This is a genomic window from Nocardia sp. A7, from assembly GCF_046549215.1.
Classification (GTDB): domain Bacteria; phylum Actinomycetota; class Actinomycetes; order Mycobacteriales; family Mycobacteriaceae; genus Nocardia.
On record NZ_JAJPWE010000002.1, the window covers coordinates 1,431,526 to 1,472,926 of the forward strand.

General features: G+C 65.0%; 37 protein-coding genes and 1 pseudogene (1 of these 38 cut by a window edge). 16 read left to right on the plus strand and 22 right to left on the minus strand.

Translation table 11 applies throughout. The features are described from left to right. The 4 genes in view from cysC to ACLJPD_RS17885 are tightly spaced (at most 11 nt apart) and all read left to right on the plus strand, a layout consistent with a single transcriptional unit that may run on beyond the window. Positions 1-1,598: the 3' portion of an adenylyl-sulfate kinase gene (gene cysC, locus ACLJPD_RS17870; RefSeq protein ID WP_410873321.1), read on the plus strand. It extends 271 nt beyond the left edge of the window; only the last 1,598 of its 1,869 coding nucleotides appear in the window; its start codon lies beyond the left edge, outside the window; it ends in the stop codon at positions 1,596-1,598. Beyond that, on the plus strand, positions 1,595-2,812 hold the full coding sequence (locus ACLJPD_RS17875; RefSeq protein ID WP_410873322.1) for a hypothetical protein: 1,218 nt from the start codon (positions 1,595-1,597) through the stop codon (positions 2,810-2,812). Before cysC ends, ACLJPD_RS17875 begins: the two co-directional genes overlap by 4 nt. After that, positions 2,809-3,594: an SDR family oxidoreductase gene (locus tag ACLJPD_RS17880; RefSeq protein WP_410873324.1), complete on the plus strand. Its 786-nt coding sequence runs from the start codon at positions 2,809-2,811 to the stop codon at positions 3,592-3,594. The genes ACLJPD_RS17875 and ACLJPD_RS17880 overlap by 4 nt, the downstream gene beginning before the upstream one ends. An 11-nt stretch (positions 3,595-3,605) precedes the next feature. Next, a complete protein-coding gene (locus ACLJPD_RS17885) occupies positions 3,606-4,739 on the plus strand; it encodes a sulfotransferase family protein (protein ID WP_410873326.1) in 1,134 nt (377 codons plus the stop codon). 78 nt (positions 4,740-4,817) lie between these two features. On the opposite strand, the gene ACLJPD_RS17890 is transcribed toward ACLJPD_RS17885, so the two are convergent. After that, entirely contained in the window at positions 4,818-5,291 is a 474-nt protein-coding gene (locus tag ACLJPD_RS17890; protein WP_410873328.1) for a MarR family winged helix-turn-helix transcriptional regulator, read from the minus strand. Between the two features lie 106 nt (positions 5,292-5,397). Between ACLJPD_RS17890 and ACLJPD_RS17895 the strand changes: the two genes are divergently transcribed. Then, positions 5,398-6,525, plus strand: coding sequence for a GDSL-type esterase/lipase family protein (locus ACLJPD_RS17895; protein WP_410873330.1), 1,128 nt, complete (start codon positions 5,398-5,400; stop codon positions 6,523-6,525). A 66-nt stretch (positions 6,526-6,591) separates the two neighbouring features. Here the strand turns inward: ACLJPD_RS17895 and ACLJPD_RS17900 are convergent, their stop codons facing one another. The 4 genes and pseudogenes from ACLJPD_RS17900 to ACLJPD_RS17915 form a co-directional block, all read right to left on the minus strand. Continuing rightward, entirely contained in the window at positions 6,592-8,067 is a 1,476-nt protein-coding gene (locus tag ACLJPD_RS17900) for an acetoacetate--CoA ligase (RefSeq protein WP_410873332.1), read from the minus strand. Then, positions 8,058-8,567 (minus strand): annotated as a pseudogene (locus ACLJPD_RS17905) (AMP-binding protein); the annotation flags it as partial. The pseudogene ACLJPD_RS17905 and the gene ACLJPD_RS17900, both read right to left, overlap by 10 nt. Continuing rightward, positions 8,564-9,310, minus strand: coding sequence for a 3-hydroxybutyrate dehydrogenase (locus ACLJPD_RS17910; protein WP_410873334.1), 747 nt, complete (start codon positions 9,308-9,310; stop codon positions 8,564-8,566). The pseudogene ACLJPD_RS17905 and the gene ACLJPD_RS17910, both read right to left, overlap by 4 nt. Beyond that, a complete protein-coding gene (locus ACLJPD_RS17915) occupies positions 9,307-10,680 on the minus strand; it encodes an MFS transporter (RefSeq protein ID WP_410873336.1) in 1,374 nt (457 codons plus the stop codon). Before ACLJPD_RS17915 ends, ACLJPD_RS17910 begins: the two co-directional genes overlap by 4 nt. Before the next feature lie 99 nt (positions 10,681-10,779). Between ACLJPD_RS17915 and ACLJPD_RS17920 the strand changes: the two genes are divergently transcribed. After that, positions 10,780-11,748: a LysR family transcriptional regulator gene (locus tag ACLJPD_RS17920; RefSeq protein ID WP_410873337.1), complete on the plus strand. Its 969-nt coding sequence runs from the start codon at positions 10,780-10,782 to the stop codon at positions 11,746-11,748. A gap of 149 nt (positions 11,749-11,897) precedes the next feature. Here the strand turns inward: ACLJPD_RS17920 and ACLJPD_RS17925 are convergent, their stop codons facing one another. The 7 genes from ACLJPD_RS17925 to ACLJPD_RS17955 form a co-directional block, all read right to left on the minus strand. Then, on the minus strand, positions 11,898-12,653 hold the full coding sequence (locus tag ACLJPD_RS17925) for a MerR family transcriptional regulator (protein WP_410873339.1): 756 nt from the start codon (positions 12,651-12,653) through the stop codon (positions 11,898-11,900). A gap of 107 nt (positions 12,654-12,760) precedes the next feature. After that, entirely contained in the window at positions 12,761-14,089 is a 1,329-nt protein-coding gene (locus ACLJPD_RS17930) for a TerD family protein (RefSeq protein WP_410873341.1), read from the minus strand. A 139-nt stretch (positions 14,090-14,228) separates the two neighbouring features. Then, on the minus strand, positions 14,229-16,058 hold the full coding sequence (locus tag ACLJPD_RS17935) for an ATP-binding cassette domain-containing protein (protein ID WP_410873342.1): 1,830 nt from the start codon (positions 16,056-16,058) through the stop codon (positions 14,229-14,231). 12 nt (positions 16,059-16,070) lie between these two features. Next, entirely contained in the window at positions 16,071-17,240 is a 1,170-nt protein-coding gene (locus tag ACLJPD_RS17940) for a type III polyketide synthase (RefSeq protein WP_410873344.1), read from the minus strand. Positions 17,241-17,287: 47 nt separating this feature from the next. Further along, positions 17,288-18,754 (minus strand): fatty acid desaturase, encoded by a 1,467-nt coding sequence (locus ACLJPD_RS17945; RefSeq protein ID WP_410873346.1) that lies wholly within the window; start codon positions 18,752-18,754, stop codon positions 17,288-17,290. Positions 18,755-19,008: 254 nt separating this feature from the next. After that, on the minus strand, positions 19,009-19,815 hold the full coding sequence (locus tag ACLJPD_RS17950) for an LppX_LprAFG lipoprotein (protein WP_410873348.1): 807 nt from the start codon (positions 19,813-19,815) through the stop codon (positions 19,009-19,011). A gap of 180 nt (positions 19,816-19,995) precedes the next feature. Then, a complete protein-coding gene (locus ACLJPD_RS17955; RefSeq protein WP_410873350.1) occupies positions 19,996-20,895 on the minus strand; it encodes a helix-turn-helix transcriptional regulator in 900 nt (299 codons plus the stop codon). Between the two features lie 223 nt (positions 20,896-21,118). Here ACLJPD_RS17955 and ACLJPD_RS17960 point away from each other — a divergent pair, with 223 nt between their 5' ends. After that, positions 21,119-21,940 carry a hypothetical protein gene (locus tag ACLJPD_RS17960; protein ID WP_410873351.1) on the plus strand — a complete coding sequence of 274 codons (822 nt, stop codon included), beginning with the start codon at positions 21,119-21,121 and terminating at the stop codon, positions 21,938-21,940. On the opposite strand, the gene ACLJPD_RS17965 is transcribed toward ACLJPD_RS17960, so the two are convergent. Both ACLJPD_RS17965 and ACLJPD_RS17970 read right to left on the minus strand, forming a co-directional pair. Next, entirely contained in the window at positions 21,900-22,574 is a 675-nt protein-coding gene (locus ACLJPD_RS17965) for a TetR/AcrR family transcriptional regulator (RefSeq protein ID WP_410873353.1), read from the minus strand. The two genes, ACLJPD_RS17960 and ACLJPD_RS17965, sit on opposite strands and share 41 nt — an antisense overlap. Before the next feature lie 177 nt (positions 22,575-22,751). Beyond that, positions 22,752-25,046, minus strand: coding sequence for a LuxR C-terminal-related transcriptional regulator (locus tag ACLJPD_RS17970; RefSeq protein WP_410873355.1), 2,295 nt, complete (start codon positions 25,044-25,046; stop codon positions 22,752-22,754). A 286-nt stretch (positions 25,047-25,332) separates the two neighbouring features. On the opposite strand from ACLJPD_RS17970, the gene ACLJPD_RS17975 reads away from it, so the two are divergent. The 4 genes from ACLJPD_RS17975 to ACLJPD_RS17990 are packed head-to-tail and all read left to right on the plus strand — an operon-like array spanning position 25,333 to position 29,172. Beyond that, positions 25,333-26,562, plus strand: a complete 1,230-nt coding sequence (locus tag ACLJPD_RS17975; protein WP_410873357.1) for an acyl-CoA dehydrogenase family protein — start codon at positions 25,333-25,335, stop codon at positions 26,560-26,562. Then, positions 26,562-27,710: an acyl-CoA dehydrogenase family protein gene (locus tag ACLJPD_RS17980; RefSeq protein WP_410873358.1), complete on the plus strand. Its 1,149-nt coding sequence runs from the start codon at positions 26,562-26,564 to the stop codon at positions 27,708-27,710. The genes ACLJPD_RS17975 and ACLJPD_RS17980 overlap by 1 nt, the downstream gene beginning before the upstream one ends. A gap of 2 nt (positions 27,711-27,712) precedes the next feature. Then, on the plus strand, positions 27,713-28,333 hold the full coding sequence (locus ACLJPD_RS17985; protein WP_410873360.1) for a QsdR family transcriptional regulator: 621 nt from the start codon (positions 27,713-27,715) through the stop codon (positions 28,331-28,333). 14 nt (positions 28,334-28,347) lie between these two features. Beyond that, entirely contained in the window at positions 28,348-29,172 is an 825-nt protein-coding gene (locus ACLJPD_RS17990; RefSeq protein WP_410873362.1) for an enoyl-CoA hydratase-related protein, read from the plus strand. Between the two features lie 203 nt (positions 29,173-29,375). Here ACLJPD_RS17990 and ACLJPD_RS17995 read toward each other — a convergent pair whose 3' ends face one another. Continuing rightward, complete coding sequence (locus ACLJPD_RS17995) at positions 29,376-29,663, minus strand: hypothetical protein (RefSeq protein WP_410873364.1); 288 nt, start codon at positions 29,661-29,663, stop codon at positions 29,376-29,378. Between the two features lie 25 nt (positions 29,664-29,688). On the opposite strand from ACLJPD_RS17995, the gene ACLJPD_RS18000 reads away from it, so the two are divergent. Both ACLJPD_RS18000 and ACLJPD_RS18005 read left to right on the plus strand, forming a co-directional pair. Continuing rightward, positions 29,689-30,015, plus strand: coding sequence for a hypothetical protein (locus ACLJPD_RS18000; protein WP_410873365.1), 327 nt, complete (start codon positions 29,689-29,691; stop codon positions 30,013-30,015). A gap of 368 nt (positions 30,016-30,383) precedes the next feature. Continuing rightward, complete coding sequence (locus ACLJPD_RS18005; RefSeq protein ID WP_410873367.1) at positions 30,384-30,893, plus strand: MarR family winged helix-turn-helix transcriptional regulator; 510 nt, start codon at positions 30,384-30,386, stop codon at positions 30,891-30,893. 562 nt (positions 30,894-31,455) lie between these two features. On the opposite strand, the gene ACLJPD_RS18010 is transcribed toward ACLJPD_RS18005, so the two are convergent. The 3 genes from ACLJPD_RS18010 to ACLJPD_RS18020 form a co-directional block, all read right to left on the minus strand. After that, on the minus strand, positions 31,456-31,719 hold the full coding sequence (locus ACLJPD_RS18010; protein WP_410873369.1) for a hypothetical protein: 264 nt from the start codon (positions 31,717-31,719) through the stop codon (positions 31,456-31,458). A 352-nt stretch (positions 31,720-32,071) separates the two neighbouring features. Next, on the minus strand, positions 32,072-33,775 hold the full coding sequence (locus ACLJPD_RS18015; RefSeq protein ID WP_410873370.1) for an SMI1/KNR4 family protein: 1,704 nt from the start codon (positions 33,773-33,775) through the stop codon (positions 32,072-32,074). A gap of 65 nt (positions 33,776-33,840) precedes the next feature. Next, positions 33,841-34,236, minus strand: a complete 396-nt coding sequence (locus ACLJPD_RS18020; protein ID WP_410873372.1) for a hypothetical protein — start codon at positions 34,234-34,236, stop codon at positions 33,841-33,843. 262 nt (positions 34,237-34,498) lie between these two features. On the opposite strand from ACLJPD_RS18020, the gene ACLJPD_RS18025 reads away from it, so the two are divergent. Then, positions 34,499-35,473 (plus strand): NADP-dependent oxidoreductase, encoded by a 975-nt coding sequence (locus tag ACLJPD_RS18025; protein WP_410873374.1) that lies wholly within the window; start codon positions 34,499-34,501, stop codon positions 35,471-35,473. Positions 35,474-36,484: 1,011 nt separating this feature from the next. Here the strand turns inward: ACLJPD_RS18025 and ACLJPD_RS18030 are convergent. The 3 genes from ACLJPD_RS18030 to ACLJPD_RS18040 all read right to left on the minus strand — a co-directional run bounded on the left by ACLJPD_RS18030 (position 36,485) and on the right by ACLJPD_RS18040 (position 39,098). Next, on the minus strand, positions 36,485-36,967 hold the full coding sequence (locus ACLJPD_RS18030) for an NUDIX domain-containing protein (protein ID WP_410873376.1): 483 nt from the start codon (positions 36,965-36,967) through the stop codon (positions 36,485-36,487). Positions 36,968-37,149: 182 nt separating this feature from the next. Next, positions 37,150-37,632: a hypothetical protein gene (locus tag ACLJPD_RS18035; protein WP_410873378.1), complete on the minus strand. Its 483-nt coding sequence runs from the start codon at positions 37,630-37,632 to the stop codon at positions 37,150-37,152. Positions 37,633-38,183: 551 nt separating this feature from the next. Continuing rightward, positions 38,184-39,098 carry a tyrosine-type recombinase/integrase gene (locus ACLJPD_RS18040; RefSeq protein ID WP_410873380.1) on the minus strand — a complete coding sequence of 305 codons (915 nt, stop codon included), beginning with the start codon at positions 39,096-39,098 and terminating at the stop codon, positions 38,184-38,186. Positions 39,099-39,146: 48 nt separating this feature from the next. On the opposite strand from ACLJPD_RS18040, the gene ACLJPD_RS18045 reads away from it, so the two are divergent. After that, the gene (locus ACLJPD_RS18045) at positions 39,147-39,767 is read left to right on the plus strand and encodes a hypothetical protein (RefSeq protein WP_410873381.1); all 621 of its coding nucleotides are present in this window, start codon (positions 39,147-39,149) and stop codon (positions 39,765-39,767) included. A gap of 350 nt (positions 39,768-40,117) precedes the next feature. Here ACLJPD_RS18045 and ACLJPD_RS18050 read toward each other — a convergent pair whose 3' ends face one another. Next, positions 40,118-40,360 (minus strand): hypothetical protein, encoded by a 243-nt coding sequence (locus ACLJPD_RS18050; protein WP_410873383.1) that lies wholly within the window; start codon positions 40,358-40,360, stop codon positions 40,118-40,120. Between the two features lie 278 nt (positions 40,361-40,638). Here ACLJPD_RS18050 and ACLJPD_RS18055 point away from each other — a divergent pair, with 278 nt between their 5' ends. Then, positions 40,639-41,037: a hypothetical protein gene (locus ACLJPD_RS18055; protein WP_410873385.1), complete on the plus strand. Its 399-nt coding sequence runs from the start codon at positions 40,639-40,641 to the stop codon at positions 41,035-41,037. Positions 41,038-41,401 lie beyond the last annotated feature (364 nt).

Below are 41,401 nucleotides of genomic sequence, written 5' to 3' on the forward strand. Positions count from 1 at the left end.
CGGGGCACGTGCAGTACACCCGCAATATGGTGACCGGCGCGTCCACCGCGGACCTCGCGCTGATCCTCGTCGACGCGCGAACCGGTGTTTCCGAGCAGACCCGCAGGCACGCGTTCCTCGCGACGCTGCTCGGCGTGCCGCACCTGGTGGTGTGCGTCAACAAGATGGACCTGGTCGACTGGTCGCAGGAGCGTTTCGAGGAGATCCGCACCGAGTTCGCCGCGTTCGCCGCCAAACTGACAGTGGGCGATCTGAGCTTCGTGCCCGTTTCGGCGCTGCTCGGCGACAACGTGGTCGACGGCTCGCAGCACATGGACTGGTATCCAGGGCCGCCGTTGCTGCGCCACCTCGAGGACGTGCACATCGCCTCCGACCGCAATCTCATCGATGCCCGGCTGCCGATCCAGTACGTCATCCGGGCGCAGCAGGGGCTCGACCATCGCAGCTACGCCGGCACCGTCGCGGGCGGCATCTTCAAACCCGGCGACGAGGTGGTGGTGCTGCCCGCCGGGCGGTCCTCACACGTCAAGGAGATCTGGGGGCCGGGCGGCACGAAGGTCGACGAGGCGTTCACCGGCATGGCCGTCTCACTGACCCTGGACGACGACATCGATGTCGGCCGCGGCGACCTGCTCGCGCGGCCGGGCAATCGTCCACATATCGGCACCGAGCTCGACGCGATGGTGTGCTGGTTCTCGGAGAGTTCACAGTTGCGCGAAGGCGCGCAGTACCTGGTGCGCACCGCCGCTCAGACCTCCCCCGCTGAGGTCACCGCCATCGACTACCGCCTCGATGTGAACACCCTGCACCGGGTCGATGACACAACCACGTTGTCGCTCAACGACATCGCGCGTATTCGATTGCGCAGCCGCCAGCCACTGCTGTCGGATTCGTATCGGGAGAATCGCCGCACGGGCAGTTTCATCCTGATCGATCCGGTCACCGATCAGACCGTCGCCGCGGGGATGGTGACCGGTCGGGAATCCGGCCTCGACCACGACGAACGTGCTCGCGTTGCGCAGTCCCTGGTCTGGCATCGCTCGGCGGTGACCCGCGCCGAACGCGGGCATGCGGGCGCGACCCTCTGGCTGACCGGCCTCTCCGCATCCGGGAAGTCCACCCTGGCCGTCGAGCTGGAGCGGCAGTTGGTCGCCGCCGGGCGTCCCGCGTACCTGCTCGACGGCGACAATCTGCGCCACGGTCTCAACGCCGGGCTCGGCTTCTCCCCCACCGATCGGGACGAGAATGTCCGCCGGGTCGCCGAAGTCGCCGCGCTGTTCGCCGATTCGGGCGCGGTGGCCATCGTGTCGGTGATCAGCCCGTTCGCCACGCAACGGGCCAACGCCCGAACCACCCACGCCGACCGTGACCTTCCATTCCACGAAGTCTTCATAGACACCCCGCTCTCGGTGTGCGAAAGCCGCGACCCCAAGGGCCTCTATGCGAAAGCCCGCGCGGGCGAACTGCCCGGCTTCACGGGGATCGGCTCCCCGTACGAACGACCCGAGCACGCCGATCTGGTCATCACCCCCGATCTCGGCTCCCCTGTCGACATCGCCGCCCATATCCTTCGAGAGCTAGGAATCGCAAACCGTTGACCCACTCCAGTACCGCCACCGAAACCGGCAGCAGCGCGCCACCGGAGCCGCTGACCGCACCATTTCTGGCCGCCGTGGCCCAGGCCGAAAAACTCATCGCGGGCGCGGAATTCGTCCGCGGTGATCAGGACCTCGCCGAGGGTTACGACTATCTCGCCGCGAGTATCGCAGCGTGCCTTCGCCTTTCAGGTGCGCACGGCACTTCGCATCCTTACTTCGTGTCCTCGACCGGTCCTTACGCCAAGATGGGCCTCGACAACCCGGACACCCTCTACTACCACGCGAACATCGAGCCGACAGCCGAGTACGTGGTGAGCGGTGTGCGTGGCAGCACCGTCGACCTGAGTTTCCAAGTGCTCAAGGGTGATTACACCGCGACGGATGTGCCCGGTGGTGCCGACGCGTTCGACGACCGCCGTATTCCGATCGCCGCCGACGGCAGTTTCTCGCTCCGCTTCGGGCCTGCGAAAGCCGATGCGGGCCCGGACTACTTCCCGCTCGGGGAAGGCGCGTCCATGCTGGCCGTACGCGAGGTCTACAGCGACTGGACCGAACGCAAGGGCTCGATCCGGATCGAGCGGGTCGACACCATCGGCACCGCACCGGTCGAACCGGATCTGGCCCGGCTCCGTAAGCGGTACGGCGCGGCAGCGAAGATGCTGCTCACGCGCGTGCACACCTGGTTCAACTTCCCGAAGTGGTTCTACCTCGACCTGCCGGTGAACACTCTCACCGCACCCCGGCTCACCCCCGGCGGACTGAGCACCCAGTACTCCTCGGTCGGACATTTCGATCTCGCCGACGATCAGGCGCTGGTGATCACCGTCCCGAAGTCGGATGCGCCGTATCAGGGTTTCCAGCTGGGCAGCCTCTGGTACATCTCCCTGGACTACGTCAACCACCAGACCAGCCTCAATCACACTCAAGCGCAGGCGGATTCGGACGGAATGATCCGGATGGTGGTGAGCAAGCAGGACCCGGGCATCGAGAACTGGATCGAGACCACCGGCCGCACGCACGGCATCATGCAGTTCCGGTGGCAGCGCACCGACCGGCCGATGACCGAGGACGACGGCCCGACGGTCGTCGTCGTGCCGATCGACGAAGTCGCACAACATCTTCCAAATTTCGAACACAACCGGATAGACGCCGCTGGTTGGCGCGACCGGATCTCGGCCCGGCAGCGGGCCTTCGCGGAGAGGATGCTCGGATGAGCGGGGCACTGTTGGATGGCAAGGTCGTCGTCGTCTCCGGGGTCGGGCCGGGTTTGGGCCGGTCGATCTGTCTGGAAGCGGCGGCGGCAGGCGCGACAGTCGTGCTCGCGGCGCGCACCGAATCGCGATTGCTCGAGGTGGCTGCCGAAATCGAGGCAGCGGGGGGCGCCACGCTGAGCGTGCCCACCGACATCACCGACGAGGCCGCGGTGCGCAATCTCGTGGCGCGCACGGTCGAAACATTCGGCCGGGTCGACGCACTCGTGAACAACGCGTTCTCGGTGCCGTCGATGAAGCCCCTCGATCGCACCGATTTCGACCACATCCGGTCGAGCCTCGATATGACGGTGCTCGGCGGTCTGCGGATGACGCAGGCGTTCGCGCCCGCCCTCGCCGAAGCGAAAGGCGCTGTGGTGATGATCAATTCGATGGTCGTGCGCCATTCCGAACCCCGGTACGGCAGTTACAAACTCACCAAGGCGGCGCTGCTCGCCATGTCGCAGACCCTGGCCACCGAACTCGGCGGCAACGGCGTGCGGGTCAACAGTGTGCTGCCCGGCTACATCTGGACCGACCAGCTGAAGTGGTACTTCGGTCAGGTCGCCGAGAAGTACGGCATCACCGTCGAGCAGGTCTACGAGCAGACCGCGTCGAAATCCGATCTGAAGCGGTTGCCCGAACCCGACGAAATCGCCCGTGCCGTGGTGTTTCTCGCGTCCGACTGGTCGTCGGCGATTACCGGCCAGACCCTCGACGTCAACTGCGGCGAATACCACAACTAGGAGCTTTTCTGATGACTGTGCGCACCGATGTCGGCACCGTGGCCGACCTGCACGCCTCAGCCACCAAACTCACCGGTCTCACCGATTTCGGGACCGACGACTACACCGAGGCGCTGCAGGTACTGCTCGACTCCTACCGCGACGAGGCCGGGCTCACCGAGCTGGGTTCCAAGATGTCGCGATTCTTCCTGCGCGGCACGCTCATCGCCCGTGCGCTGAGTGAAGCCGCGTGGGCGGCGAACCCCGGCTACGCCGAAACACCGGTCACCCAGCCAATTTTCGTCACCGGGCTGCCCCGCACCGGTACCACCGCGCTGCACCGATTGCTGGCTGCCGATCCCGCCAACCAGGGACTGGAGATGTGGCTGACCGACTTCCCGCAGCCCCGCCCTCCGCGTGACACCTGGGGCGACAATCCCGCCTATCAGCAGATCGACGCGGGTCTGCGGCAGCATCAGGTGCAGAATCCCGAATTCATGGGCCTGCACTACATGAGCGCCTCCGACGTGGAGGAATGCTGGCAGCTACTGCGCCAGTCGGGCATGTCCCACTCCTACGAATGCCTGGCGTACGTGCCGGGCTACTCGCAATGGCTCGCCGGTCAGGACTGGAAACCCGCCTATGCGCGGCACCGCCGCAACCTGCAGCTGATCGGTATGAACGACACCCGCCGCTGGGTCCTCAAGAACCCCAGCCACCTGTTCTGCCTCGATGCCCTCCTGGCGACCTACCCCGACGCCATCGTCATCCAAACCCACCGCGACCCCGCCACCATCATCCCCTCGGTCTGCAGCCTCAACGAACACGCCACCCGAGGCTGGTCCACCACCTTCACGGGCGAAACCATCGGCCGCACCCAACTCGATCTCTGGTCGCGCGGCCTCTCGGCGTTCACCGCCGCCCGCACCCGACACCCCGAAGCCACCTTCATCGACGTCGACTTCGACGACCTCCGCACCGACCCCACGGGCGTGGTCGACAACATCTACACCCGCATCGGCACCGACCTCACCCCCGAAGCCCGCACCGCGATCACGAACCTCGACAACGAAAGCCGCACCGGCGCACGCAAACCCACCCACCACTACTCCCTAGCCGACTACGGATTGACCGAGCAGATGGTCGCCGACAGCTTCGGCGGCTAGCGCGAACCCGTCGATGGGATGGCTTCGGCTTTTCGTCGGAGCCCATCCCATTTCACCGGACGAGGTCGCGGGGACTCCTCAGGATCGATCGGCCAAGGCGGTCGCCGCGGGGTTCGTGGCGTCGCGGATGACGCGTAGGCCGGTGATCAAGCCGTCGAGTTGTGCGGGGGTGAGCAGGCCGGTGAGCCATTGTTCCAGGGCGGCAAGGTAATCGGGGAGGACCTCTTCCAGGCGGCGGACGCCCGCATCGGTCAGGGCCGCGTAGGCGCTGCGGCGGTCGGTCGGGTCGAATTGCCGTTCGAGCAGGCCCGCGGTGGCGAGCCGGTCGACCAGGCGGGTGACACCGCTCGTGGAGAGCTCGGTCTGTGCGGCGAGGTCCGACATCCGGAGGCGGCGGTCCGCGGAGCGGCTCAGTCTCAGTAGGGCGTTGAGGTCGAGGCCGGAGAGTCCATGCGCTTTCCAGGTCGGCTCCAGCTTGGCGACCAGGCCGCTGTGCGCCTCGAAGAGCAGGCCGGAGATGGTGAAGCGGGGGTCGTCGAACAGTTCGGACATAACACCAGCTTAGCCCATGGTTGCCATGCGGATAGTTGACACGCGGAATACCTTCCCGTAGAACTATGCTTACGCATTATTCCGCACAGCAAATACTGGAGAGATCATGCAGAACACGTGGGTAGCGGGCTTCCGGACCGGTGTCATCGACCCGAACGAGCAGATCAAGCTCGCGCAATCACGGGAGTTCAGTGACGAGACCGTGCGCCACGTCCTGCGCATGGCAGGTGGCGGCGACGCGGTGCGCGTCCGGTTGACCAACCGTTACGGTGCCGCACCGCTACGAATCGGCGCCGCGCGTATCGCTGGACGCAAAGCCGGTTCGGCGATCGCCGAGGATCGGGAGGTCACGTTCGGCGGCGCGGCGATGGTCACCATCGACGCGGGTGCGGAATTGGTGAGCGATACGATCGAACTGCCGGTCGCCGCAGGCGAAGATCTCCTGCTCAGCCTCTACCTGCCGGAGCCGACCGGCCTCGCCACCTACTCCCACCAACCCGGCGAGATCGCCTACATCGTCGCCGGTGACCGCACTTCGGAGGTAGAACTGCCTGGTGCGCAGGAGGTTCCGCTCCGGTTCTTCATCACCGGGGTCGACGTGCTGGTGTCCGAACAACCTCCGATCGCGGTGGCCTTCGGAGATTCCTGGTTCGAAGGTGTCGGCACCACACTCAGCGCCAATCGCCGCTCGGTCGACGTTCTCAATGCCCGCCTCAGCCAGGGCTGGGTGGTCAACAACGGCATCGCGGGTAACCGGCTCACCGCCGAGGAGATCGGCGAATCAGGTGTGCGCCGTTTCGATTCCGACGCGCTGCGGGTCCCCGGCGTCACCGACATCCTGCTCAATTTCGGCATCAACGACCTCATTCTCGGAGCGATGGGCGGCCAGCCCTCCGCCACCACCGAAGAACTGATCGCGGGCTTCACCGACCTCGCCGACCGCGCCCACGCCGCCGGCCTACGCATCCACGCCGCCACCATCGGTCCCTACGCCGGCTGCGTCTTCCCCGGCCTGCCCCTACTGGAAACGCAGCCGACCCGCCACGCTGTCAACGAATGGCTGCGCACCACCGACCTTTTCGACTCGATCTTCGACGTCGACCTCGCCGTCGCCGACCCCCACCGCCCCGACTACATTCGCCCCGAATTCGACAGCGGCGACGGCATGCACCTCAACGACGCGGGTGCCGCAGCCATGGCCGCCACCATCGACCTCACCGCCCTCTTCCACTGACCCCATCCAAGGCGGTGGCGTCAACGAATGGGTTGCGGGCGGGTCGGCACCGTTCATACGGTCCATTCACTCCCCTGAAGCCGACCCGCCTTCCGCTGACAACTCGGCGAACTCGGCAAACCACGCGAGCAAGCTCGGGATGTCGACGGCGCTGGGGTCAACGACAGTCGTGAGGTCGGCGCCTTGGAGGAGCCTTTTGATGGGGACTTCGAGCTTCTTGCCGGTGCGGGTCCGGGGAATGCCAGGGGCGGTGATGATGTCGTCAGGGACGTGACGGGGAGAGGTTCGCGTGCGGATCGCTGTTCGGATTCGGGCGGTCAAGTCGTCGGTGAGCGTGCTGCCCTCAACGAGGACGACGAACAGCGGCATCCAGTATCCGCCGTCGGGTTGTTCGGCGCCGATCACCAGAGCGTCGGCGATTTCTGGGAGTTGCTCTACCGCTTGGTAGATGTCGGCGCTGCCCATGCGGATGCCGTGGCGGTTGAGGGTGGAGTCGGAGCGGCCATGGACGATGACGCTGCCGTGGTCGGTGCGGGTGATCCAGTCGCCGTGGCGCCAGACGCCGGGGTAGGTGTCGAAATAGGCTGCGCGGTAACGGGTTCCGTCGGGGTCGTTCCAGAAGCCGACGGGCATGGACGGCATGGGTCGGGTGATGACGAGCTCGCCGACCTCGCCGTGGACCGGGCTGCCTTGTTCGTCCCAGGCTTCGAGGGATACGCCCAGGTAGGGGGCGGACAGTTCGCCGGGCCAGACGGGGACCGTTCGGGCGCCGCCCGCGAAGGCCGAGACCACGTCGGTGCCGCCGCTGATCGCCGCGACCGGGATGTGCGCACCGACGTTGTCGCGCAACCAGATCGACGAAGACGGTGGGAGCGCTGACCCGGTGACGCCGACCAGACGCAGGGCCGACAGATCGTGCTCCCGTTTAGGCACCGCACCCGCCTTCGCGCAGGCCAGCACATAGCCCGGACTGGTGCCGAGGACGGTTGCGCCCACCCGGGAAGCGATGCCCCACAGCGCATCCGGTGCCGGATAGCTCGGGCTGCCCGCATAACAGACGATGGTCGCGCCGACCAGCAGACCGGCGACCTGGAAGTTCCACATCATCCAGCTGGGGCTGGTGTACCAGAGAAACGTGTCGTCGGGACCGATATCCGACTGCAGCCCTACAGCTTTCAGGTGTTCGAGAAGCACACCGCCGTGGCCGTGGACGATGCCTTTCGGCAGGCCCGTGGTCCCCGAGGAGTACAGCACCCACAGCGGGTGATCGAAACCGACCTCGTCCGCCGAGATCGTGGAGCGATCGCCGTCAGCGGTGACTTCCGCCCAGTTCAACGTGCCCGCAACAGCCTCGTCCGACACCAGAACGGTCGCCACCAGCGTGGGCAAACCGGCGCGCAGTTCCGCGATCTCGTCGCAGCGGTGGTGTTCTTTCCCGCCGTAACGGTAACCAGCGGAAGCCACCAGTACCACCGGCTCGAGCTGTCCGAGCCGATCCAGCGCCGCCTTCGCCGAATAGTCCTGGCCACACACACACTCCACACCGCCCCGACACTCACGGTCGCGAGGAAGGCGATCACGGCCTCCGGGATGTTCGGCAGGTAACCGGCCACCCGGTCGCCGTGCCGAACACCGAGCCCGCGCAAGGTCTGCGCGAGAGCCGCCACCTGATCCAGCATGTCGTCCCACGCCAGCTCGGTGACCGACCCGCTCTCGTCCACCGACACGATCGCGGGGCGATCCGAGCGGGCCCGGCGGATCACTTGGTCGACATAGTTCAGCCGAACCTCGGGAAACCATCGCGCCCCGGGCATTTCCGCGGCGGCCAACACCTCGCCTGGTCGGTCACCGAGTCCGAAGTAGTCCCACACCGAACCCCAGAATCCGCTCGGATCCTCGACCGACCACTGCCACAACGCCTGGTAGTCAGGCACCGCGACAGCATGCCGCCCGCTCACGAATCGCGCGAAGTCGGTGATCCGAGCCCGGTCGATGTCGTGTCCGTCCGGCACCCACTGTGGTGCCGCTACCACTGCGTTCATCGGGCGCTCCACCCTCCGTCCATCAGATAGGAGGAACCGGTGACCATGCCCGCGGTGTCGGAGACGAGCCAACCGACCAGTGCCCCCACCTCTTCCGGTTCGATCAACCGTTTGACGGCACTCTCGGTGAGCAACACCTTCTCGAGAACTTCCTGCTGCGGGATCCCGTGCGCGGCCGCCTGCTCGGCGATCTGCTTGTCCACCAACGGTGTTCGCACATAGCCGGGGCTGACACAGTTACTGGTGACCCCATGCGGTCCACCCTCCAGCGCGGTCACTTTCGACAGCCCTTCCAGCCCGTGTTTCGCGGTCACATACGCGACCTTGAACTGCGAAGCGCGAATCCCGTGCACCGAGGAGATGTTCACGATCCGCCCGAATTCCTGCGCGTACATGTGTGGGAGCGCGGCCCGGGTCAACAGGAACGGTGACTCCACCATCAGCGTCTGCATCATGCGAAACCGGTGCGGTGCGAAATCCTCGATGGGACTGACGCTCTGCACGCCCGCGTTGTTGACCAGGATGTCGATCTCGAGCCGCAACTCGGCCAGGGCGTCGACGTCGAGCAGATCGACGATCCACGCGTGCCCGTTGATCTCGTGTGCCACGGCCTTCGCACCGACTCCGTCGATATCGGCGACGGTGACCTCGGCACCGCGAGCGGCGAGTTCGCGGGCGCATGCGGCGCCGATGCCGCTCGCTCCGCCGGTGACCAGCGCCTTACGTCCCGTGAGATCGCTCATGCGCCAGCACTTTTCGGGGTGGAGGCGTCAGCCAGATCGACAGATTCCAGGTCGATCCCGCGAGTCTCCTTCGCGCACACCACCGCGATCACGGTGACGGTCGCGGCACAGGCCAGGTACCAGGCGATCGGAACCGACGAACCGAATTCGTCGAGCAGTTTGACCGCGATGATCGGCGCCAGCGAGCCCGCCACGATCGAGGTGACCTGATAGCCCATCGACACACCGGAGTACCGCATCCTGGTCGGGAACATCTCGGCCATGATCGCAGGCTGACCGGCGTACATGAACCCGTGGAACACGAGCCCGATGATGATGGCGGACAGGATGATCACGCTGTTGCCGCTGTCCATCATCGGGAAGGCGAAGAAGCCCCAGGTCGCCGCGGCGACGGCACCCGCCAGGTAGACCGGGCGGCGACCGACACGGTCACCGAGCCTGCCCGCCAGCGGAATCACCACGATGTGCACGGCATGCGCGATGAGCAGCCACCACAGAATCGTCGTGGTGTCGGCATGCACATGGACCTTGAGGTAGGTGATCGAGAACGTGACGACCAGGTAGTACATGATGTTCTCGCCGAACCGCAGACCCATCGCGGTGAACACACCACGCGGGTACTTGCGCAGGACCTCGAACGGGCTGAACGAGGTGACCTCGGCCTGGTCCGCCGACTGCTGGGCGGCCACGAAGATCGGGGCATCGGTGACCTTGGTGCGCACGTAGTAGCCGACCAGCACCACCACCGCCGACAACCAGAACGCCACGCGCCAGCCCCAACTCAGGAACGCCTCGTCCGACAGCGTGGACGTGAGAACCAGCAGCACCACAGTGGCGAGCAGGTTGCCCGCGGGCACACCGGCCTGCGGCCAGCTCGACCAGAAACCGCGACTCCTACTCGGGCTGTGCTCGGCGACCAGCAGTACCGCGCCACCCCATTCGCCGCCGACGGCGAAGCCCTGGATGAAGCGCAGCATCACCAGCATCGCCGGTGCCCAATAGCCGATCTGGGCGAAGGTCGGCAGACAGCCCATCAGGAAGGTCGCCGCACCGACGAGCACGAGGCTCACCTGCAACAACTGCTTGCGGCCGTAGCGGTCGCCGAAGTGGCCGAAGACGATGCCGCCGAGCGGTCGGGCCGCGAAACCGACTGCGTAGGTGACGAAAGCGGCCAGGATCGCGTCGAGGTCGCTGGTGTCCTTGGAGAAGAACACCTTGCTGAACACCAGGGTCGCGGCGGTGCCGTAGAGGAAGAATTCGTACCATTCGACGACGGTGCCCGCCATCGACGCGGCGACCACCCGCCGTAGGCCGGTGGGGGCTTCGTCCGGGTCGTCGCCGGTCGGTCGGGTCGCGCTACGCACGCTCATCGCACTACTCCTTCAATGTTCCAGGTCACATCACGAGGCAACTGTGATGCGTCCCACAAGCCGTGAAGAGAGTATTCGTGCAGATATATTTCGGTGACAATGGCCAGTTTCGCAGCAGCTATCTGCGAAACTGCACACGTGAGCCATTCTTCGTCGACTTCCGGGCGCAGGCCGAGCGCTGATGATTTGCTGGTGCTGCTCGCCGTCGGCCGGTCCGGGCGCTACGTCACCGCCGCCGAGGAATTGGGCATCAATCACACGACGATCTCGCGGCGCATCGCGGCACTCGAACACGCCATGGGCGGGCGGGTGCTGACCCGCGTCACCGGCGGCTGGGAGCTCACTGACCTGGGCCGCGAAGCATTGACCGCTGCCGAAGCCGTGGAAGCGGCTGTCCGATCGCTGGGTTCGGCCGCCGGCGAACGCACGCTCGAAGGCGTGGTGCGCATTTCGGCCACCGACGGTTTCAGCGCCTACCTGGCCGCACCGTCGGCCGCACGCGTGCAACGCAGACACCCCCGCCTCGCCGTCGACATCATCGCCGCGACCCGACGAGCATCCACCCAGCGAACCGGCCTCGATATCGAAGTGGTTGTCGGCAAACCCCAGGTCCACCGCGCCGAAGCGATCGAACTGGGCGACTACTGCCTGCGCCTCTACGCCTCCCGCGACTACCTCGCCGAACGCGGCACCCCAACCACCATCGCCGAACTGGCCCGCTACCCGCTGGTCTACTTCATCGAATCCATCCTCCAGGTCGACGACCTCGACTTGGCGCCGGCTTTCGCCCCGGCCATGCACCGCTCCGTCTCCTCCACCAATGTCTTCGTCCACGTCGAGGCAACCCGCGCCGCCGCGGGCATCGGCCTACTCCCCTCCTTCATGGCCGACCGCCACCCCGACCTCCTCCGCGTTCTCCCCGACGAAGTCCGCGTCCAACTCACCTACTGGCTCGTCATCCGCCCGGAGACCTTGCGCCGCCCCGAGGTCGCCGCGGTCGTCGAGGCACTGCGCGCCACCGTCCGCGATCGGCGTGCGGAGTTGCTCGGCGAGCGCCAGGAACCGTGAACTCGTGGGTCGGCCGGCGTTCGTCTCGGGGTGGCGGTGCGGTACGAGACCAGAAGATAGCCAACGGCTTTCGCGTGGTGCGCGGGTGTCGCTCCCACGCACCACGCGGTGGTTCCCGCCACTGTCGTTCGGACGGCGACGGTGACCCGCTACTCCCGAGCGGCGTTCGCGGCTGTGATGAACTCGATCTGCGCGGGCGACGGTCCGCAGAACTCGCTCTCGATGCGGTCGGACTCCTCGGCCTGCATCCGGTACATGCTGTCGCGCAGGCCTTCGTCACCGCCATGGAACTCGTCCAAGAGCGCCATCCACCGCGCCGCCATTCGCTGCGCCTCGGGTGCGGTCGGGTCCGTTCCCGCGGCGATCGCGGCGTCGACCTTCGGGATCAGCTCGGCCCAGTCTGCTTCGGCTCGCGCAATGTGCTGTTCACCGAGCTTCTCCCGGCGCAGTGCGAGCTGCGTCAACTGCTCCTCGGTGAAATATTCTTTGATGGTGTCGTCGACCATGACAGTCCTCCTGATCAGTTCCAGGAAGTGATCCGTGGATGCGTCCGACCGGCTCTCGGCCGTGGCGGTCAGCGCCGCGACCAGGGCATGAAGGTCTCTGGTCGCGGCCAACTGAGCGGCCAGATAGTCGCGATGTGCGGCCAGTACCTGTGTCATCGGCACGGCCCCCTCGAGCAGGTCCGCGATCTGGTCGAGACCGAGGCCCAGCTGACGCAGCGCCAGCACCTGGTACAGCCGCTCGACGTCGCTCGCGGTGTACAGCCGGTGGCCGGTGCCGGTCCGCTCGGCGGGGTGCACCAACCCGATGCGGTCGTAGTGGTGCAGCGTCCGCACTGTCAGTCCGGCCTCGGCCGCGAGTTCTCCGACCTTCCACACCCGCTCGGTTCCGCGCTGGTCCATCCGTTTCATCTCACTTCCACCGACGCCATGTGCGCCGGTGTGATCGACGGTAGAACCTGACCTTACGTCAGGTGCAAGCCCGAAATTCGCCCGCCGATTCCGACCTCTCAGCGAGCAGTTGGGCACTGGCCTTCGTAGCTGCTCAAACCCAGGCCGTTGGCCTTCTTGCTGCGGCCGACGGGGCCGTTCTTGGCGGACCGGACCCAGGTGCCGTTGGTGTCGAGCACCGGCATGCGTTCACTGAAAGCCCGGCTGTAGTGGATGGTGCCGTCGACGGTGAGGATGCCGTCGCGGACGTCGATATGGGCGACGGTGGCCCAGAACGAACTCTTGCCGTTGCCGATGATGACGGTGATCTGGTCGGCGTCTTTGTCGGGGAGGCCGTCGGGGCCGGGACGGCCGTAGCGAACGCGGACTCTGGGGTTGCCGAACTTGTCGATGGCGCCCGCACCGTTGTCAACGGATTGGTAGACGTTGAGCAGGAGGTCGCCGTTTTCGGTGGGGCGGACGGTGACCTGTTCGGTGGCGGGTTGGTTGTTCGCGCCGGGGCCGCGGGAGTCGCCCTGGTGGTGGATGAACGGCCACTGCGTGATGTCGCCCTGGTGGCCCTTCTCGCCGCTGAGGACGACGTAGTCGCCGGTGATCTCGTTGCGGCAGAAGAAGTAGACGTCCAGGTCGCCGGTGCCGTATTCGGTGCAGCGGCCGTTGTTGTCGTATTTCGCACCTCGCCCGTCCCATTCGAGGCCGACGGTCAAGACGTAGCCGGGGTCGCCCTTTCGTAGGTCGATGGTGGCGCGGCGGTCGGGAGAGTCCTTGGTCAGGACGACGTCGACTTTACGAAGATCAACCGACGCAGCGGTGGGCGTAACGCTCTGGGGCACAGGCACTTCGGCCACACCCGAACGCTCGTCGGCCGGTTCCTCCACGGCATCGACAACGATGCCGTGATCGGTCGCGAAGGCCGCCAGCCCAGCGCTGTACCCCTGACCGATAGCGTCGAGCCGCCACCCGCTCCCCCGCCGATACAGCGCCACAGCTTGCAGCACCGTCTCGGAGGCCAGCCCCGGTGGCACGAAGGTCACCGACTGAGTCGCGCCGACCACGGCGACCCGCAGCCCGGCGACCGCACCGAACCGAATCCCCTGCGCCTCTGTACTTCCGGTGATCACCACCCGATGGATCTCGGCGGGCAATGCCGAAAGATCGACCGCGACAACAGCATCGGACTCCAACCGAACACCGGATGCCGCCGGGTTGTTGAAGAACACGAAGTCGGCATCCGAGCGCACCTTGCCATCGGCGGTCAACAGCACGGCAGCTACGTCCACCGCCCCGGCCGGGCTGTCGAGATCCAGGCGCACTGTGTACAGCCCGTCGACCAGATCCGTCTTGGAACCCTTGCCCACTTCGACCATCGTTGTCGTACTCCCACTCATGATTGCCCCCCGCACCGGTCGACCTCGCCCCACGCTACCTGCCGTAGGACGTCCGCCCGGTGACACCGGCCGCACCTGCAGGTCCAACGAAAACGCCGGCCCCGAAAGGGACCGGCGCTCATGTATTACCGCTCGGGTACTACACCGCGACGAGACCGAAGTCGAGCTTCACCAACTGATCGGCGCAGTCGAAGTATCGGTCGTCGTGGGTGATCACGATGACCGTCTTTCCACGGCGCTTCAGATCGGTGAGGATCTCGTGGTAGAACACGTCGCGGAAGCGTGGTTCCTGATCGGCGGCCCATTCGTCGAAGACGTAGATCTGACGGTCTTCGAGCAGAGCGGTGAGCAGGGCCAGGCGCTTGCGCTGCCCTTGCGACAGATCGACGGTCGACAACCGCCCGTCCTGCACGGTCACCTTGTGCGCGATCTGCAACTCGTCGAGGTAACGCTGGACTTCGGCGTCGATACCGGGGCGGTCGAAGCCCAGGTAGTCCTCGAACAGGTGGAAATCGGTGAACACCGCCGATGAATTCTGCCGGTACCACTCGATGTTGTCGTGGTCGATCCTCTCCCCGTTGAGCGACAACGACCCCGAGCGTGGCACATACAGACCGGTGATGAGCTTTGCCAGCGTCGACTTTCCGCTGCCGTTGCCACCGACGATGAACGTGATCTGACCGGGTTCGAAAACCAGGTCGATCGGTCCGAGCCGGAAGCCGGCGTCGTCGGATTCATCGAGTCCGGGCGGCGGAGCCAGCGGACGCACATCGGCGCCACCGTGGTCGACCCATTTCTTGCCGTTGACATCCACCGGCCCGCCACCCGGATGGGTACCGGGGTGCGCGGGATGGGGGTGCCTGCCGTTTGCCTCGCGCGGCGGCATCCCGGGACGCGGCGGAGGCCCACCGGGCCCGTGTGATCCCGGCGGTGGCGGCACCTGCGACGGCGCCTCCGAGCGATACACGTAGCTGACGTTCGTCAGTTCCAGCTTGGCCTCCCCTGCCGCTGGACGGTCCGTGTAAGGCAGCGACTCCTCGTCGTGCAGTGTCGTCATCGACAGGTTCATCGCCCGGATCTTGGCCAGCGCCACATCACCGCGCAGCAGATCGGGGATGCGGTGCATGAAGTTCTGCATCGGCATCGCGAGGAAGGTGGTGACCAGCACGTAGCTGACCATCGTCTCGCGCGGCAGATCCAGTGCGGCCGCGATGGCGAACAGGATCAGCGCCATCGTGCCCAGTTGCAACGCCTGGCCGAAGCCTTGGGCGTAGGAGAACTTCGAGCCCGCGTCGGTGTTCTGATCGCGCAGCGTGCCCGCCGAGCCGAGCAGGTGCCGGTCCATGAAGTCGCGGCGACGGCCACGGTGCAGCTTCAGTTCCTTGATGCCGAGGGTGACGGCCTGGAACGATCGCAACAGCGCGTCCTCGTTCTCGCGGGCTTCCTGGTAGATACCGCGGACCCGCTTGAGGACCAGTTCGACACACGCGATACCGACCAGCGTGCCGCCGACCGTGACCGCGAAAATCGGTCCCGAGACCACGGCGAGGAACACGAAGCAGCCGACGATGGTCGCCACATCCACGCAGATCGACGGGATGGCGGTGACCGCCTGCGACAGCGAACGCACGTCCTCGGTGAGCGTCGCCATCAGGCGATGCATGCCGAGCCGTTCGAGGTGTTCCAGTGGGGCAGAGACGATTCCGGAGCTCAGGTCACTGCGCAGCCGGTAGATCGCGTCCTGGGAAAGCCGGATCAGCAGCACCTGCGACAGCACACCGCTGACGAGGATCACCAGACCCGTCGCCCCGAAACGGAGTAGCAGGTTGTCCGGTTGCGGGCGCGGCGAGACGACCGCGTTGATCAGCGTCACCAGATAGGTGTTGGCGGCGCCGCAGATCAGACCCGCGACGACGACGGCCGCGATCCTGGACGGCGACAGCGCGGCGAGAAAACGGAGCAATTGCATGACTTGGCGCTCTCAGCTTCGGATGACATCGAACACGATGCCCTCGAGGGTGACACCCGGTGCGAACGAGAACGCCACACCGGTAGAGATCGGCGCCGCCGTCTGCGCGTCGCGGATCATCCGCTCCAACACGAAGATCAGCGAAACGCTCAGCATGTTGCCGTGCTCGGCGAGCACCTCCCAGCTCGGTGCCGCCAGCTCGGCGGGGATGCCGAGCGAACGCGCCGACTCCTCGATGATGCGGGGACCACCGGGGTGGATCGCCCACAACTCGATATCGGATTTGCCGAGTCCGTTGCGCGCCAGCACTTCCGACACCACCGGGTCCACACCGCGATAGATGTAGTCGGGCAGGCTGGTCGCCAGTTCGCAGGTGATGCCCGCGTCCTTCACACCGAGCACGATGCCGTCCTCGGCGTCATCGAACAGGTGGCTGAAGCTGTCGCGGATGACGACGCTGCCAGGCGCGAGCGGCTTGTGCACCTGGTTGGCGCCGATCACCACCGCGCCACAGCCGTCACCGAACAGACTGTGGGTGATCACGTCGTTGACGTCGTCATCGAAAACGGCGTTGACCGAACTCAATTCGATGCACAGCACCATCGCCTTCTTGTCCGGATGGGCCCGGACGTAGTCGACGGCGGCGCGAATGCCGTTCATGGCCGCGGCGCATCCCATGAAGTTGATGACCATGCGGCCGACCTTCGGCGACAGACCCAACTGCTTGACCACCGCGACGTCGACACCCGGCGCGATGAAGCCGGTGCTGGTCACGAAGATCAACTGGCCGATGTCTTCGGCCGGGTTCTCCAGGCCGGCAACGGCGCGCCGGGCCACGTCGACCGCCAGCGGCACCGCGTGCTCGAAGAACATGTTCATCCGCTCCCGGATGGTGCCGGGCTTGCGGCTGAACTCGAGGAAGTCGGGGTCGAGTGGGTCGATGACCAGGCGCCGGGTGTCGATCCTGGTCTTGGCGTAGATCCGCGGAATACGCTGGCGCTGAACGGGATCGGAGAACATTTCGGCGACGCGGCCCGCGTTGACGGACTGATCGACGACCAGCGAGGGTGAACCGGTGGCGACCGCTTCGATCACGCCGACGGTCGTCGGCGGCGAGGGTGGTAGCAGGTCGTGCCCGCGCTCGACGTCGGGCGTGCGGAGCAGGTCAAAGGAAACAGACACGGGCACAAATCCTTTCGAGATAGATCAGGGGGTGGCAACGGGCCGAGTCAGACGGTTCCGATGCCGGAGAAGCCCTGCGCGGTATAGGTGACGCAGGTCTTCAACGCTGACGGTGCGCAGTGTTCGCGCACGAAACCCCACCGGTTCTCCTCGGCCTCACGGGAAGGCGCGAACAGATAGGTCCGGCACAGCTTGGGGAAACGATCTCCGAAGAAGCTCTTGGCGGGCAGCCACTCCACGCCGAACTTCGCGGCTTCCTCACGCACCACGTTCTCCGACGCGATATTGGCGAACCCACTGCGCTGGAACGGAAGTACGTGATGGGCACGGTGCGAGCTCAGGCCGGCCGAGAGGAAGCAGTCGACGTACTTGTTGCCGACCACGCTCAGGTCGTAGGCCTGCTCGAGCTGGTTGACCGCCCAGTCCTCGGTCTCGACGTGCAATTCCTCGGTCGGGATCTCGAAGTCGTGACTGGCCACCACCATGAAGGTGCTGATCCACAGCGTGATCACGAACTGCAGGCCCCAGGCGAGCAGGTCGCCCGCGATTGCGAAGGCCGCGAACTCGGCCACCAGCAGGAACCGCATCCCGAACGAGCCGATGAAGTGCGGCAGTGCGCCACGCCAGCTGCCGTACATGTCCTTGATGCCCACCTTGCGGGTGAGCCGACAGACGTCGAGGAGCCGAATGATCATGCCCGTCAACAGATGTCCGAACTTGTGCACCGTGTGCACCGGGACCCGGTACAGACGCGGAATCTGCATCATCATCGTGAAGACGTTCTTCTTGATGTCGACTTCACTTTGGGTGTGCGGGTGGTGCAGTAGTGCGTGACCGTCGGCGGTGACGAAAGACAGTGCGACATAGTTCATGTCGAAGGCGTTGACCGCGTACTTGTTCAGGCCCTTCTGCGCGCGATGGATCGCGTAGTGGCCGAAACCCGCGAGCGAACTGCGCAGTAGCACCATCGCGATCACGAAGGCGGGCAACGGCATCCAGCTCGTGTCGTAGAGACGCAGCGCCTGCACGGCGATGTAGGCGAAGATCAGCACGCCGACGACGATGTCGAACGCGCGGTCCATCCGCTTCAGCCGCGCCGCGAGCTCGGGCTCCTTGAGCCGGGCCTTCACCTGGTGCAGCAGGTCGGACTTGTTGTCGAACTTGTACTTCGGGGTGTCGTCCCAGCTGTTGAAGCCGTCCTTGAACAGGAAGTCCGGGGCGTTGTTCTTCGGATGGATGTCCTCGGGCGTGGCAGCGCGATCGAGACTGTAACGCTCGATCATCCGCGCGATTTTTTCCGGATCACGGTGGTAGGAGCCGATGATCGACGTGATATCGCGATTTTTCGTGCGACCGATGAAGAATTCACCGCCCGGATGCTTGGAGATCCACTCACTCAGGTCGTAGGCTCTTCCGTTATAAACCCATACGTTGTTGACGGGAGGCCGACCCCCCGGACCGGGCGGTGGCGGGAGCTCGCGCTCTGCTTCATCAGGTCGATCATCGATCGTCATTAGTTCTTCCTCCGTGTCCGATCGGCGTCCGATGCGTGTTGCCTGCCGACCAGCGTCCCGACACGTATAGTCCTTGTGGCGCCTTGCATCTCGCTGAACATTCTCTTATTGGATGCGCATTCGTGCGTCCGTGATTCGCTTACCACTGGCGGACACCCAAACGACACACCGGTCCGGGGCTGCGGAGGGCACTGCGTGCCAGACTCCGCTGACCCCGGACCGGTGTGGGTTGGATCCGGTAGTACCGGTGAATGTCAGCCGGCGGGCTTGACGATGTTGACCGGCTTGGCCCAGTTCGACAGGCCGACGGTGACCTCGCCCTGATCCTTCTTCACCACGGCGCGAACAAGATTCGGGCCGTCGCCGGTGGACGCGGCGTCCGACGGCTTGGTGGAATCGGAAGCGGGCGGGGCGGTGTCCTGGATCCAGACGGTGATCGGCATGGTGCCCGCGTTCTGACCGATGCGCGGCACGATCGGGTCGATCACCGCGGCGTCGATGGTGCCGGAGACCTTGACGGTGTTGATGCCGTCGATCACCTCACGGCCCTCGGTCTTCGCGTTCTGGATATTGGCGATCACATTGGCGATGCCCTTGTCCTTGTCCAGGATGACGCCCGGATCGTAAACCTTCTCGGCCGGGCCCGCAGGCACGTAACGACCGCCCGCCTGGGTGTACAGCACCTTGTCCACCACGAGGAATTTCGCCTCGGTGAAGGCGGCTTCGGGCGTGAGCTTGACCTTCGCCTCACCCATCGCGGCGCCCGAGCCCTGGGTCTCGTTGGTGACGTCGGCGGAGACGGTTTCCACCGGCAGGTCGGGCAGGTTCTTGACGGCGATGTTCAGGTGCACGTTGTGCAGGGTCTGCGTGGTCTTCGCCGACTCCTTCACGATCTGTGCGCCATCGGGCAGCGCACCGGTGGGCACCGGGCCCGCCGTGGTGGCCGAATCGTCTTTGGTGCAGCCGGATACGAGGGCCGCGCAGACCGCCGCCACCGCGACGACCGAAGTGATGCCGGAGCGTCGCGTGACCCGCCGACGCGAGGTGGGGTTCGGTGTCATGTCGATCAAGGTTCATCCCCTGGAGATGGTCGTAAAATCGGTATGAGGCAGCCGAAGACCATAGATCATCTCGTGCTCCCCCGTCGGCGATATTACCTGAGGAACTCGATTTGCGAGACCTCTGCTAGCTCTGCCATTTTCAGATCTCCGCGACCACCGATCCACCGCCGTTTTCCCAGTTCAGCCCACCGTGTGGAATCGCCGCCGATGCTCGTCGATCGGGCGTAGCCGCGCTCGGTCCTCCATCGCCAGCAGCTCGGAGAGCTTCGCGGCTTCGGTCTCGTCGACCGGGGTGAAGATCTGGATCCACGCACCGTCGGAGGCGGGCAGCGCCATCATCGTGAGGTGCATCGCGAGATCGCCGACAGCGGGATGCTGGACGACCTTGATCAGGTTCACCGGCACCGCGACATCGTTGCGGGCCCACATGCCGGCGAATTCGCTACTGGCCACGCACAACTCGTCGACGAGTGCCTGCCACGTCGGGTCGTCGAGGTGTCGGACGTAGGCGCCGCGCAGGTAGGCGACCATGCGACGCTTGTCATCGATGTTGTGCTGGTACGGGTTGCAGCACTCGGGGGTCAGGAACACCGTCCGCAGCACATTGCTGCCGGAGTCGGTCAGGCCGGGGAACAGTGCGCGGTAGGCATCGTTGTGCACCAGGACGTTGTACTGGGAATCGAGCAGCACAGCGGGCAATGGCGACAGCTTGTCCAGGATCACCGGCAGGCCGGGTGGTATCACCGTCGACGACGGGGCGGCGGCCACCGACGGCACATCCGCGAGGCGGTAGAGGTGCGCCTTCTCCGCGTGGTCGAGGCCGAGGGTGCGAGCCACGGCGTCGAGCACCTGGACGCTGGCATTGATCGGCCTGCCCTGTTCCAGCCACGTGTACCAAGTGACGCCGATGCCTGACAACTGCGCGACTTCTTCACGGCGCAGACCGGGCGTGCGCCGCCGCGGACCCGGCGGCAGGCCGACATCAACCGGCGCGATCTTGGCGCGACGCGACTTCAAAAACGCTCCGAGCTGAGCCCGACGTTCGGTCCGCACCGAGCGCTTGTCCCCCACTTGCCTCATCCCACCATCGTCGCCGATGCCGATCCCGGTATCCAGGTGGTGCCGATACCCGGATCGGCGCGAGGAGGGCACACCCAGTACTCGCCGACTGCGACCGGGCTGACCCCGTCGATCTCGTCGGTCGGCCGGAAGCGGTGCGTAACGCGGGGGGAGCCGGATCCGACCGCATTGGTGTGAGATGGGCTATCGAGGACGGGACGGACCGCGCGTGAGAGCCGCTCGGATGAGACGAGCAGCCGTGGTGGCCGGGGCCGCGGGTGTCCTCGGCCTCCTTGGTGGCAGCGGGCCCGCGGCTGCTCAGCCGACCTTCGTTCCCAGCGACGCTACCCGGTTCGTCGCGGGTCCGGGCGACCACGGCAATGGCGGCAACAACGGGAACTCGGACCCTGGAAACGGTAACGGCAACCAGGGAAATGGTGGCGGTAACCAGGGCAACAACGGAAACCAGAACCCCGGCCGCGGTAACGGCAATCAGGGCAACGGTGGCGGCAATCAGGGCAACAACGGGAATCAGAACCCCGGTAGCGGTAATGGCAACCAAGGCAACGGTGGCGGCAACCAAGGCAACAACGGAAATCAGAACCCCGGCAACGCACCCGAACCGCAGGCGCCTGCCCCTGCCCCTGCCCCCGGCGCATCGCCCGAGCCCTCGCTGCCCGAGCCGGACACCGCCGAACCCGGCGGTGCACCCGGCGATGGCAGCGCCGCACCGCCGGCCGGATCCGCTCCCGGCGGAGCCGCAGACTCACCCGAATCCGCTCCCGGCGCGGCCGCAGACCCACCCGGATCACCCACCCCCGGCGAAGCGGATGATCCTCCCGCCGCGCCCGCACCCAGCGGCGGTGCGGCGATACCCACCCACGAGGTCGAACCCACCAGCGACTCGACCATCCTCCCCGAGCCGAATCTCCTCTCGGTGATCGGCGGTCTCCTCGCCCTGGGGCTCGCCGGTGGCGGATCGGCCGCGGTCAGTTTCCTGAGCGCCGCCCAGGCCCAGGCACGCATCAATGCCGCCCGAGCCGAGTTCTTCGGACCGCGTGCGTGATCGTGGGCATCGCGGCCCGCTCTGCCTCCAGGAAGGCCGCCATCATTTTGGCAGTCAGTTCGATGGCATTTCGACGGTCGTCGTTGTTGTCCAGCGCCGAGGCCCGCAGCACTACCGCGAAACCGGTGCTGAGAAGAATGAAGGCTATCCCTTCGTAATCATGGTCGACGCCGGGCCCGATGTTCTGGATCACTATCAATTTCACCAGGAGTAGCAGGCGTGGCTCGAATTCGGGCAAGCCACTGCTGTAGAACTGCACACCTCCCACCAGCGCCCGAACCAGTTTCGCGTTGGCCACCAGTTCGTCGGCTATGACTTCCAAGATGGCCAAGATGGTGGTGACCAGGTCTTTGGTGGATGTCTCCGGGAGATCCGACATCGTCGTCGTGAACCGTTGCTCGATATCGCCGAGCAACCGCGCGAGCAACTCTTCGACCATGACGCTCCGGTCGGAGAAGTAGCGGTAGACGGTGCCGATACTGACCTCGGCCTGCGCAGCGATCCGATTGGTCGATGTATCAGCGATGCCTCGTTCCCCGAACAGCTGCGCCGCGACGTCGAGAATGTGCTCTCGCGTCGCCTTCGCGCGCTCCTGCGACGGACGGCGCCGCTGGGCCGGCCCTTTCGTCGGCACTGCGCCCTCCTCGAACCGATCCCCGCCAGGCCGCTGACCCGATCGCCGTCGAATCGAGCGACTCGTGCGTACGCCCCCGTCCCCGTACAGCCTCCTCGAACAGCGATCCAGGCGGTATCGGCAGGATTACGTAGATGTGCTCGGCGCCGGGCTTTCAGCGACGGGCCAACGCGAGGCTCACCGGCTGATTGCTTCCATCGCGGTGAACCACGTCGCGACCTGTGTCCGATTGTGAAAGTCCAGTTTCACCAAGATGTTCTGCACGTGAGTGGCGGCCGTTCGAGGGGAGATGAACAGCCGGTCGGCGATCCCCTGATTGGACAGTCCCTCGGCAACCAATGCCGCGATCTCGAACTCCCGGCGGGTCAGCCCGGCTTGCTGGGCTCGCGAGGTACCGGCTGACTTGTCCAACGCGAACCTCATCGCCTCGTCATAGCTGAAGGAGCGACCCAACGCGTGGGCCCGCTCAAAACCGGCGGCACCGAGGGCGGCCCGAGCGCTTGCCACGTGCGACAGATGCGGTCCGGAGACAGCGATTTCAGGGCTGGATCCGATGTCACGCCACACCGTGTGCGCGGCACCGAACAGAATCGCCGCACGCTCGTGTCGACGCTGACGATCAGCGATCCAGGCCAACGCGTCCAAGACATAAGCCGTTCCTGAGCCACGACCGACCCTGGCGAGGTTTCGCAAGGATTCCTCGGCGAGCTCAGCCGCCACAGTGACGTCGCCTCGCTCGACCTCCAGATACGCCAACCCGAACTGGGCCATCGCCCGGTACCGCGTCTCACCGTGCTTTTCACACAGTGCCAGCATGCGGTGTAGTGCGCGTCGGCCCTCGGCCACGTCGCCGCCCCGGTATCCGATTGTCACGCCGTAGATCCACAACGGGTGCAGCTCGCGACGAATCTCCCCATGGGCGCGAAAGACCTCCGCTGCGGCCGCGGCGAGTTCTACGGCGCGAGAATCGGTGCGGATCTGTGCCGCCAACGCCCGGACATAGGTCACGAACGCTTCCATCAACTCCTCGCCACGGCCGACCAGGAATCGGTCGGCCTGGTCCAAGCAGACGGCCGCGCGTTCCAGATCCAGGTGCCAGACCGCTTGCAACGCACACGCCGCGAGCCCACGTCCGCGGTCTGGATGATCCTCGGCGGTGAGCTCGAGCGCGCGGTCGAGCCATATCCGACATTCCCGGCTGTGACCGAAGTAGATCCAGTACTCATCGAGGCGAGAACCCAGACACAGCACCGTGCCCGCTTGCGCCGGGTCGGCGAGCGACCAATCGACGGCGGCACGAATATTGGCCTGCTCCAGGCGAAGTCGAGCGATCCAGGCGAGTTGGTCGGGGCCTGCCCAATTCGCATCGGCGAGGGCGGTGAGCCGATCGACCCAATCACGATGCCGACGGGCAGCGGCGTCGAGTTCACCAGCAGTGTCGAGCAGCGACTGACCGTACTGCCTGATCGTCTCCAACATGCGGTAGCGAACGACACCACCGTAGTCCTCCCGGACCAACACCGACTTGTCGATCAGTCCGTCGACCCCGCCGACGACCTCCTCGAGTGGTAGCCCCGACCCGGCACAGACCTGCTCGGCCGCTTCGATGTCGAACGAGCCCGCGAAGATCGACGCGCGAGCCCACAACTCACGTTCGGTCGGCGAGCACAGGCTGTAACTCCACTCCAGCGTGGCGCCCAGGGTTCGTTGACGCTGCGGAACCATGCGAGCCGCGGCTGCGGGTAACGGCAACCGTCCGACGAGCCGTTCGGCGATCTGCTGAGCGGACAGTGTCCGCAATTGGGCCGCCGCCAGTTCGATGGCCAAGGGCAGTCCGTCCAGACGGCGGCAGATCGCGACCACCGCGCCGCTGTTGTCGTCCGTCAGTTCGAATCCGGGCAAGGCGGTGGCGGCCCGCTCCGCGAACAGGCGAACGGCGTCGACACCGATCGTTGCCGCGTCACCCTCATCGGGAACCGCCAACACCGGGACGCGGATCACCTGCTCCCCCGGCACCGCGAGCGATTGCCGACTGGTCGCCAGCACACGGGATTCACCGCGGATCACCGATGAAGCGAAAGCTGCGGCGGCGTCGACGACATGCTCGCAATTGTCCAAGACCAGCAGAATCTGCTTCTCGGACAGATATTCCAGCACGGTCTGCCAAGGTGTGGGCGAGGTCAGATGCAGCCCGAAGACTGTCGAGACGAAGTACGGGAGTTGGTCACCGTCGCGTAATTCGGCGAGACCGATGAACACCACGCCGTCGGGATAGGTGTCAACGAACTCGCCAGCGATGGCCTCGGCCAAACGGGTTTTCCCCACGCCGCCGGGCCCGGTCAAGGTCACCAGTCGCGCCGACGCCAGAGCCTTCCGGATCTGCTCGGCTTCCCGTTCGCGTCCCACGTAGCTGGTGGCGGCGCGAGGAGAAACCCACGGTGTCGCGCCCATGCCACCTCGCCACTCGAACATTGTCCGCTCTCACCGTATCGGAACGGCAGTCCCCCGGAGCCGTCGCTGCCACCACGTCGGCATTCGGACCTGCTGGTCGGACGTCGGATCAGCGGCCAGCCCTGATCCACCGACGTTCCCGGCCGCAGTATTCCGCAGCCAGGGCTTCTGGGAACTATGTGACTCTCGATTCTAGGTACCTGCGCCTGCGTATCAGTTGATTCCGCACTGAGACAGAAGTACATTGTGTCTCATACGGCCGCAGGTCTACATGGACGCAACGGCCCACACCCCTCCGGGAGGGCTGATGGATTACGACTGGTCAGCGGCTGATATTGCCTTTCGCGACGAGGTCCGAGCTTTTCTCGCCGAGAAGCTGACACCCGAACTACGCCGCGCCGGACGCCTGGCGACAAGTGTCTACCCGGATCACGATGCCAGCATGAAGTGGCAGCACATTCTTCATGAACGCGGCTGGGCGGCACCGGCATGGCCGGTCGAATACGGCGGCTGCGACTGGAGCCTCACCCAGCACTACATCTTCGGCCGGGAGTTGATGCAGGCCGGTGCGCCCGCGTTGTCGCCGATGGGCATCAGGATGGTCGCGCCCGCGATCGTCGCCTTCGGGACGGCCGCGCAGAAGGCGTACTACCTGCCACGGATCCTCACCGGTGAGGTGTTCTTCTGCCAGGGTTATTCGGAGCCGGAATCCGGGTCGGATCTGGCATCGCTGACGATGGCCGCCGTCGACGACGGTGCGGATTTCGTGTGCACCGGAAGTAAGATCTGGACCACTCACGCGACAGCGGCGAATTGGATCTTCTGCCTGGTCCGCACCTCGCGCGAGGGGAAGAAGCAGCAGGGCATCACCTTTCTGCTCATCGATATGACCTCGCCCGGTATCGAGGTCCGCCCGCTGGTGATGACCTCCGGTGAGCAGGTGCAGAACCAGGTCTTCTTCGACAGCGTCCGCGTGCCGAAAAGCAATGTGCTGGGCCAGATCGACGACGGCTGGACCGTGGCGAAATATCTGCTCGTCCACGAACGTGGTGGGGCACTGTCGCCGATGTTGCAGGTCATGGCCCAGGAAGTCGCCACCGCGGCCGCCGGACAGACCGGGCCGGACGGCAACCCGCTGATCGATGACGCCACCTTCGCGGCGAAGTTGGCCGAGGCGCGGATTCGCACCGAGGTACTCGAGATCCTGGAGTACCGAACGCTTTCGGTGATGGCGCAGGGCAAGAACCCCGGCCCCGCCTCATCGATGCTCAAGATCCTGGCCACCGAACTGAGCCAGAAGATCACCGAATTGGCGCTCGAGGCGGCAGGTCCGCGCGGTCGGGTGTACCAACCGCATGCGACGAAACCCGGCGGGCCGATCGCCGAGTTCCAGCCACCGGCCGACGGCTACCGCAGCGGCGAAGAGTGGCAGGCCGTCGCACCGCTGCGCTACTTCAACGACCGGGCAGGCTCGATCTACGCGGGCAGCAACGAAATTCAGCGAAATATCCTCGCCAAGGCAGCATTGGGGCTCTGATGGACTTCACCTTCACCAAAGAGCAGGAACTCCTGCGCGATTCGGTGGCCCGATTCCTCGGTGCCCGTTACGACCTGGAGAAGAGTCGTAGCGCGGTCAAGTCCGACGCGGGGTGGCAACCCGCTGTGTGGCGCGGTTTCGCCGAGGAGCTGGGTATCCTCGGTGCGACCCTGCCCGAGGACGTCGACGGTATGGGCGGTGGACCGATCGAAATGATGGTCATCGCCGAGGAACTCGGGCGCGCGCTCGTCGTCGAACCGTATGTCGACACGGTCGTAGTCGGGGCAGGGCTGCTGAAGCGCTGCGGTGGTGCGGCTGCCGATGCACTGCTGCGGCAGATCGTGGCCGGTACGGCACGCACCGCGTTCGCCGCACTGGAGCCGACGTCGGGTCACGCGATGCACGACCTCTCGACGACGGCGCGCCGCGACGGTGATTCGTGGGTGATCGACGGCAGCAAGACCGTCGTGACCAGTGCACCGTTGGCGACCCATCTGATCATCAGCGCACGCACCTCGGGTGCTCGGCGCGACGAATCCGGTATCTCGTTGTTCCTCAGCGCATTCGATGCGGCGAATCCGCCGACCGGGGTGGAAGTCCACTCCTACCGGACGATCGATGATCGGGTCGGTTCCGATATCACCTTCACCGAATTCCGCTTGCCCGCCGCCGCGCTGCTGGGCACCGAAGGCGACGCATGGTCGTCGATCGAAGCCACAGCCGATGAGGCCATCGCGGCGATCGCCTCGGAAGCGGTCGGGTGTATGCGGAAGGTGCTGGCCGACACCGTCGAATACGCCAAGCAACGCCGGCAATTCGGTCAGCCGATCGGCAGCTTCCAAGTTCTGCAACACCGCATGGTCGATATGTACATGGAGCTGGAGCAGGCCATCGCCGCTGCATATTTGGCGATCCACTCGTTGCATTCGGCACCGGCGGACCGGGCGCGGGCGACCTCGGCGGCCAAGGTCACCGTCAGCCGTGCCGCTCGATTCATCGGCCAGAACTCCGTACAGCTGCACGGTGCGATGGGCATGACCGAGGAACTCGCTATCGGCCACTATTTCAAGCGGCTGACCGCGATCGAGTACGAGTTCGGATCCACGGACTACCACCTCGCCCGCTATGCCGAGCTGACGAGGTCGTAGTCATGACCAGCGGCGAAGGTTCGTCGCCGCAACCGGACGACCTGATGTCGAGCACGCCACCGAAACCGGCGCGTGCGGACGTCATCGACCTCGCGCACCGGTGGTTTCTCGATGGCCGCCGCATCGATATGCAACAGCTGGCCCGCGAATCGGGGATCGGCCGCGCCACGCTGTATCGCTGGTGGGGAAGTCGGGAAGTCGTCATCGGTGAAGTGGTGTGGCGGATCATCGCGGAGGCGATCCGGCGCGTCGAAGCACGTGGCCCCAGCGGGTCCGATGATCCCGCCGGGCGCTTCGTCCGCAACTTCGGCACACTCGCGGATACGGTCCGCACCTTCGAACCGCTGACCCGATTCGTCGCCGACGACCCGGAATACGGCTTGCGCGTGTTGACTTCCGGCTACACCGTCGTCCAGGGCCGCATGATCGACTGGGCCGCATCGCGACTGACCGACCTCCCCGATCTCGATCCGCGCATCGAAGTCCGCGATCTCGCCTACGCCATCGTGCGCGTCGGCGAAGCTTTCGTCTGGAGCGACATCATCACCGGTGACCCGCCACAGTCCGGCAAGGCCACCGCCATGGTCGAGTTGCTCGTTTCCGCCGCATCCGGCAAACGCTGAACCGAGGAGTCGAATTGACTTATAAAGCCATCACTTACAGCGTGGATGCGGCCGTCGCCACCATCACGCTGAACCGTCCAGAGGCACGCAACGGATTCACCACCGAGATGGCCGACGAACTCGGCGCTGCCTTCACCGAAGCCGACCGCGACGACGATGTCCGTGCGGTGATCTTCGCCGCCGCGGGGCGCGACTTCTGTGTCGGCATGGATCTGACAGCGGATGGATCCGATGAGGACGTCACCGACCCCGAATGGGTCGAATGGTCCACCCGGGTCGTGCGCCCGATGACCGATCTGAACAAACCCGTCATCGTCGCCATGCAGGGCGCTGCCATCGGCGTCGGCCTGTCCATGACCCTCGCCGCCGACTTCCGCCTCGCCGCAACCGATTCCCGCTTCGGTTTCGTCTTCGCCCGCCGTGGCCTGTTCCCCGAGGGTGGTTCGCTCTGGTTCCTGCCCCGCATCGTCAGCCTGGCCAAAGCCAAGGAATGGATGATCACCGGCCGCGTTTTCGGCGCCGACGAAGCCCTGGCCGCGGACCTGGTCACCAGCCTGCACGCCACCGAAGACCTCCTACCCGCCGCCCGGGCGCTTGCCGCCGAACTGACAACCCAGGTGGCCCCCGTCTCCGTCGCCGCCATCCGCCGCGGCCTGGTCGCCATGTCCGGCGACAAAACCCCCGACGACGTCTTCACCCTCGACGCCCGCCTCATCTCCTACGCGTTCTCCAGCACCGACCTGCGCGAAGGCATCATGTCCTTCCTCCAGAAGCGCCCACCCCGGTTCACCGGCACAGTGGCCACCGAACTCCCCCACCTCGACGACTGGCTGTCCTGAACCGACGCCGACGGATTGCGCCAGCTCACACAAATGGTCAATGAAGAAACCTTTCTACAATTAACTATCCAGAGCAAATATCTAATTGCAGATAATGATATTTAAGCGCGTTTGGAATAGCGATTTCCAACCATGGAATGATGAGAGCAAGCTATATTTTTTGAACACCCATTTGCGATTCGACATCCCGTCGTACCGCTTGCTCAACATTTCCTGGAGATCGCCATGAGATCGACCTCAACCCTGTTTCGTGCCGGCTTTCTTACTCCGGTGGCCATCGCTACCGTCTTTTGTTTGGCCGCGCCGGTCAATGCCGCCCCCGTCAGCGTGAACTGGAACTGCCGGGGCACAGTCTTCGGCATCGGCCAAACCTCGAACATGACCACCTCGGTCACCGGCACCGCACCGAGCTCGACGGCGTCGGGTTCCGCGGTGGCCATCACCATCACACCGGGCGCCTCGTCGGTGCCCAGTTCGGCTTCCGGCTTCACCGTGAACAACATCAGCAACCTGAAGATGACCATTCCGACTCCGGCGAATTCGACCTTGGTCTCGGCTACCGCATCCGGGGGGACCGTGGCAGGCACCGTCGCCACATCGGGAGGAAACGTCGTGCTGACCGTGCCGGGTCCGATCGCCGGCGGCACCAGCTTCACCCCGCCTGCGGTGACCATCAACGTGACGGCAGGCGCCGCCGGAACGTCGATCACCAGTAAGTACGCGGGGACCAGCTACACCAGTCCCGGCATGACCATGACGACCAATGTCTCCTTTGTCGGCAACGTCGCGACCTCGTGCTACCCGAACCCGTCCCCGACCCTCACCACCACCACTGTCACCTGAGTCCGCGAACAGAGGCCACGGCGTGAAAACCGGTGTTCGCACCAACGCCTCTGGTGAACATCCCGGGCCGGACTGTGTCAGCAGCCCGGCCCGGGCCGGATGACAGGTGCTCATGATAGTGGTTGTCCTGCTTAGGTTTTGGCGTAAACGAGCCACCTCGACCGAATACTCCGATGCGCCGTATCGCATCGCCGCTGTGTCGTACAGTGCATGTCCGACACAGCCACGGCCGCTTCGACGACCGCAGCAGTGCCGTTTTCGTGATGCTCGACAGGAGTCCCCATGCCCGCTTCGAACACCCGGCGGCGATCCCAACCGCACCAGGGAATCCGGCTCGGCAACCGAGCACGCCCTGATCGGTGACATCGATGGGAAAGCCTGTGTGCCCGACAACAAGCGAACCCGCCCGGATCTCGGTCGAGCTCAAAAGGGCGCTGGAGTTCTACCACGGAACCGTCGAGGATCTGATCCGCGAATTGATCAGGGTGCTCGGCGTGAACGAGACCGATCGACGTGCACTGGAGATCGTCCTGCTCGAGGAAGAGAAGTCCACGACGCCGGGAAGGCTGGCCGAACGGCTCGGCCTCACCGCTGCCGGCGTCACGATCATGCTCAACCGACTGGAGAAGCAGGGCTACATCGCCCGCTCACTGCACCCGACCGATCGCCGCCGCGTGATCGTGATGGCCACCGAACTCGCGGCTCATCGCATCCAGGAACTCGTCGTACCCATGATCGTCGAGAGCTACAAGATGTTGCTGAGCTATTACGATACCGCCGAACTCGAAATAATCGCCGACTTTCTCACCCGCGCGGGCGAACTGCAACGAATTCATCGGCAACGGTTACTCGACGTGGACCCCTACTCGAAACCATGAGAATCTCGATCACTGCGCACCGGACTGCTCGCGCTTCGGTATTCGGCGGAACTGCTGGAATTCAATGTCCGACCCTCTGGCTTGTTTTCGGGTGGTGAAGGCGATGTGGTCACCGAATTCGCAGAGATGCCGTTCCCTGTGTCGCCACCGGCTCCCAGCGGTCGGCACATATCGAGGGAGAAAGCAGGAGTTGGATGCAAACCGTCGACAACAGCGAAGACCCCATGGCGGAGCCACGGAATTTCCGGTGGCGCGGTCGGCCGACCGCGGCGCCATCGCCCGCTCGGTTTCGGCGGCAGATGTCGCGCGCGGGCGTAGCGGCTGCACTGGTGACCACGGCGATCGGGATAGCGATCATGGTGCGGGCCGATTCGGGCCCGCCGATGCGAGCGGACAACGCGGAGGCGTTCTCGGGCGAAACCACCACACAGCCTGCCGGCTACAGCGCCGCCCGAAGCCGGTCCAGCGTGACGACTACCGACACGACATATGACACACCTAGTGAGATCCCCGGACCGAGCGTCGTCGCGGGCGTCGACACGGCTACCGATCCCGGGACCACTCAACCGCCCGCCGACCCCGGCCCGAGCACACCCACTGCGACGGAAACTACGACAGCCATGACGACGGATCCCTCGCCCACAACCTCGCCGGTTGCGTCGATAAGCGCGAGTTTCTCTGCCACTGTGAGTTTTTCGGTCCAGGACACGCCCAGTGTGCAGGACCCGGGTGCCGTCACGCCGACCTCGACAACCACGGTGACCCCGACGGTCACGGCGACAGCCGACCCGAGCACGGTGACGGTATCGGCTACTCCGTCAACCATCACCGTCACGGTCTACCCGACAACCACCCCAGTGCCGACCACCACGACAACGCCATCGACCAAACCCACAACGACCACGATTCCAGCGAGTTCGACCACGACATCGACGTCACCGGAGGTATCCACGACACCTCCGGCACCGACAACCACGGCGCCGCCGACCAATCCCCCGACCCCGACGAAGTCGGCCCGTCCGACTCCGTCGATCGCGCACCCACCGGCGACATCATCGAAGGTGGCGGCAGAGGATAGGCGGTCAACGCCGACGGAGTGACGTCGACCGGAGTCGTCCGTTCGAGTTAGGAGTCCGGTCCTGGGCGAGCTGTTCACTCACTGGTTCACGGGGCAGGAATCAGTCATCGGCCAGCTGCTTGCGAAACTTTCGCCGCCACTGCGGGTCCCGACGCAGGACCACGACCAAGCCCAAGGCTTCCCGAACCGGCAAGCTGAGCGCGTCGGCCAGCGCGCGGGCGGCCATGGCACGGTCCTGCCAGACAATCTGGTCGTCGTAGACGGGGCGGCTCGCCCGGGACTCGACGTGCACGCGACGTAGCCGCAGGCCCAGGGCCGAATCGTCGGTGAGACCGGGGCGTTCACCCTCGCTCAGGAGCCGCAGTGCGCAGGTGACCTCGTCGTAGGTGTCGAGTCCGGTCTCGGCTGCCAGCGACGTCATTTGCGTGGCGAGTACGCGGCGTAGGTGCTCGGGCGTCGCGGCGTCGACCAGGGTCGCGAACCGGTCAGGCACGGGTACCCGCTGGTCGCCGGCGGCGGGAAGCAGGGGCAGGATCTGCGCGCTGTCGAGTGTCCCGTTCAGGCCGGGTGGGGGCAGCGGGATGCCACAGCCGCGAACTACCGCGTCACACACCGCCAGCAGCTGTTCGCGCCGCTGCTCGGGCGTGGATTTCTGACCGAGCGGCGGCAAACCGCTGACCACGCACTGTAGGTCCGGATCCCAACGCGCCGCCCACTCGTCGTGCGCCGGCAGACCGGGGAAGACCTCGAACGGGTCGCGCGCCCCGTCAGCCACAACAGCCCATTTGGTGTCGTACCTCGTCACAAGTTCACTGTTGTCGAACAAGGACACCACGATCGAGCCGATCTCGCCCGAACAGCTCACGGACACCGCGCGGGTGCCATCGGACGCACGGCGCAGAACCTCCTCGCGCGTGCCCTCGAAACCATAGATACCTGCCGCTTCCTGGATGCCGAACGCCCAGCCGTCGTGGTTTCCCACCCGAAGGACCGGCAGCAGCACGCTGTTCCCACCCCTTGTCCTACTCCGACCCCGCGGGCGCCGGGTCTCGGGCAACGCCCCGAACCGGCGCAGGAGTTCGGCCTCGTCCAAGCCCTGCGCGAAGGTCAGACAGAACGAGTCGAATCCGCGCGGCCAGTTCTTCGTCCGCACCGCGCGGGAGATCGGCCGGCGCGGCGACGACGGGTCGGCAGCGGCGGATGCGAGGTCGAGCAGGGACCGGGGCTCGGATCTGGGCTCGGGCGTGAACTCCCACAGCAACATCCCGTCGTCGACGACCGGGACATACGAGAGCCCCACTGTCATGGCGGTTCCGCCCTCGAGGGAGTCGGCGATCTGTTCCAAGAATGCTGCGAGACTTTCCCAGTTCCCGAATCTCGTACCCGTGGACTCCACGTGCTCGCCTACCGCGCCGAACGACTCGCCTCGACGGCAGTCCACGACCAGCGCGTCCGCACTCGAGGTGCGGGTGAAGGTGATGAAATCCTGGTGCCAGTAGCCGTCAAATGGCAGGTCCTCGCCGTGCCTGCCCCACAGTTCGTGATGCATCCGGCTCGAGGAGAGGATCTCGGCAAGGGTGTAGGGCTGATGGCCGGGGAAACCAAAACCACCCTCACCGGCGGAGACTCCGTCGTGGTGCCGCAGATACGCGACCAGATCGGCGGGGAACTCCACCCCCAGCTCGGCAGCTGCGGCGCTGATCGCCTCCGGTGCGGCAGGTGGCCGCAGCGATGCGTAGGTGCGCGGCGCGTGCGCGGCGAGCCATGAGTCGATCCGTCGCAGGGATTCTTCGATGGGGGTCACGTGCATTGTCCGGTCATCAATTTCACTTGGTTGTCCCGTTGGATCGGGCGAAACCCATCGAAGTGCTAGCGGCAGCCGTGTCCTGTGAGGCATGCCTTGAATGCGAGGGACTTGATGTTCGTGTACGGCTTGTTGAAGCTCTTGCCGTCGGCGGTCTCGGTGCCTGCGGAGACAAAACTGACCCAGCGATCCGGTTCGACGCGGGCCTGGAGATAGATCTTGCCGTTGTTGGTGTACGGGTCGTGGAACTTGCCCCAGACCCGGCCGTCGTAGGCGCCCTGGCCATTGCTGACCCAATTCCAGCAGACGTTCACCGACGCCGTTTTTCCGCCCACGGTCGGCGTGCTGAAGTCCATGCACTTTTGGTTGGCGGCCATCGCTGGTGCTGCCGTAACAGTTGGTACACCTACGGCCAACGCAACCGCGGCAATCGCGGCGCCGAGGTACTTGATTCGCGTCATCGGTTTCCCCTAGCTCAGGTGTCGATCATGCTGCTGACGAAACCATATGTGCCACAACATGGTTGACTCAATCCCACAAAACTGAGGTCTGGCGCCGGAGCATTCGGGGCGAGGCGGTGAATCCTGTCCCAGCTCGGTGCGGTCAAACAAGAATGGGCCGGACGTTCCCGCCGAGGCTCCACAACGACACTTGGCTCGGCCTGCCTGCCGCTGTGACCTGCCTCTCAACCGGTTGCCCCTGACATCTATGTGAGGGGTGAGGATGGCATCAGCGCCCGGAATCACCGGGCCGGTCGTACGAGAGGCAGCAAAAATGGGGCAGGCATGGGGTTTCAGCAGGTATGGCGGGCCCGAGGTGCAGGAGTTCTTCGATCGTCCCGATCCCGTTCCCGGTCGCGGCGAGGTTTTGATCCGGGTCGACGTCGCCGGCGTGAACCCTCTCGATCACGCGCTGCGCTCGGGCCTGGTCCCCGGGCTCGACGGCGGCCGTCCGTTTCCGCTCGTGCTTGGCATGGAGGCAGCGGGAACTGTTCTCGCCCTTGGTGCGGAGGTCGACGGGCTCGAGGTGGGTGACGCAGTCTTCGGCCTCGCGCTCACCGGCGGCGGCACCTACGCCGAGACGACCGTTCTGTCCGCACCGAACACCGCGCGCATCCCGGCGGGTCTGTCCGCGACAGTGGCGGCAACGCTGCCTGTGGCCGGCACGACCGCGGTGGATGCACTCGACCAACTCGACCTCCCGGCCGGTGCCACAATCCTGGTCAACGGCGTCGGAGGTGGAGTCGGTCTCGCCGTCGCCCAGCTGGCTCTCGCACGCGAGCTGAGCGTGATCGGCACCGGGAGCATCGCCAAACGCGAGCACGCCGACGCCATCGGGGTGCGGTTCATCGACTACGCCGCTGGAGATGTCGCCGCCGCAGTGCGCGGTCTCGCTCCGGACGGCGTCGACGGAATCGTCGACCTGGTCGGAGGCACCGCGCTACGCACGGTCGCTCCGCTAGCTCGGGACCCCCGCAACGTAATCGCCGTGGGTGATGCGTCCGTACCCGATCTCGGCGGACGTTTCGTCGAACGCCGCCTCGACCGCGAGAACCTGGAGCGATCGGCCCGGCTGGCCCTCGACGGAATCCTCGCCCCTGTGATCACCGCGGTCCATCCGCTCTCCGACGCCCCAGCTGCCCTCGCTAGCGTCGAAAACGGCCACATCTCAGGCAAGGTCGTCATCAAGGTGACATGAGAAGCGCCGGTCGGCTGACGTCAAGAGCGGACCGCCCACCGGCCACACCCGCACGACAACAATTCGGTGCGAACCCTACAACCAAACCATCACGCTCATCGGGACTATCGCGCATCGGGCCGAGCCTCGGTATGACCGGCCGAACCGCGCGGGTCGCGGCATTACAGTGCGTTGGCCGCAGCATCACTGGTAGATCGAGAACGGCCACTCCACGGATTCATTGTCAGCCGCTGTCGGCCAATCCGAGCAAGGCTCGGAGTAGAGGCACCACCAGTCATAACCTGTTCCGTAGGACCATGCGCCGCCGTGCTTGTCTGCTACTCCGTGCCAGCACCAGTGGGCGGCGGTGACTTCGATCTTGCCCCAGGGAAATCGTTCACTCGGCCAAGGCCCAGGTACGCCTAGCTGAGCCACCTCGAACCCGCGCTGCTGGCGAGGATGCAACCCAAGCCGTCGCAACGCGCCACTCTGGATCTCGACCACAGTCCCAATGGGCGGCAGCGGGCCGGGACAATCCGCTGGCGGATTCCACCAGCGGAACTCGTCTTCACGCAGAGGCATCCAGTCGATGCCGCGCCGACGCAGTCAACCTGCCAGGAATCGACGCGCTGGCAACTTCAGCCGAGTTCCGTACCAGCCGACAGTGATCCAATCTCTGTCGTACGGAAATGCTGCTGGGTGTGACCGTCCGGCCGAAGTGCGTGGCCAGTACATCGTGAGCATGGACATATGCCAATCATGACCGATGAGGTCGCCAAGGCGAATACACGCGCATCGGCATGAGCAGACGGTCGACCGTGCGGGCAACTCGCCTGGAGACGCTTTCCGGCCGTGCCCCGTTCGTGCCCTGAGCCAGGGTCAAAGGGGGTAAATCCGGGTACCTCACGCGCAACCGGTAGCCCAGGTCAGACCATTTTTCCAGCCTATTCGCCTGCTTCCCAAGCAGTGAGATCTTCCGTTGGCAGATGCGGACGTTCGTGACCGCGGTATGCGGCAATACAGGATAGTCGGTCACACAACGGCAAAGCCGTCCTCGAGATAGCCGACGCCACCTCCCCGACGGACTGAGCGTGCGGCAGCCACACGGCGGGCCAGCACCGCGGGCAGTCGTTCCGAGGCCTGCGTCTCATCGCACCACGCCCAACTGCGAAGCTCCTCTGCTTGCAAGGCTATTGCCGCTGTCTGGTCTGATCCGAGCTGCCCACCGTCATACAGGAACATCACCCCGTCGCTGGGATACAAACCTGGCGGAACCCAATCCACCACCAGCAACCGGCCCATTGACACAGTCAGGCCGAGCTCCTCATCGATCTCCCGAACAACCGCCTCCAGGGGCGACTCATTGAGTTCGACGACGCCTCCTGGTACCTCCCAGTAGTCCTTGTAGGTCGGCTCGACCAGCAACACACGCTCGCGCTCATCGACGAACAACGCGCCTGCCCCCATCCGCTTACGCGGCAGTCTGGCAACATCTTCGACTCGTTCAGACTCCATGAGGCACAACACTATCCAGCTCAACGGCCATACACCGTTTCCAGGTCAGCGCGATAAGCACGTATGTGAGTGCATTCGGAAACGTGCTCATGCACTGGTCGGGATGTCGTGTAATCGGCAATACAGTGTGTCTTTGGGCCAGGCGACACGACAAGCCGCACACTCTAACGACAGTGCCGGCGTTACCCCGGCATACCGAGGGTGTGAGCGATCTCCTGGACGCGGTCCTCACCGAGCTCGACCGGATCGTAGTTGCGACGTTGCGCGTAATCACGGAATTCCTGGGGTAGGTCTACTCGGTAGGCCCGGACATAGTCCGCCCAGTCCAGACCCCACACCCACTCCCCGTCGGTCATGACACCCAGCCGGAACAACAGGCGCCCGGTCAATCGATCCGGAACGACTCCAGGGGCTGAAGCCAACGCTGTTGCCGACTCCAGATAGCCGGCCTGGAGCTCGGCCTCTGACTCGGGTAGACAGTAGGGCACTAGAGCCACCCGGACATCCGGGTCGATGAGCCATTTGGGCGGACTGATGTGCACGCCGCGCTTGGTAAGGCTGATCTGGCGTCCGGATGGTCGCGGCGTCGCGAAGACGATCCCGGCCCTGACCTCGAGCTCTTCGAGTCCCTGCCGTAGCAGCGATATTTCCGCGAGGGTCCCCACACACCCATCTGACACCAGATCCCCAGCTGCGGCTCTCAGTTCGTTGAGCGGCAACGATTCCCGTCTGCGGATTACCCGCATAATCGCGCCCACCGAGGGATTCGGGTCCGAAATCCGCAGTCCGCTCGGACCGTTGTCGGCGATGATCGCCGCGCGGACCTCCGGCGAGACACCGTCGCCACTGGCATGCCAAATATGGTCGCACCCGCGGCAAGAGCCTTCGACGGCCCACCCGAGCGTTCCACCGACAACAGACTCACTGACAACGCTCAAAGTCTCTGCACCACACCGGTCGCAGGTCTCGACCCGTTGGGCAGATTCGTAGATCATGCCTCCCCCAAAGACAGCTCAGAAATACCGCCGGTCCGCCGAATGTCCTTTGACTCGTGCGCTCGATCATCACGTCGCGCAGTAGCAACCCTGTACGCGGCGAAGGCACCAGCATAGACGGAAGGGGTAGGCGAGCTCTCGCCGAACGCCTGATCGAGCGCAAATCGGCAGTTGAGTGCGTTCGGCGGCCGACGCTGCGTCGGCTTGTACGCGATCGGTTGTCATGTACCCGAGGCCATGTAGGCGGCGAGGATGTAGTTGGCGTGCCGATCGAGGTTGTTTCGAGCGCGGTCGTAGCGCATCGTCGTGCGGGGGTCGGCGTGGCGCGCGGCGATCTGCACATCGCGTAGATCGATACCGGCATCGAGCATGGTCGTGACGAAGGTGTGACGCAGCATATGCGGATGCATGTGAGGCAGCCGGACCACCGAGACTTCGGCCAGTGCGCGTAGGCGCCGGGTGGCGCAGTGACGGTCCATGCGCCGGCCTCGCGAGTTGAGCAGAATCGGCCCGAGGTCGCGGTCGGCTATCGCGCGGTCGATACCGCGTCCGACCGCTGGTGGGAGCGGGATCAGCACGATCTTGGAGCCTTTACCGACCACGCGCAGGACTCGATGCCCGTGTTCTTCCCCGATGTCGGCGATGTCGGTGTTGCACGTTTCGAAGATCCGTAGCCCGAGTAGGCCGAGCATGACCACCAATGCGAAGTCGAACCGGTTGGCCGAGTCGCGGGCTGCGGACAACAGCGCTTCGAACTGTAGATGCGAGAGTCCGAGCGTGGGCGACTCGTTGGAGACCCGCGGCCGGCGCACGTACTCAGCAGGTGAGTGTTCCAGGACTCCGTCGATGACGCAGGTCCGATAGAACCCGGTAACTACTGCCATCCGGCGCGCGACGGTCGAGGGTTTGAACCGGCGTACTTCGCGCATCCAGCCGATGTAGCGTTCGATTTCGGCCCGGCTCATCGTGAGCGGGCTCGCCCGGTGGTCGAGGCACCAGTTGAAGTACAGGCGCAGATCCGAACTGCAGTGGATACGGGAGGTTCCAGAGAATCTGGCGAGGTAGGCGGCTGAGGCCAGCCGCAACACGAGGTCGTCACCAGCGAAAGCGACGTCGATGTCTGCTGAAGTACTCATGAATAACGATGCCCACACGCAGGCAGCGACGGCCACCCGGCAGCCGCAGTGGATGTCCATTCATCGGTCGAGCACGTGCGGAATGCGGCATTACAGGGCATTTCATTCGGCGATCTCAGCAAGACAAAACTGGTCGCTTGGCTCCGATCGCTGATCGATACTTTGTTCATGGGAAAGAAGACTGGCCAGAGCTGCGACCACACCGATCCGGCCGACCGATCCCTGCTCTCAGCGGTGGCCGACGCTGCGCTTCTGCTCGAGGAAACGATGTCGGTCACCGATCACGCCGTCAGCATCGACCTCGACCCAGTCATTGCGTTGGATGGCGAGCTCTTCATTCGCCGTACGCCGCTGCGGGACCGCATACTCCGCGTCGTAGAAGACCCGGTTCTCAACACCGTAGTGATAAAACCGGTTTCGCGTTGGCCGGAGCACTTGCGGAGCGCGGTCCGTCAGATGTCCCCACCGCAAGGGCCGTCCGCCCAGGACGGCGTGCTGGACGCACTGATTGACGATTACGCCCGCGCCGTCGAGAGCTTGCTCGGCACCATCCGATTCGCGGCCCAAGTAGAGATCCGACCGGACGGCTATTACGCCAATATCTGGGATGATTTCGTCTTGGTCTCCCGTACGCACGTGGCTCGTCTGTCCTTGAGCGCCGCCGATTGACGACTGTGTCTGGGTCGAGCCGACAGGCACCCTGGCCGTGCCCCGTTCGTGCCCCGAGTCAGGGGCAACAGGGGTACATCTCGGCACCTCACGCGCAACCACCAGACCAGGTCAGGGCGTTATTCCTGCCTATTCTCCTGCTTCCCAAGCGGATGGCGCGGGTTCGATTCCCGTCATCGGCTCAAAGACGAAACCCCCAGGTCATCCCGGGGGTTTCGTCGTTTCAATCGATCTTGGTGAAGTCCCCAGAAGCGCCACGTCGCCATTGGTCCAGACATGCGAGCGTACCGGTTGGAACGTCTCGACCGGCCGTCGTCCGTCTGCAGTAGGGGCACGGATGCACCCAGCGTTCACAGCAATCGGTAGGAGTACCGGCGCATCTGCCACTCACCTGCATACCGCTCACTTCGGCCCGAAGGGCGGACGAGCACGAGTTCGTCGTCCTCGATCCAGAATTGAGTGTCGCGTTCCGCAAACACTGGCGCGAACAGGACGAAAGCCGAGGCGCACATCCCCCGCCCGTCCGATTCAACTGCATCGATCAGTAGCGCACGCGGCGCTGTGTACCGGCCGTCCTGTTCCTCGAGTCGCACCTATTCATCCTCGCGTTTGACAGCGGACCCTGCCATCTTGCATCTCACTCCGGTACGCAGTGAGTACGCAGTGTTGCCATTCGGTCCCCATCTCGGCCAACGCTGCAACCCGGAAACCCCAGGTCAGGCCCACTGAGCCGTAACCAGCCCACCAGCACAAACGCCGGGAACGGTGTTCATCATCAATACGGTGATCAGCGGTCTGCACAGCTACGTGGTCTTGAACTGACGCTCCGGACAATGGGTTTCACGACCTCAGGGCGGGCATAGTTGGCCAGATGAACAGGCTCGGCGGGTGGACCGGAGATTTCCACGATGTGCCCTGGATCGAGGTCGCGCGCTTCTATCGGAGGATGTCTGATCGGCATCCTCACTTCCAGCACCTGACCGACATCGTGGACAGCGTCGTGCGCTCTGGCCACGATCAGGACTTGGCGGCGACGATGTCGATGCACGATCTGATCGTCACCACCCGGCCGGTGTCCGAAGCGCCGATCGAGGAAGTCGTCGTCCGAGCCCCGGGATCGCTGGTCTCTGTGGCCGATGGCACCGTGGTCGTCGAGTGCTTCTCGAATGTCCACCCTGGCCAGATCATCGGCCCGGTCGGTGAGGCGGTCCCATTGTTCTGGCAGTCCGTCGCCACAGTCTTCGGCATCATGCCGCCCTCGTCCGACTAGGTTGGTCGCCCCATGTGGCTGCTGCTGAGGCATGTCGGGCAATGTCCTCCGCAGATCACCAACAGACACGGGCTTTTCGACTCGTAATCCAGCGGGCACAGTGTCACCACGTTGTCACAAGTACCGCGGACTACCCCGGATTGCGCTGGACTGAATCAGCAGGTCACCGTACGCCGACAACACCCTTCGGACTCGTCTGGACAGTCTGGGGCTGCCTCCGGAGCAGACGCGCGCCCAGCGGCATGTGCGTGCGTTGTCGGCATGCCTCGCAACATCAAATCTAGGATTCGACAGATGAACACCGTGCTCGAATCCGCGCCCTACATGACCGAGTGCATCGAATGTGGGTCGCTGATCGAAGTAA

Bases quoted from the DNA above. Each gene is read 5' to 3' on its own strand.
- ACLJPD_RS17880 (WP_410873324.1), top strand. From the start codon at position 2,809: ATGAGCGGGGCACTGTTGGATGGCAAGGTCGTCGTCGTCTCCGGGGTC.
- ACLJPD_RS17885 (WP_410873326.1), top strand. From the start codon at position 3,606: ATGACTGTGCGCACCGATGTCGGCACCGTGGCCGACCTGCACGCCTCA.
- ACLJPD_RS17890 (WP_410873328.1), bottom strand. From the start codon at position 5,291: ATGTCCGAACTGTTCGACGACCCCCGCTTCACCATCTCCGGCCTGCTC.
- ACLJPD_RS17895 (WP_410873330.1), top strand. From the start codon at position 5,398: ATGCAGAACACGTGGGTAGCGGGCTTCCGGACCGGTGTCATCGACCCG.
- ACLJPD_RS17910 (WP_410873334.1), bottom strand. From the start codon at position 9,310: ATGAGCGATCTCACGGGACGTAAGGCGCTGGTCACCGGCGGAGCGAGC.
- ACLJPD_RS17915 (WP_410873336.1), bottom strand. From the start codon at position 10,680: ATGAGCGTGCGTAGCGCGACCCGACCGACCGGCGACGACCCGGACGAA.
- ACLJPD_RS17920 (WP_410873337.1), top strand. From the start codon at position 10,780: ATGGCCAGTTTCGCAGCAGCTATCTGCGAAACTGCACACGTGAGCCAT.
- ACLJPD_RS17925 (WP_410873339.1), bottom strand. From the start codon at position 12,653: ATGGACCAGCGCGGAACCGAGCGGGTGTGGAAGGTCGGAGAACTCGCG.
- ACLJPD_RS17930 (WP_410873341.1), bottom strand. From the start codon at position 14,089: ATGAGTGGGAGTACGACAACGATGGTCGAAGTGGGCAAGGGTTCCAAG.
- ACLJPD_RS17935 (WP_410873342.1), bottom strand. From the start codon at position 16,058: ATGCAATTGCTCCGTTTTCTCGCCGCGCTGTCGCCGTCCAGGATCGCG.
- ACLJPD_RS17945 (WP_410873346.1), bottom strand. From the start codon at position 18,754: ATGACGATCGATGATCGACCTGATGAAGCAGAGCGCGAGCTCCCGCCA.
- ACLJPD_RS17950 (WP_410873348.1), bottom strand. From the start codon at position 19,815: ATGACACCGAACCCCACCTCGCGTCGGCGGGTCACGCGACGCTCCGGC.
- ACLJPD_RS17955 (WP_410873350.1), bottom strand. From the start codon at position 20,895: ATGAGGCAAGTGGGGGACAAGCGCTCGGTGCGGACCGAACGTCGGGCT.
- ACLJPD_RS17960 (WP_410873351.1), top strand. From the start codon at position 21,119: ATGAGACGAGCAGCCGTGGTGGCCGGGGCCGCGGGTGTCCTCGGCCTC.
- ACLJPD_RS17970 (WP_410873355.1), bottom strand. From the start codon at position 25,046: ATGTTCGAGTGGCGAGGTGGCATGGGCGCGACACCGTGGGTTTCTCCT.
- ACLJPD_RS17975 (WP_410873357.1), top strand. From the start codon at position 25,333: ATGGATTACGACTGGTCAGCGGCTGATATTGCCTTTCGCGACGAGGTC.
- ACLJPD_RS17980 (WP_410873358.1), top strand. From the start codon at position 26,562: ATGGACTTCACCTTCACCAAAGAGCAGGAACTCCTGCGCGATTCGGTG.
- ACLJPD_RS17985 (WP_410873360.1), top strand. From the start codon at position 27,713: ATGACCAGCGGCGAAGGTTCGTCGCCGCAACCGGACGACCTGATGTCG.
- ACLJPD_RS18000 (WP_410873365.1), top strand. From the start codon at position 29,689: ATGACCATTCCGACTCCGGCGAATTCGACCTTGGTCTCGGCTACCGCA.
- ACLJPD_RS18005 (WP_410873367.1), top strand. From the start codon at position 30,384: ATGGGAAAGCCTGTGTGCCCGACAACAAGCGAACCCGCCCGGATCTCG.
- ACLJPD_RS18010 (WP_410873369.1), bottom strand. From the start codon at position 31,719: ATGGTTGACGGAGTAGCCGATACCGTCACCGTGCTCGGGTCGGCTGTC.
- ACLJPD_RS18020 (WP_410873372.1), bottom strand. From the start codon at position 34,236: ATGACGCGAATCAAGTACCTCGGCGCCGCGATTGCCGCGGTTGCGTTG.
- ACLJPD_RS18025 (WP_410873374.1), top strand. From the start codon at position 34,499: ATGGCATCAGCGCCCGGAATCACCGGGCCGGTCGTACGAGAGGCAGCA.
- ACLJPD_RS18030 (WP_410873376.1), bottom strand. From the start codon at position 36,967: ATGGAGTCTGAACGAGTCGAAGATGTTGCCAGACTGCCGCGTAAGCGG.
- ACLJPD_RS18040 (WP_410873380.1), bottom strand. From the start codon at position 39,098: ATGAGTACTTCAGCAGACATCGACGTCGCTTTCGCTGGTGACGACCTC.
- ACLJPD_RS18055 (WP_410873385.1), top strand. From the start codon at position 40,639: ATGAACAGGCTCGGCGGGTGGACCGGAGATTTCCACGATGTGCCCTGG.